This window comes from Streptomyces sp. NPDC051217 (assembly GCF_044455465.1).
GTDB lineage: Bacteria > Actinomycetota > Actinomycetes > Streptomycetales > Streptomycetaceae > Streptomyces.
In genome coordinates, this window is record NZ_JBITEV010000024.1 from 1 (window position 1) to 54,970 (window position 54,970).

At 71.3% G+C, this 54,970-nt stretch carries 54 protein-coding genes and 2 pseudogenes (1 of these 56 cut by a window edge); 25 read left to right on the forward strand and 31 right to left on the reverse strand.

The genetic code is table 11. The annotated features are described in order from the left end of the window. Positions 1–155: biotin carboxylase N-terminal domain-containing protein (locus tag ACIBBB_RS34325; protein WP_398989210.1), on the reverse strand; the 155-nt coding region annotated here is incomplete at its 3' end. Between the two features lie 347 nt (positions 156–502). Between ACIBBB_RS34325 and ACIBBB_RS34330 the strand changes: the two genes are divergently transcribed. Next, on the forward strand, positions 503–955 hold the full coding sequence (locus ACIBBB_RS34330; protein WP_398989066.1) for a hypothetical protein: 453 nt from the start codon (positions 503–505) through the stop codon (positions 953–955). A gap of 36 nt (positions 956–991) precedes the next feature. Here ACIBBB_RS34330 and ACIBBB_RS34335 read toward each other — a convergent pair whose 3' ends face one another. From ACIBBB_RS34335 to ACIBBB_RS34355, 5 genes are all read right to left on the reverse strand, one after another. Then, a complete protein-coding gene (locus ACIBBB_RS34335) occupies positions 992–1,597 on the reverse strand; it encodes a Maf family protein (protein WP_398989068.1) in 606 nt (201 codons plus the stop codon). A 14-nt stretch (positions 1,598–1,611) separates the two neighbouring features. Next, positions 1,612–2,631: a hypothetical protein gene (locus tag ACIBBB_RS34340; protein ID WP_398989070.1), complete on the reverse strand. Its 1,020-nt coding sequence runs from the start codon at positions 2,629–2,631 to the stop codon at positions 1,612–1,614. A 119-nt stretch (positions 2,632–2,750) separates the two neighbouring features. Then, positions 2,751–2,879, reverse strand: coding sequence for a morphogenic membrane protein MmpB (gene mmpB / locus ACIBBB_RS34345; RefSeq protein WP_398989072.1), 129 nt, complete (start codon positions 2,877–2,879; stop codon positions 2,751–2,753). Between the two features lie 109 nt (positions 2,880–2,988). Continuing rightward, positions 2,989–3,195 carry an acyl-CoA carboxylase epsilon subunit gene (locus tag ACIBBB_RS34350; RefSeq protein WP_398989074.1) on the reverse strand — a complete coding sequence of 69 codons (207 nt, stop codon included), beginning with the start codon at positions 3,193–3,195 and terminating at the stop codon, positions 2,989–2,991. A 17-nt stretch (positions 3,196–3,212) separates the two neighbouring features. Beyond that, positions 3,213–4,808 (reverse strand): acyl-CoA carboxylase subunit beta, encoded by a 1,596-nt coding sequence (locus ACIBBB_RS34355; protein WP_398989076.1) that lies wholly within the window; start codon positions 4,806–4,808, stop codon positions 3,213–3,215. Positions 4,809–4,952: 144 nt separating this feature from the next. Here ACIBBB_RS34355 and ACIBBB_RS34360 point away from each other — a divergent pair, with 144 nt between their 5' ends. From ACIBBB_RS34360 to hutH, 5 genes are all read left to right on the forward strand, one after another. After that, the gene (locus ACIBBB_RS34360) at positions 4,953–5,831 is read left to right on the forward strand and encodes a biotin--[acetyl-CoA-carboxylase] ligase (RefSeq protein ID WP_398989078.1); all 879 of its coding nucleotides are present in this window, start codon (positions 4,953–4,955) and stop codon (positions 5,829–5,831) included. A 163-nt stretch (positions 5,832–5,994) separates the two neighbouring features. Next, positions 5,995–7,158, forward strand: a complete 1,164-nt coding sequence (locus tag ACIBBB_RS34365) for an adenylate/guanylate cyclase domain-containing protein (RefSeq protein WP_398989080.1) — start codon at positions 5,995–5,997, stop codon at positions 7,156–7,158. Positions 7,159–7,227: 69 nt separating this feature from the next. Next, positions 7,228–8,031: an enoyl-CoA hydratase/isomerase family protein gene (locus ACIBBB_RS34370; protein WP_398989082.1), complete on the forward strand. Its 804-nt coding sequence runs from the start codon at positions 7,228–7,230 to the stop codon at positions 8,029–8,031. A gap of 107 nt (positions 8,032–8,138) precedes the next feature. Next, positions 8,139–9,314, forward strand: coding sequence for a diguanylate cyclase domain-containing protein (locus ACIBBB_RS34375; protein WP_398989084.1), 1,176 nt, complete (start codon positions 8,139–8,141; stop codon positions 9,312–9,314). Between the two features lie 212 nt (positions 9,315–9,526). After that, on the forward strand, positions 9,527–11,068 hold the full coding sequence (gene hutH, locus ACIBBB_RS34380; RefSeq protein ID WP_398989212.1) for a histidine ammonia-lyase: 1,542 nt from the start codon (positions 9,527–9,529) through the stop codon (positions 11,066–11,068). A 55-nt stretch (positions 11,069–11,123) separates the two neighbouring features. Here the strand turns inward: hutH and ACIBBB_RS34385 are convergent, their stop codons facing one another. After that, the gene (locus ACIBBB_RS34385) at positions 11,124–11,318 is read right to left on the reverse strand and encodes a hypothetical protein (RefSeq protein WP_398989222.1); all 195 of its coding nucleotides are present in this window, start codon (positions 11,316–11,318) and stop codon (positions 11,124–11,126) included. Between the two features lie 108 nt (positions 11,319–11,426). On the opposite strand from ACIBBB_RS34385, the gene ACIBBB_RS34390 reads away from it, so the two are divergent. The 3 genes from ACIBBB_RS34390 to ACIBBB_RS34400 all read left to right on the forward strand — a co-directional run bounded on the left by ACIBBB_RS34390 (position 11,427) and on the right by ACIBBB_RS34400 (position 14,428). Continuing rightward, a complete protein-coding gene (locus ACIBBB_RS34390; protein ID WP_398989086.1) occupies positions 11,427–11,807 on the forward strand; it encodes a hypothetical protein in 381 nt (126 codons plus the stop codon). 177 nt (positions 11,808–11,984) lie between these two features. Then, entirely contained in the window at positions 11,985–13,253 is a 1,269-nt protein-coding gene (locus ACIBBB_RS34395) for an Ig-like domain-containing protein (protein WP_398989088.1), read from the forward strand. Positions 13,254–13,429: 176 nt separating this feature from the next. Then, entirely contained in the window at positions 13,430–14,428 is a 999-nt protein-coding gene (locus ACIBBB_RS34400; protein ID WP_398989090.1) for a GNAT family N-acetyltransferase, read from the forward strand. Positions 14,429–14,438: 10 nt separating this feature from the next. On the opposite strand, the gene abc-f is transcribed toward ACIBBB_RS34400, so the two are convergent. The 4 genes from abc-f to ACIBBB_RS34420 all read right to left on the reverse strand — a co-directional run bounded on the left by abc-f (position 14,439) and on the right by ACIBBB_RS34420 (position 19,357). Beyond that, positions 14,439–16,058: a ribosomal protection-like ABC-F family protein gene (gene abc-f / locus ACIBBB_RS34405; RefSeq protein ID WP_398989092.1), complete on the reverse strand. Its 1,620-nt coding sequence runs from the start codon at positions 16,056–16,058 to the stop codon at positions 14,439–14,441. A 192-nt stretch (positions 16,059–16,250) separates the two neighbouring features. Next, complete coding sequence (locus tag ACIBBB_RS34410; protein ID WP_398989094.1) at positions 16,251–16,961, reverse strand: phosphotransferase; 711 nt, start codon at positions 16,959–16,961, stop codon at positions 16,251–16,253. Positions 16,962–17,013: 52 nt separating this feature from the next. Beyond that, entirely contained in the window at positions 17,014–18,108 is a 1,095-nt protein-coding gene (locus ACIBBB_RS34415) for a hypothetical protein (RefSeq protein WP_398989096.1), read from the reverse strand. A gap of 145 nt (positions 18,109–18,253) precedes the next feature. Next, positions 18,254–19,357, reverse strand: a complete 1,104-nt coding sequence (locus tag ACIBBB_RS34420; RefSeq protein WP_398989098.1) for a hypothetical protein — start codon at positions 19,355–19,357, stop codon at positions 18,254–18,256. Positions 19,358–19,424: 67 nt separating this feature from the next. Between ACIBBB_RS34420 and ACIBBB_RS34425 the strand changes: the two genes are divergently transcribed. Continuing rightward, complete coding sequence (locus tag ACIBBB_RS34425) at positions 19,425–20,570, forward strand: cystathionine gamma-synthase (protein WP_398989100.1); 1,146 nt, start codon at positions 19,425–19,427, stop codon at positions 20,568–20,570. A gap of 33 nt (positions 20,571–20,603) precedes the next feature. Here the strand turns inward: ACIBBB_RS34425 and ACIBBB_RS34430 are convergent, their stop codons facing one another. From ACIBBB_RS34430 to ACIBBB_RS34440, 3 genes are read right to left on the reverse strand one after another with little or no spacing between them, the layout of a single operon-like run. Then, positions 20,604–20,855, reverse strand: a complete 252-nt coding sequence (locus ACIBBB_RS34430) for a hypothetical protein (protein ID WP_398989102.1) — start codon at positions 20,853–20,855, stop codon at positions 20,604–20,606. Continuing rightward, positions 20,852–21,352: a sigma factor-like helix-turn-helix DNA-binding protein gene (locus tag ACIBBB_RS34435; protein ID WP_398989104.1), complete on the reverse strand. Its 501-nt coding sequence runs from the start codon at positions 21,350–21,352 to the stop codon at positions 20,852–20,854. Before ACIBBB_RS34435 ends, ACIBBB_RS34430 begins: the two co-directional genes overlap by 4 nt. A gap of 30 nt (positions 21,353–21,382) precedes the next feature. Continuing rightward, positions 21,383–22,030, reverse strand: a complete 648-nt coding sequence (locus tag ACIBBB_RS34440) for a MarR family winged helix-turn-helix transcriptional regulator (RefSeq protein WP_398989106.1) — start codon at positions 22,028–22,030, stop codon at positions 21,383–21,385. 263 nt (positions 22,031–22,293) lie between these two features. On the opposite strand from ACIBBB_RS34440, the gene ilvA reads away from it, so the two are divergent. The 3 genes from ilvA (at position 22,294) to ACIBBB_RS34455 (ending at position 25,862) form a co-directional block, all read left to right on the forward strand. Then, entirely contained in the window at positions 22,294–23,457 is a 1,164-nt protein-coding gene (gene ilvA / locus ACIBBB_RS34445; RefSeq protein WP_398989214.1) for a threonine ammonia-lyase, read from the forward strand. Positions 23,458–23,889: 432 nt separating this feature from the next. Further along, complete coding sequence (locus ACIBBB_RS34450; protein ID WP_398989108.1) at positions 23,890–24,993, forward strand: ATP-binding cassette domain-containing protein; 1,104 nt, start codon at positions 23,890–23,892, stop codon at positions 24,991–24,993. Then, positions 24,990–25,862: an ABC transporter permease gene (locus tag ACIBBB_RS34455; RefSeq protein ID WP_398989110.1), complete on the forward strand. Its 873-nt coding sequence runs from the start codon at positions 24,990–24,992 to the stop codon at positions 25,860–25,862. Before ACIBBB_RS34450 ends, ACIBBB_RS34455 begins: the two co-directional genes overlap by 4 nt. 94 nt (positions 25,863–25,956) lie before the next feature. On the opposite strand, the gene greA is transcribed toward ACIBBB_RS34455, so the two are convergent. Beyond that, on the reverse strand, positions 25,957–26,454 hold the full coding sequence (gene greA / locus ACIBBB_RS34460; protein ID WP_398989112.1) for a transcription elongation factor GreA: 498 nt from the start codon (positions 26,452–26,454) through the stop codon (positions 25,957–25,959). A gap of 218 nt (positions 26,455–26,672) precedes the next feature. Beyond that, positions 26,673–27,083 (reverse strand): DUF4307 domain-containing protein, encoded by a 411-nt coding sequence (locus ACIBBB_RS34465; protein WP_398989115.1) that lies wholly within the window; start codon positions 27,081–27,083, stop codon positions 26,673–26,675. 84 nt (positions 27,084–27,167) lie between these two features. Between ACIBBB_RS34465 and mca the strand changes: the two genes are divergently transcribed. Together mca and ACIBBB_RS34475 are read left to right on the forward strand one after the other, a co-directional pair. Next, positions 27,168–28,049 (forward strand): mycothiol conjugate amidase Mca, encoded by an 882-nt coding sequence (gene mca / locus ACIBBB_RS34470; protein ID WP_398989117.1) that lies wholly within the window; start codon positions 27,168–27,170, stop codon positions 28,047–28,049. Next, positions 28,042–28,302 (forward strand): hypothetical protein, encoded by a 261-nt coding sequence (locus ACIBBB_RS34475; RefSeq protein WP_398989119.1) that lies wholly within the window; start codon positions 28,042–28,044, stop codon positions 28,300–28,302. Before mca ends, ACIBBB_RS34475 begins: the two co-directional genes overlap by 8 nt. A 114-nt stretch (positions 28,303–28,416) precedes the next feature. On the opposite strand, the gene ACIBBB_RS34480 is transcribed toward ACIBBB_RS34475, so the two are convergent. Next, positions 28,417–31,647: a tetratricopeptide repeat protein gene (locus ACIBBB_RS34480; RefSeq protein WP_398989121.1), complete on the reverse strand. Its 3,231-nt coding sequence runs from the start codon at positions 31,645–31,647 to the stop codon at positions 28,417–28,419. Positions 31,648–31,950: 303 nt separating this feature from the next. On the opposite strand from ACIBBB_RS34480, the gene ACIBBB_RS34485 reads away from it, so the two are divergent. After that, positions 31,951–32,355: a helix-turn-helix domain-containing protein gene (locus tag ACIBBB_RS34485; protein ID WP_398989123.1), complete on the forward strand. Its 405-nt coding sequence runs from the start codon at positions 31,951–31,953 to the stop codon at positions 32,353–32,355. A 95-nt stretch (positions 32,356–32,450) separates the two neighbouring features. On the opposite strand, the gene ACIBBB_RS34490 is transcribed toward ACIBBB_RS34485, so the two are convergent. Next, entirely contained in the window at positions 32,451–33,074 is a 624-nt protein-coding gene (locus tag ACIBBB_RS34490; RefSeq protein ID WP_398989125.1) for an ATP-dependent Clp protease proteolytic subunit, read from the reverse strand. Continuing rightward, positions 33,071–33,742 carry a ClpP family protease gene (locus ACIBBB_RS34495; RefSeq protein WP_398989127.1) on the reverse strand — a complete coding sequence of 224 codons (672 nt, stop codon included), beginning with the start codon at positions 33,740–33,742 and terminating at the stop codon, positions 33,071–33,073. The genes ACIBBB_RS34490 and ACIBBB_RS34495 overlap by 4 nt, the downstream gene beginning before the upstream one ends. Before the next feature lie 371 nt (positions 33,743–34,113). Here ACIBBB_RS34495 and ACIBBB_RS34500 point away from each other — a divergent pair, with 371 nt between their 5' ends. Both ACIBBB_RS34500 and ACIBBB_RS34505 read left to right on the forward strand, forming a co-directional pair. Then, positions 34,114–34,626 carry a hypothetical protein gene (locus ACIBBB_RS34500; protein ID WP_398989129.1) on the forward strand — a complete coding sequence of 171 codons (513 nt, stop codon included), beginning with the start codon at positions 34,114–34,116 and terminating at the stop codon, positions 34,624–34,626. Between the two features lie 148 nt (positions 34,627–34,774). After that, on the forward strand, positions 34,775–36,829 hold the full coding sequence (locus ACIBBB_RS34505) for a thioredoxin domain-containing protein (RefSeq protein ID WP_398989131.1): 2,055 nt from the start codon (positions 34,775–34,777) through the stop codon (positions 36,827–36,829). A 13-nt stretch (positions 36,830–36,842) separates the two neighbouring features. Here the strand turns inward: ACIBBB_RS34505 and ACIBBB_RS34510 are convergent, their stop codons facing one another. After that, the gene (locus ACIBBB_RS34510) at positions 36,843–37,469 is read right to left on the reverse strand and encodes a TetR/AcrR family transcriptional regulator (RefSeq protein WP_398989133.1); all 627 of its coding nucleotides are present in this window, start codon (positions 37,467–37,469) and stop codon (positions 36,843–36,845) included. Positions 37,470–37,732: 263 nt separating this feature from the next. Beyond that, positions 37,733–38,356: a hemolysin III family protein gene (locus tag ACIBBB_RS34515; protein WP_398989216.1), complete on the reverse strand. Its 624-nt coding sequence runs from the start codon at positions 38,354–38,356 to the stop codon at positions 37,733–37,735. Positions 38,357–38,726: 370 nt separating this feature from the next. Here ACIBBB_RS34515 and ACIBBB_RS34520 point away from each other — a divergent pair, with 370 nt between their 5' ends. From ACIBBB_RS34520 to ACIBBB_RS34530, 3 genes are all read left to right on the forward strand, one after another. Next, the gene (locus tag ACIBBB_RS34520) at positions 38,727–40,544 is read left to right on the forward strand and encodes a phosphoenolpyruvate carboxykinase (GTP) (RefSeq protein ID WP_398989218.1); all 1,818 of its coding nucleotides are present in this window, start codon (positions 38,727–38,729) and stop codon (positions 40,542–40,544) included. 143 nt (positions 40,545–40,687) lie between these two features. Continuing rightward, positions 40,688–40,996 (forward strand): hypothetical protein, encoded by a 309-nt coding sequence (locus tag ACIBBB_RS34525; protein ID WP_398989135.1) that lies wholly within the window; start codon positions 40,688–40,690, stop codon positions 40,994–40,996. A gap of 62 nt (positions 40,997–41,058) precedes the next feature. Next, positions 41,059–41,484, forward strand: a complete 426-nt coding sequence (locus ACIBBB_RS34530; protein ID WP_398989137.1) for a VOC family protein — start codon at positions 41,059–41,061, stop codon at positions 41,482–41,484. Positions 41,485–41,495: 11 nt separating this feature from the next. On the opposite strand, the gene ACIBBB_RS34535 is transcribed toward ACIBBB_RS34530, so the two are convergent. The 5 genes and pseudogenes from ACIBBB_RS34535 to ACIBBB_RS34555 form a co-directional block, all read right to left on the reverse strand. Beyond that, the gene (locus ACIBBB_RS34535; protein WP_398989139.1) at positions 41,496–42,104 is read right to left on the reverse strand and encodes a hypothetical protein; all 609 of its coding nucleotides are present in this window, start codon (positions 42,102–42,104) and stop codon (positions 41,496–41,498) included. Continuing rightward, a complete protein-coding gene (locus ACIBBB_RS34540; RefSeq protein WP_398989141.1) occupies positions 42,091–43,695 on the reverse strand; it encodes an extracellular solute-binding protein in 1,605 nt (534 codons plus the stop codon). Before ACIBBB_RS34540 ends, ACIBBB_RS34535 begins: the two co-directional genes overlap by 14 nt. After that, on the reverse strand, positions 43,692–44,915 hold the full coding sequence (locus ACIBBB_RS34545; RefSeq protein WP_398989143.1) for a toxic anion resistance protein: 1,224 nt from the start codon (positions 44,913–44,915) through the stop codon (positions 43,692–43,694). Before ACIBBB_RS34545 ends, ACIBBB_RS34540 begins: the two co-directional genes overlap by 4 nt. Before the next feature lie 14 nt (positions 44,916–44,929). Then, positions 44,930–46,033 (reverse strand): hypothetical protein, encoded by a 1,104-nt coding sequence (locus ACIBBB_RS34550; RefSeq protein WP_398989145.1) that lies wholly within the window; start codon positions 46,031–46,033, stop codon positions 44,930–44,932. A gap of 13 nt (positions 46,034–46,046) precedes the next feature. Further along, positions 46,047–46,457 (reverse strand): annotated as a pseudogene (locus ACIBBB_RS34555) (hypothetical protein); the annotation flags it as partial. Positions 46,458–46,494: 37 nt separating this feature from the next. Between ACIBBB_RS34555 and ACIBBB_RS34560 the strand changes: the two are divergent. Together ACIBBB_RS34560 and ACIBBB_RS34565 are read left to right on the forward strand one after the other, a co-directional pair. Continuing rightward, a pseudogene (locus ACIBBB_RS34560) lies at positions 46,495–46,689 on the forward strand (protein-L-isoaspartate(D-aspartate) O-methyltransferase); the annotation flags it as partial. Positions 46,690–46,856: 167 nt separating this feature from the next. After that, complete coding sequence (locus tag ACIBBB_RS34565; protein ID WP_398989147.1) at positions 46,857–47,177, forward strand: hypothetical protein; 321 nt, start codon at positions 46,857–46,859, stop codon at positions 47,175–47,177. A gap of 6 nt (positions 47,178–47,183) precedes the next feature. Here ACIBBB_RS34565 and ACIBBB_RS34570 read toward each other — a convergent pair whose 3' ends face one another. Then, complete coding sequence (locus ACIBBB_RS34570; RefSeq protein WP_398989149.1) at positions 47,184–47,561, reverse strand: hypothetical protein; 378 nt, start codon at positions 47,559–47,561, stop codon at positions 47,184–47,186. A gap of 80 nt (positions 47,562–47,641) precedes the next feature. After that, positions 47,642–48,853: a pyridoxal phosphate-dependent aminotransferase gene (locus ACIBBB_RS34575; protein ID WP_398989151.1), complete on the reverse strand. Its 1,212-nt coding sequence runs from the start codon at positions 48,851–48,853 to the stop codon at positions 47,642–47,644. A 182-nt stretch (positions 48,854–49,035) separates the two neighbouring features. Between ACIBBB_RS34575 and ACIBBB_RS34580 the strand changes: the two genes are divergently transcribed. After that, positions 49,036–50,682 (forward strand): choice-of-anchor I family protein, encoded by a 1,647-nt coding sequence (locus tag ACIBBB_RS34580; protein ID WP_398989154.1) that lies wholly within the window; start codon positions 49,036–49,038, stop codon positions 50,680–50,682. Positions 50,683–50,700: 18 nt separating this feature from the next. Here the strand turns inward: ACIBBB_RS34580 and ACIBBB_RS34585 are convergent, their stop codons facing one another. After that, entirely contained in the window at positions 50,701–51,561 is an 861-nt protein-coding gene (locus tag ACIBBB_RS34585) for a helix-turn-helix domain-containing protein (RefSeq protein ID WP_398989156.1), read from the reverse strand. A gap of 162 nt (positions 51,562–51,723) precedes the next feature. Between ACIBBB_RS34585 and ACIBBB_RS34590 the strand changes: the two genes are divergently transcribed. Continuing rightward, entirely contained in the window at positions 51,724–52,071 is a 348-nt protein-coding gene (locus tag ACIBBB_RS34590) for a DoxX family protein (protein ID WP_398989158.1), read from the forward strand. A gap of 4 nt (positions 52,072–52,075) precedes the next feature. On the opposite strand, the gene ACIBBB_RS34595 is transcribed toward ACIBBB_RS34590, so the two are convergent. Together ACIBBB_RS34595 and ACIBBB_RS34600 are read right to left on the reverse strand one after the other, a co-directional pair. Beyond that, a complete protein-coding gene (locus ACIBBB_RS34595; protein WP_398989160.1) occupies positions 52,076–53,704 on the reverse strand; it encodes an amidohydrolase family protein in 1,629 nt (542 codons plus the stop codon). A 10-nt stretch (positions 53,705–53,714) separates the two neighbouring features. Continuing rightward, positions 53,715–54,970, reverse strand: partial view of an amino acid deaminase gene (locus tag ACIBBB_RS34600; protein WP_398989162.1) — the 3' portion only. Its footprint extends 34 nt past the window's final position; only the last 1,256 of its 1,290 coding nucleotides appear in the window; the start codon falls outside the window, past its right edge; it ends in the stop codon at positions 53,715–53,717.

Genomic DNA, 54,970 nt, shown 5'->3' on the forward strand with positions numbered 1-54,970 from the left:
CCACCCAGCGCGAACGCCTCATCGGCCGCCCGCACATGCGACGCGTCCCGGTCCGGATCCGCGTACACAGCCACCGAACCGATCCCGGCATCCCGGCACGCACGAGCAACACGGACAGCGATTTCGCCACGATTGGCGATGAGCACCTTGCGCACGATGGCTCCCTCCTGGAAACAAGCTGAGTTTAGGGACTGCCGACACGACTCATCGACCCGTCCCCAGTGGTGAGCTTGCCCACACGCAGTGTGATCCGAGGCCCGCTCAAGTCGCGAAATCCCTTGTGACGCAAGGGTACGCCGGGACTCTTAGCCGCACAGTAATCGCCGTAAGTGGCCAAGGTCTCTGTCAGAGCGCCCCGGCGCGTCTCACGATTCTTTGTTGAGTCTCCACTAACGCCTACCGGATTCTTTGCCTCTGTCCGGGCCCTTGTCCGGAGGTTTACCGGTGAGTAGCCTTCCCGATGCCGTACGTACTTCGGGTAACAGGGGAAGAGGTGGGTGCCATGGTGCGCAGACCGGTGGCCTGGGTGGCCGCGATCGTGCTGCTCGTGGAAGCCGTCGGCTTCGTTTTCGTCAACGGTCTGATGGCCACCGTCGTCGACAATCAGCAGATGTCACTCGCCGGACTCGACCCGGATGCCATGTCAACGGGAGCCTGGTCGGCGGGCGGTGCGCTCGGGCTCTACCTGCTCGTCTGCGCGGGCCTGCTGGTGCGCGCGGCGACAACGGACCGCGGATTCGGCCGGGTCGCGAAGCCGGTCGTGATCAGCTGCGCGGTCCTGCACGGGGTGCTCGGCGCGCTGGCGGTGGGCCTGGTGGGCTGGACGGCGTTCCTGTTCATGATGGTCGTGCTGGGGCTGCTCGTGCTGACGCTCGTCGCGTACGGCGAGCAGCGGGAACCGGCCGCCAAGGCCGCCGACGCCGCCCCGGCCGAGACCGGCCCGTCGGCCGCCTGAACGCTCCCGCGACCGGGCGCCGACGGCCCGGGGGCCTCACGCCCAGAGATCGGTGATCGTGACGCCGTGCTGCGCCAGCAGCGTGCGCAGCAGCGGCAACGAGAGCCCGAGCACATTCCCGTGGTTGCCGTCGATCGCGTCGACGAACGGCGCGGAGCGACCGTCCAGCGTGAACGCCCCCGCCACGTGCAGGGGTTCACCCGTCGCGACGTACGCCGCGATCTCCGCGTCCGTCGGCTCCCCGAAACGGACCGTGGTCGAGCCGGTCTCGGAGACACCGCGGCCGGTCGCGGTGTCGATGACGCAGTGCCCCGTCCGGAGTACGCCCGACCGGCCGCGCATCGCCTTCCAACGCGCGGTGGCCTCCTCGGCGTCGGCGGGCTTGCCGTGGGCCTCGCCGTCCAGCTCCAGCACCGAGTCGCAGCCGACGACCAGCGCGCCCGCGGCCTCCGGCCGGGCGGCCACCGCGGCGGCCTTGGCCTCCGCCAGCACCCGCGCCAGGGCGGCGGGCGTGGGAGCTGACAGCGCGTCCTCGTCGACCCCGCTGACGATGACTTCGGGCGCGAGGCCGGCCTGGTCAAGAAGTGCGAGGCGGGCGGGCGATGCGGAGGCGAGGACGAGGCGACGGCGCTGATCGGTCATGACGAGCAGGGTAGTCACCTGGCGGCGGTGCCCGGTTCGCGGGCCGTTTCCGGCGTCGGGTCGTCGGCCGGGCCGCTCTCGGCGCGCGCGGTCAGCAGGTCGCCATGACGTCGGTCGAGCAGCCGCTCATGGGCGGGCGTGAAGCAGTTCCGCCACTGACCTACCGTCAGCTCCTCGTTCTCGCGAGGAGGTTGGGCGGAGGCGGCACTCGCCGCCGCGGACGGGGGCAGCCCGGTGATCGCGAGGAGCTGGGCGACGGCACGCTCGCGGCCCTCCGCCGTACCGCCGTGGGCGGGTCCGGCCAGGTCCTCGTGGGTGATCACCGTCACCGCCGGGTGGTGCAGCAGCCACTGGCAGCGCCGGGCCTCCTCCATCCCCGGGAACCCGGGGTCCGTCAGGGCGAAGGTGATCTTCGCGTCCATCGTCGGCAGCGCGGCGACGATGTCGCGGTAGATGAGCTGGTGCGGGCGGTATCCCGCGGGGGTGCCCGGCCGGGAGAGCGACCGGATCTGACTGACGATCCGGTCCCGGACGTCCCGGTGGTGGAAGACGACCGGCGGCCGTCCGCTCTTCTGCCAGGCGCGCAGGAATCCCGCGTCCGCCCGCTGGAGGCCGAGGCTGTCGACGTACCAGCAGCCGCGGCCCGGCAGCAGGCCGGGCAGTTCCCGCTCGGGCACCCTGGCCAGCCGGCTTTCGAGTCCCGGGTCGACGGACGAGGCGACGGCGACGGGCTGGCCCAGCCGCATCCACCACACCCGCCACAGGGCGCCGGCCGCCTCCCGGAAGGCCGCGTCGAGTTCCTCGCGCTCCTCGCCGCCCCGCTTGAGCAGCAGTTCGGCCTCCTCCCGGCCGTGAGCGGCCGTCAGCAGGGGGCGCATCGCCACGATCTCGGGGGAGCCGGCCGACCGGCCGCCGACGGCCGGGGCGGTGCTCATCGTGCCGTACGAGAGATAGCCGAGGGCGGACGTGAGGTCGGCCAGCAGCGGGGTGCCGCTGCCGGGCAGTGAGACGACGATCACCTGGGACTCGGGCATGGACTCCTCCGGGAGGGCGGCTCACGCCCGGCCTCACGCCCGGAGGCGGCGCCGGGCCCGTACGCCCCGCTCAACGACGCGACCCCTGTCCGGGCACGCGCCGCACCCCGGTGGCGGCGTCAGCGGACGCCGGAGACGATCATGGCCAGGACCATGGCCAGCGCGAGGACGACGCCGGCGCGGCGCATCATCGCCTGCACGTCCCGCATTTCCTTGGGAGGTTCGTTCTCAGGGTCCGACCAGAGCATGCACTCGATCCTGCGGGGGCGGCGGCGCGAACGCCTGAGTACCCGTACTCAACCGTCCCCACCCGTCGGCTGTGGCCGGGCCGATCCCCGAAGATCCGCCGGACAGGACCTAGCCCGGCCAGTACGTGCGTGCCCACGCCCGGGGGCCCGGGCGGCGGGTCTCGCGGCGTGCGATGCGGGCCGGGTCCGACCAGCCCGGCGGGGGCGGCGGGCCGCCCGGCGCGGACCCCTCCGCGGCCGCCGCGCGCGCCCGGACCACCGCGAGTGCGGCGGCCAGCTCCTCGGGGGTCGGGTTGCCTCGTACGACCTTGATCATTGCGGCCTCCTGCCGTCCTACAGAGGGATGTTGCCGTGCTTCTTCGGGGGCAGGCTCTCCCGCTTCGTACGCAGCTGCCGCAGGCCCTTCACCAGATGCGCCCGCGTCTCGTGCGGCAGGATGATCGCGTCGACATAGCCGCGTTCGGCCGCGACGTACGGGTTCAGCAGCGCGTCCTCGTACTCCGCGATCAGACCGGCGCGCGTCGCCTCCTGGTCCTCGGCGGCGGCGATCGTACGCCGGTGCAGGATGTTGACCGCGCCCTGCGCCCCCATCACCGCGATCTGCGCCGTCGGCCAGGCCAGATTGAGGTCGGCGCCCAGATGCTTGGAGCCCATCACGTCGTACGCGCCGCCGAACGCCTTCCGGGTGATCACCGTGATCAGCGGGACGGTCGCCTCCGCGTACGCGTAGATCAGCTTGGCGCCGCGCCGGATGATGCCGCCGTACTCCTGGTCGACACCGGGCAGGAAGCCAGGCACGTCCACGAACGTGATGACCGGGATGTTGAACGCGTCGCAGGTGCGCACGAACCGCGCCGCCTTCTCCGACGCGTTGATGTCCAGACAGCCCGCGAACTGCATCGGCTGGTTGGCGACGACGCCGACGGGATAGCCCTCGACCCGTCCGAAGCCGGTGATGATGTTCGGCGCGAACAGCGCCTGGGTCTCCAGGAATTCGGAGTCGTCCAGCACGTGCTCGATGGCGCTGTGCATGTCGTACGGCTGGTTCGCCGAGTCCGGGATGAGGGTGTCCAGCTCCAGGTCCTCGGCGGTGGGCGCCACTTCGGCCACCTCGGGGAAGGCGGGCGGCTCGGAGAGGTTGTTCGACGGCAGGTACGACAGGAGCGACTTCACGTACTCGACGGCGTCCTTCTCGTCACCCGCCATGTGGTGCGCCACGCCGGACGTCGTGTTGTGCGTACGCGCGCCGCCCAGCTCCTCGAAGCCGACGTCCTCGCCGGTGACCGTCTTGATCACATCCGGGCCGGTGATGAACATGTGCGAGGTCTGGTCGACCATCACGGTGAAGTCGGTGATCGCGGGGGAGTACACGGCGCCGCCGGCGCAGGGCCCCACGATGAGGCTGATCTGCGGGACGACGCCCGACGCGTGCACGTTGCGGCGGAAGATCTCCGCGAACAGGCCGAGCGCGACCACACCCTCCTGGATACGGGCGCCGCCGCCGTCGTTGATGCCGATGACCGGACAGCCGGTCTTCAGCGCGAAGTCCATGACCTTGACGATCTTCTCGCCGTAGACCTCGCCGAGTGAACCGCCGAAGATCGTGAAGTCCTGCGAGTAGACGCAGACCGGGCGGCCGTCGACCGTGCCGTAACCGGTGACGACACCGTCTCCGTACGGACGGTTCTTCTCGATGCCGAAATTGGTGGAGCGGTGCCGGGCGAACTCGTCCAGCTCGACGAACGACCCCTCGTCCATAAGGAGGTCGATCCGTTCGCGGGCCGTCAGCTTGCCCTTTGCGTGCTGCTTCTCCACCGCCCGCGCGGAGCCCGCGTTCGTGGCCTCCTCGATACGGCGCTGGAGGTCCGCGATCTTTCCCGCGGTGGTGTGGCTGTTCTCTGTTCCGCGGGCGGTTTCCGGCTCGGACATGGGGATGCGGCTCCCTGCGGGTCTGCGGATCTGTCTGCTGCGGCTCGGCGTGTGGCTACTGATCCGTAGCGTATCGGCGGCCCTGACGTTCGGCAGTGCGTCGTTGGCCACACCGCCTGCCCGCCCGCCCCTAGGCTGACGCACATGACCGAGCACAACGCCGCGGGCAGCCGCTGGAGCGACCTCGAACGCCCGCCCCTGAACACCACCGCCCTGCGCCGGGGGCTGATCGTGCCGGGGCGTCTGTGGACCTCGCTCGACGTCGTCACCGCGACCGGCTCCACCAACTCCGACCTCGCCGCCCGCGCGGACAGCCTCCCGGAAGGCGCGGTGCTCGTCGCCGAGGAGCAGACCCGGGGGCGGGGGCGGCTGGACCGGAACTGGTCGGCGCCCGCCCGGTCCGGGCTGTTCGTCTCCGTACTGCTGCGGCCGGGACCGGACGTACCCGTGGAGCGCTGGGGGTGGCTGCCGCTGCTCACCGGCGTCGCGGTCGCGACGGCCGTCGCGCGTACGGCGGGCGTGGACACGGCGCTGAAGTGGCCCAACGACCTGCTGGTGACGGTCGGGGGCAAGGAGGGCGACGAGAGCGCCAAGGAGGAGCGCAAGGCGGGCGGGATCCTCGCGGAGCGCGCGGGGGACGACGCCGTGATCGTCGGCGTCGGCCTGAACGTCACCCTCACCGAGGCGGAGCTGCCCGTCCCCGGTGCCGGGTCGCTCGCGCTCGCGAACGCGGTGTCCGTCGACCGCGATCCCCTGCTGCGGGCGGTGCTGCGGGGTCTGGAGCGGTGGTACGGCGAGTGGCGGGACGCCGCGGGGGACCCGGCGGAGTCGGGTCTCCAGGAGGCGTACGTGGCGGCCTGCGCGACGCTCGGGCGCCCGGTGCGGGCGGAGCTGCCGGGGGAGCGGCAGGTGGTCGGCGACGCCGTCGCGATCGACGGGGACGGGCGGCTGGTGATCGCGACGGAGGGCGGCGGACGGGAGGCGGTGGGCGCGGGGGATGTGGTGCATCTGCGCGCGTCGTAGCGGCCGGGATCGCGGTGGTGACCGGGGGCGCCCCGGGGCGGGCCGGCCCGCGTGCCGCGACTACCCGCAACGGCGACCCCGACAGCCCCGACCTGCCGTATCGTTGAGGCGACCCACGACAGATCGGCAGGGCAGTGCGCAGGGAACGGGCAGGAGGCGGCTGGTGACGGTCGACGACACGACCTCCGGTGGTGGGGACGAAAAGCCGCCGTCGGACTCCTCCGGTCACCCCACTCCGCACCACGCCGTCGACCACACGGCCGAGCCCACCGACGACCCCCTCGCCATCCGGCTCGAACAGCTCATCCTCGGGGCCGAGCGCCGCTACACCCCCTTCCAGGCCGCCCGCACCGCCGGTGTCTCGATGGACCTCGCGTCCCGCTTCTGGCGGGCCATGGGCTTCGCGGACATCGGGCAGGCACGGGCCCTCACCGAGGCCGACGTCCTCGCGCTGCGCCGCCTCGCCGGTCTCGTCGAGGCCGGGCTGCTGAGCGAGCCGATGGCGATCCAGGTCGCCCGGTCGACCGGGCAGACCACCGCCCGGCTGGCGGAGTGGCAGATCGATTCCTTCCTCGCCGGGCTCACCGAACCGCCCGAGCCCGGAATGACACGGACCGAGGTCACGTATCCCCTGGTCGAGCTGTTGCTCCCGGAGCTGGAGGAGTTCCTGGTGTACGTGTGGCGGCGCCAGCTCGCCGCCGCCACCGGACGTGTCGTCCAGGCCGCCGACGACGAGGAGATGGTCGACCGCCGTCTCGCCGTCGGCTTCGCGGACCTCGTCGGGTTCACCCGGCTGACCCGCCGTCTTGAGGAGGAGGAGCTGGGCGAGCTGGTCGAGGCGTTCGAGACGACCTGCGCCGACCTGGTCGCCGCGCACGGCGGCCGGCTCATCAAGACCCTCGGCGACGAAGTCCTGTACGCCGCCGACGACGCGGGCACGGCCACGGAGATCGCGCTGCGGCTCATCGAGACCATGACGCACGACGAGTCCATGCCGGCGCTGCGCGTGGGCATCGCGTTCGGCACCGTCACCACCCGGATGGGTGACGTCTTCGGCAACACGGTGAACCTCGCGAGCCGGCTCACCTCGATAGCTCCCAAGGACGCCGTCCTGGTCGACGGCGCGCTCGCCGAGGAGCTGATCCGGACGGGCGACACCCCCGCGTCCGAGGCCGAGGCGGCGGAGCAGGCCGCCGCGGCGGAGAAGGCGGGCGAGGAGCCGCCCTCGTACCGCTTCGCCATACAGCCGATGTGGCAGCGGCCGGTGCGGGGCCTGGGCGTCGTGGAGCCGTGGCTCCTGACGCGGCGGCCCAAGCCGGAGGCCTGACCCCTCGGCGTACCGGGCGCCGCCTATGATCCCGGTCAACGATCGTTGACCGGGAAGCGGGTGGGCGCGGTGGACACAGAGGACGAGCGGCGGTTCGGGGAGTTCGTCGCGGTACGTCGGCACGGTCATGTGGCCGAGCTGGTGCTCGACCGGCCCAAGGCCATGAACGCGGTCTCGACCGAGATGGCGCGCTCCATCGGCGCGGCCTGCGCGGCGCTCGGCGCCGAGCGGGACGTACGCGTCACCGTCCTCACCTCGACCCACGCCCGCGCCTTCTGCGTCGGCGCGGACCTCAAGGAGCGGAACTCGCTGAGCGACGCCGAGCTGGGGCGCCAGCGGCCGACCGCCCGCGCCGCCTACACCGGCGTCCTGGAACTCCCGATGCCGACCATCGCCGCCGTGCACGGCTTCGCCCTCGGCGGCGGGTTCGAGCTGGCGCTCTCCTGCGATCTGATCGTCGCCGACGCGACGGCGGTCGTCGGGCTGCCCGAGGTGTCGGTGGGCGTGATCCCCGGCGGCGGCGGTACGCAACTGCTGCCGCGCCGCGTCGGAGCCGCCCGCGCGGCCGAACTGATCTTCACCGCACGGCGGTTGGAGGCCCCGGAGGCGCACGCCCTCGGCCTGGTCGACCAGCTGGTGGGGGAGGCGGCCGACCGCGACGAGGCGCTGGCGCTGGCCTCCCGCATCGCCGCGAACTCGCCGGTCGGGCTCCGGGCGGCGAAGCGGGCCCTGCGGCTCGGGCACGGGCTCGACCTGCGGGCCGGTCTGGAGATCGAGGACTCGGCGTGGCGGTCGGTGGCCTTCTCCGGCGACCGTACGGAGGGTGTGGCCGCGTTCAACGAGAAGCGGAAGCCGGAGTGGCCCGGCGAGTAGGGCCGGACCGTTCGGGACCTTGTGGACCCTGTGCACGTTGTGGACGGAGAGTGACGGCGTCTCGCTCCAGGTGATCAAATCACCACAAAACACCCTAAGGTGGGGTGATGGGAGAGGATGTACGGCTACGGGCCGTGGTGGAGCTCGCGCAGGCCATGGCTTCGGCGCACACCCTCCACGACTCCTGGCGGGCCGCCGCGCTCGGCGCGCGTGAGGCTCTGGCCGGCAGCTTCGCCGCGCTGTCCGTGTGGGAGCGGGACCTCGGGCAGCTCAAGGTCCTCGTGAACGCGGGGGATCTGGCCGAGGGGGAGGAGGAGTTCCCCGAGGACGAGTCGTATCCCGTGCACCGGTTCCCCGAGATCGCGGAGTTCCTGCACGAGCGGTGGGCGGGGGGCGGTGAGCCCAACGCGTGGGTCGAGACGGTCGACGGGCCGGCCGCCGCCGTCGCCGGCGGCGAGCCGGGCTACTGCCACCAGCGGGTCGCCGCGCTGCGCAGGCGTGGCCGGGGGTGCTGCGTCGTCGCGCCGATCGTGCTGCACGGGCGGGCGTGGGGGGAGCTGTACGTGGCGAGGCCGCTGGGGACGCCGGTCTTCGGGCGCGACGACGCGGACTTCGCGACCGTCATCGCGTCCGTCGTGGCGTCGGGGATCGCGCAGACGGAGCGGCTCGAAGAGGTCCGGCGGCTGGCCTTCACGGACCCGCTGACGGGGCTCGCGAATCGCCGCGCGGTGGACATGCGCCTCGACGAGGCGGTCGCGCTGCACCGCGACGACGGGTCGGTCGTCAGTCTCGTCGTCTGCGACCTCAACGGCCTCAAACGGGTCAACGACACCCATGGGCACGCGGTCGGTGACCGGTTGCTGGAACGATTCGGCTCGCTCCTCTCCGTCTGCGGGGCGCGGCTGCCGGGAGGGCTGGCGGCACGGCTGGGGGGCGACGAGTTCTGTCTGCTGACGGTGGGGCCGCCGGCGGACGACGTGGTCGAGGTCGCCGATGAACTCTGCCGCCGGGCGGCGGAGTTGGAGCTGGGGGAGGGGGTGGCGTGCGGGATCGCCTCGACGGGGGATCCGATCGGGCCGCTGAGATCGGCGCGGCGGCTGTTCCGGCTGGCGGACGCGGCGCAGTACCGCGCGAAGGCGGCGCGGTCGGTGGGGCCGGTGGTGGCGGGGCGGGACGGGGGGGTGGTGCGGCTGGCGGACGAGCCGCCGCCGAGGGCTCCGGCGGGTGGGGAGCGGCGGCGGTTCCGGGGGATGCCGAGGGTTCCTCCCGGAGGGGGTGGCTGAACCGTTGCGGGTTCGCCTCCGGCGCGGTTGGTGGTGCGGGCCGGTGTCGGGTGCCGCTCCGTAAATCACGCCGTCCGGACTTACCCCTCCGGAGGCCCCGAACCCCGCCCCGGGTACCGGCCCGTACCCCCCAACCGCGCCGGAGGCGACCCCGCGACCCCGCCCCAGTGGTGACATGTTGAGTTTCAGTACGTACGCTCCTGAATATGAATATGCGCACAGTCGTCGTGGGGACCTCCGGCACCACCGCCGAAGACGTCGTCGCCGTCGCCCGCGGCAACGCCCCCGTCGAGCTCTCCGCCGACGCCCTTTCCGCGCTCGCCGCCGCCCGCGAGATCGTCGACTCGCTCGCCGCGAAGCCCGAGCCCGTGTACGGCGTCTCCACCGGGTTCGGGGCCCTCGCCAGCCGGCACATCGGCCCGGAGCTCCGCGCGCGGTTGCAGCGGAACATTGTGCGGTCGCACGCCGCCGGTATGGGGCCGCGGGTCGAGCGGGAGGTCGTGCGGGCGCTGATGTTCCTGCGGCTCAAGACCGTGGCGTCCGGTCGTACCGGCGTACGCCCGGAGGTCGCGCGGACCATGGCGGACGTACTGAACGCGGGGATCACGCCCGTCGTGCACGAGTACGGCTCCCTGGGGTGCTCCGGCGACCTCGCGCCGCTCTCGCACTGTGCGCTGACTCTGATGGGCGAGGGTGACGCCGAGGACCCGGACGGCGTCGTGCGGCCCGCCGCCGAGTTGCTCGCCGAGCACGGCATCGTGCCCGTGGAGCTGCGGGAGAAGGAGGGGCTCGCGCTGCTCAACGGGACCGACGGCATGCTCGGGATGCTGGTCATGGCCCTCGCCGACCTCCAGCGGCTCTACACCTCTGCCGACATCACCGCCGCGCTGACCCTGGAGGCCCTGCTCGGTACGGCCAAGGTCCTCGCCCCCGAGCTGCACGCCATCCGCCCGCACCCCGGCCAGGGCGTCAGCGCCGACAACATGCTGCGGGTGCTCGCCGGGTCCGGGCTGACCGGGCACTTCCAGCAGGACGCGGCTCCCCGGGTCCAGGACGCGTACTCGGTGCGCTGCGCCCCGCAGGTCGCCGGCGCGGGCCGGGACACGCTGGCGTACGCCCGGATCGTGGCCGACCGTGAGCTGGCGTCCGCCGTCGACAACCCGGTGGTGCTGCCGGACGGCCGCGTGGAGTCCAACGGCAACTTCCACGGCGCCCCCGTCGCGTACGCGCTGGACTTCCTCGCGATCGTCGCCGCCGATCTCGGCTCCATCGCCGAGCGCCGCACGGACCGGCTGCTGGACAAGAACCGTTCGCACGGACTGCCCGCCTTCCTCGCGGACGACCCCGGTGTCGACTCGGGGCTGATGATCGCCCAGTACACGCAGGCCGCGCTGGTCAGCGAGATGAAGCGGCTGGCCGTCCCGGCGTCGGTGGACTCCATCCCCTCGTCGGCGATGCAGGAGGACCATGTGTCGATGGGCTGGTCGGCGGCGCGCAAGCTCCGTACGGCCGTTGATCATCTGACGCGGATCATCGCCGTCGAGATGTACGCGGCGACCCGCGCGATCGAGCTGCGTACGGGCCTGGTGCCCGCGCCGGCGTCGCTGGCCGCCATCGAGGCGGTGCGTGCGGCGGGGATCGCGGGGCCCGGCCCCGACCGGTTCCTGTCGCCGGATCTCGCGTTGGCCGACCTGTTCCTGCGGGAGGGCCGGCTGGTGGCCGCGGTGGAGCCGGTGACCGGTCCGCTGGCCTGAGGGGGTGTCGTACGGAGGGGGGCCGCCCGACAGCGGGGTGGCCCCCCTCCGCGTATTACGGCGTGGAGTCCACGCCGGTTCCCGTGTCGGCGAGGGCGAGCCTCGAATCCTCGTGGGTGGTGGAGGCTGACCGCTGCTGAGGGCTCCGCTCGTTCGTGGCGTTCGCCGAGGGGACGAACCACAGGGCGCAGAGCAGGATTCCGGCGGCTATGGCCGTCAGCAGCGGTCGGCGTACGACAGACACGTACACGTAATCGATCTCCCTTGGGAAAACGCCGAATTGGCTGGGTGCGCCGATGCTAGTGAAAGCAGCGGGTCGCGGGAAAGTCGTCAGGGTCCGGAGCTCTACTCTCCGGTTATGAGTACTCCTGAGACATCCCGCTATGTCCGGCTGCACGTGGAACTGGTGCTGGAGATCACTGATCCCGGGGAGCTGGCCGACGCCGCCCTGACCCGGATCGCGACGGACGATTCGATGCCGGACGAAGAACGTACGCATGCCCGCACGGCGGTGCGGGAAGACGACGCGGAGGCGCTCGCGTACCTGGTGGAGCCGTCGGACCTGGTCGGCGAGGTGCCCGGGGTGGAGCTGGTCCAGGGCTCGTGGAGCAGTGAGCTGATCGACTACGACCCCGAGACCGTGGAATGGGATGTGGACGAGGAGGACCTCGACGACGGCGATAATGAGGACGGAGATGGCGTGGACGGTGCGAAGACCGGGCGCCCGGGCGGGTTGTAACGTGCGTGCGTGACACCCTTGGCCCCGGGACGCCGTCGCACGCGGACCGGGGCTTACACGTGCGCCGCGTGTGTATATCCCGCAGTGCGAGTGGCGTTGCACACATCTTCGTCCGCGGTGGAACCGGACGAACCGGTATGGGTGTTCTTGAAGGTCATAGGGCAGGGATCGGCGACGATGGAGAAGCGTGTGATGACGAACGGTAAGCGGCGCAAGGGCCTCGCGGCCGCGTCCGCACTGCTCGGCGGGGTGCTGGTGCTCTCGGCCTGTAGCAGTGGCGACGATGGGGACGACCCCGGAGCCGAGCGTTCGAAGGATTCGCAGGCGCAGGTGGACGAGGCCGCGGCGAAGGACACGTCCGAGGCCCAGATAGCCATCTCGCCCAAGAACGGTGCCGACAACGCGAGCATCAACAACGCCGCGAAGGTCACCGTCAAGAAGGGCACGCTCACGACGGTCGAGATGACCACCGCCGACGGGACCGCGGTGAAGGGCACGCTGGCCGCCGACGCGAAGAGCTGGAAGCCGGACGGCCAGCTGGAACGCTCCACCTCATACAAGATCAGCGCCACGGCGAAGGATTCCAAGGGCCGCGAGGCCCACGAGAACTCGTCCTTCACGACTGTCTCGCCGGACAACAGCTTCATCGGAAACTTCACGCCCGAGGACGGCTCGACCGTCGGGGTAGGGATGCCGGTCTCGCTCAACTTCGACAAGGGGATCACCGACAAGGCCGCCGTCCAGGGCGGGATCACCGTCACGTCGAGCAGCGGCCAGGAGGTCGTCGGCCACTGGTTCAACTCGCAGCGCCTGGACTTCCGCCCCGAGCAGTACTGGCAGGGCGGCTCGACCGTCACCCTGAAGCTGGCGCTCGACGGCGTCGAGGGCGCGGACGGAGTCTTCGGAGTCCAGCAGAAGACGGTCACCTTCAAGATCGGCCGTAACCAGGTCTCCACGGTCGACACCAAGGCCAAGACCATGACCATTCAGCAGGACGGCAAGACGATCAAGACGATCCCGATCTCCGCCGGTTCCCCGGACAACCCGACGTACAACGGTCAGATGGTGATCTCCGAGCAGTTCAAGGAGACCCGGATGGACGGGGCGACGGTCGGCTTCACCGACGACGACGGCAAGGGCGAGTACGACATCAAGGACGTGCCGCACGCCCAACGACTCTCGACATCGGGCACCTTCATCCATGGCAACTACTGGGGCGACGACTCGATCTTCGGTTCGTCCAACACCAGTCACGGCTGCATCGGTCTGAACGACGTGAAAGGCGCGAGCGACAAGAACCAGCCGGCCGCCTGGTTCTTCGACAACTCGATCGTCGGTGACGTGGTCATCGTCAAGAACTCCCCTGACAAGACCATCCAGCCCGACAACGGCCTCAATGGCTGGAACCTGAGCTGGGCGGACTGGCAGGCCGGCGCCGCCGCCTGAGTCCCACCGCGTACGCCCACGGCGGCGGCACCCCCACCGGGTGCCGCCGCCGTTTGCGCGTTACGGGGATCGAGAGCGTTTCCGGGGCAACCAACGGCGCGGAAAACGGGTCTCACTGTCCGGGAAGGCGGTACAACCCGGGGGCGCCGGCCGGGTAGTGCGCGTAGGTTCGGATCATGCTGATGACTCTGGGGACCCCGCCGTCCGAGGCGGAGACAGACGCCTGGCATGACGTGATCGCGGCTGCCCATCTCCAGGACGTGCCCGCGTCCGTACCGGAACCCGGCCGCACCGAGACCGCCGGGAAGCTGCGTGTGCAGTCTCCCCACGCCCGAATGCTCCATCTGGTGTGGGCCGCTCCCGACGGGTCCTACGACGGCGTGGCCGCGCTGCTCCTGTTCACCGAGGAGAGCAACCGGCACACGGCCTTCCTCGACGCCCTGGTCGTCCGCCCCGAGGCCCGGCGGCGCGGCGTGGGCGCACAGCTGTGGAGCGCGATACGGGCCGAACTGGCCGCCGACGGGCGCAGTTCGGTCTCCACCATGCTCGAACTGGGCGGCGCCGGCGAGGCGTTCGTCGACGGGCTCGGCTTCGGCAAGGCGCTGCCGCTGGCCTGGTACGTCCAGCGGGTCCGGGAGGCGGACGCCGAACTGCCGGAGGCGCGGCTGCCCGACGGCTACCGCTTCGAGGACTGGGACGGTGTCGTCCCGGACGCGCTCGCCGACGAGTTCGCGCGGGCGCACGACGTGATGCGGGACGCGCCCGGCGGCGGCGTGGACGAGCGGACTCCGCGATGGGACGCGGAGCGGGTACGGGGCGCCGCCCGGCTGGTGGACGACCGGGGCGGCATCATCCTCACCTCGGTGGTGCTCGCGGAGGCGGACGGCGCGGGCGGGGGCGTGGACCGGGTGGCCGCGTACACCGAACTGGTCCTGCGCGACCCGTCGCACACCCGGGCGCTCCAGTACGACACGGTGGTCGTCCCGGAGCACCGCGGGCGCGGACTGGGCCGGGCGGTCAAACGCCATCTGCTGGGCACGCTCGCCGAACGCCATCCCGGAGTACGGGAGATCAGCACCAGCGTCGCCGACGACAACGGGCCGATGCTGGCGGTGAACGCGGCGCTCGGGTACCGGCGTGAGCGGCCGGCCGCGATCTTCCAGGCCAAGCTCTAGGGTTCCTGGGTCAGGTGCCCGGCAGCACCCGGCCCGCCGCCAACTCCAGGCGTGCGCCCGCGAATTCGCTCCGGAAGCGGCGGTCGTGCGAGACCACGACCACGGCGCCCTCGTAGCTGACGAGCGCCCGTTCCAGCTCCTCAACCAGGCTCAGCGCCACATGGTTCGTCGGCTCGTCCAGGATCAGCAGATCGGCGCGGCGCGTCAGCAGCCGGGCCAGTTCGAGCCGGCGCCGCTGGCCCACGGAGAGCCCGGCCACGGGCACGGACAGGTCCTCCTCGCGGAAGAGCCCGAGAGCCAGCAGCTCGTCGGTGTGCTCCTCGGGCAGCCCTCGCCGGCCCGCCGCGAACGCGCCCAGCAGTGAGAGCCGTGACGCCGTTGTGGTGGTGGCCAACTCCTGTGCCAAGTAGCCGACTTCGGCCGTACGGTGCGCGGTGCCCTCATCCGGCGTGAGATCCCCGGCCAGCACCCGCAGCAGCGTGGTCTTGCCCGCGCCGTTGGGCCCGTCGACCAGCAGCCGTGTCCCCGCCTTCACCTGGAGCGAGTCCAGCCGCAGCCGGTCCCCGACCGCGATGCCGGTCAGCTCGGCCAGCACGCCGTCGGCCCCGGTGGTCGCCGGGGCGGCGGCGAAGGTGAGCGGTTCCGGAGGGGCCGGCACCGGCTCCCGCTCCAGCCGCTCCAGCCGTACCCGCGCCGCCCTGACCTGGCCCGACAGCTTCGCCTCGTGCGAGCGACGGTGCTTCCCGAAGCCCTGCCGGGGGTCCTTCCCGGTCGACGCGAGCCGCTGACCGGCTGCGGTGACCAGCTCCCTCGTGCGGGCCAGATCGTCCAGCCACTCCTGATGGTCCTGCTCCCAGCGGCGGCGGGCGGCGGCCCTGGCGGTGCGGTAGCCGGTCCAGCCGTCGCCGTACCGGGTCACGGCACGGGTGTCCCGGTCGACCTCCAGGATCGTCGTCGCGACGCGCTCCAGGAACGCGCGGTCGTGGGTGACGGCGACCACCGTGCCGCGGTGCGACCGGAGTTGCTCCTCCAGATAGGTGGTGGCCCGGAGATCGAGATGGTTGGTCGGCTCGTCGAGCAGCAGCAACTCGGGTGCGGCCGCGAGGACGCAGGCCAGCGCCACACGGGACTGCTCACCGCCGGAGAGCGATCCGAGCGGGCGCTCCCGGCCGATATGGGCGAGCCCGAGTCCGTGCAGAGCGGCGTCGACTCGGGCATCCGCCTCGTAGCCGCCGCGCTCCTCGTAGGTGGTCAACAGATCGCCGTACGAGGTGAGTTCGGCCTCCGTGGCGTTGGCGAGCGTCGCCTCGGCGGCGCGGATACGGCGTTCGAGCTCCCGCAGGTCGGCGAGAGCGGCGTCCACGGCGGCCTGGACGGTGCGGCTGGGGTCGAGCCCGAGGGTCTGGGCGAGATACCCGACCCCGCCGGGGAAGAGGACGGTGACCTCCCCGCCGTCCGCCACCTCGGCCCCGGCCAGCAGCCGGAGCAGGGTGGACTTCCCGGAGCCGTTCTCCCCGATGACACCGGCCTTCTCGCCGGGCCGTACGGAGAGCGACACTTGATCGAGGACGGTCCGGTCGCCGTACGACTTGGAGACGTCCTTCAACGACAATTGGGCGCGTTCGCGCATGCTTCTTCCCTGAAAGTGCTGGTGAGGGTGCGACGGGCAGCTCGGGACGCCGGCGGGGTCCGGATGGCAGGACCTACGCCGGGGCGTCCGCGCCCGGAATCAGCGGAAGAAGTAGTACGAGTACGAACCCATACGGGCCACCGTACCGAAGCGCGCGAGGAGCCGCCCTCCGATTTCCTGCGACCCGCGCCCCTACAGCTTCGCGGCCAGCTCGAAGGCGTGCGCCGACACCCAGGTGTACGCGGCCCGCACGTCGTCCACCACGCCCCGCTCACGCAGCGCCGTCATCGCGGGATCGCCGGCGTCCGCGGCCGCGTCGATGCCGCGCCAGGAGCGGTCCTGCCACCAGAGGATCGTCCGGACGATGCCGTCCCGGTCGTCCAGGCCGTACGCGTCGCAGACCAGCGTGATCCGGCGTGCGGCGTCGCCCACGTCCGGCACGCGGGGGCCGAGGTCCAGGTACTGCCAGCAGAGGTGGGCGACGTCGTGGATACGGTCGCCGGGGGCGGCCAGGTCCCAGTCGAGAAGGGCCACCGGCAGCCCGTCGGCACAGACGGTGTTCCTGGGCGACAGGTCGTTGTGGCACACGACCTCGCGCCCACCGGCGAGCGACGATCCGGCCGTCAGATCATGAAACTCCCGCACCAGCTCGGAGACCCGCGCCAGCCGCGCGTCGGAGACGGGCAGATCCACCTCCCCCTCGATGTGCCCGAACACCTCGCGCCCCTGCTCGTCCACCCCCTGGAACCGCGGCGCCCCGCCCCAGCCCCGCTCCTCGAAGAATCCGAGCAACTCAACGATGTACGCGGCACGTTGGGCCGACGGCGTGGGGGAGCGCCGCACGGTGTCACCGACACGTACGACCTGATTGAGGAACCCACCGGGCAGAGGAGTCTCGTCCATACCCTCAACGATGCCAGGCCCCGCTGAACAGAGACGAACGCGCGGTCGCCGGTCAGACACCCTTGCTGATACGGGCGCGGGCCTCCGTGCCGCGGAGGGCCGTGGCGCGGGTTGTCGTGAAGAAGGCGGACGGGTCGCGGCGGGTGCGCCAGGGGAGGGCGTTCACGTAGCCGTCGACCAGGCGGAACGCTTCCAGCGCCTCCTCGTGCCTGGACTGGCGCGTCAGGAAGTACGCCAGCAGGTGCCGTATCTCCGGGAGGCGGGGGTGGTCCGGGGGCGCCGCCTCCGTGTCCGCCAGGGCCGCGTCGACCAGGGACGTCAGCCGAGGCGTCGCGTAGTCGCGGGGCGTCGCCGTCGCGTCGTGGTGGTCGAACCAGGCGATCAGCGGGAACGCCGTCATCAGCGTGCCCGGCGGCGCGTCCGCGGTCGCCTGGGCCGCGAACTCCTCGGCCAGCTCCGCCGAGCCGTGCCACCGCTCGCTCCAGTACTGGATCGCCGCCTCGTGCGCCCCGTACAGCGGCGCCGACGTGGGGTGCGGGGTGCGGGCCGTGATCTCCGCCCACAGTTCGCGCATCTGCTCGGGCCCGTAGCCGACGCCCAGCGCCGTACGGATCTCGATGATGTACGGCGTCGGGTCGTCCGGGCCCAGCGCCGCCGCGCGGGCGGTGTCGGCGCGGGCGCCCGGCAGCAGTTCGTGGAAGCTGTCCGCCTGCTCCGGCGTGGTGTGCTTGGCGTACGGCGAGCCCCGCAGCAGCCACGCGCGCGAGACCGTCGCCGACGCCTGGACCAGCTCCGCGTCCGTGTCGGGGGAGCCGCCGGAGCGCGTCGCGCGCCAGGCCCGCAGCCAGGAGTCGTCCCGGGCCGCCGCCTCGCCCAGCACGCCGACGCAGAGAGACCGTCGCTCCCAGTCCCGGTCCTTGCCCGTCGCCGCCAGCAGCTCCGCCGCCGGCTCCCAGCGGCCCGCCCGCGCCTCGGTCAGGGCGTGCTCCAGGGCATTGTCCGGTCCCGCGAGTTCGGTGTTCTGCCGGTCCCTGGGGAGCAGTCCCAGCTCCGCTTCCGTACCGACGAGTGAGGAGACGCTCCGGCGGGCCTTCAGCCAGAACCAGATGCCGAACGCGAAGAGGACGAAGGGCAGGACGCGTGCCATCGGATGGCCCCCAGAGATACGGAGAACAGGTGAAGAGACGATGTGGGGGATCTGCGGAGTATGCACCACCGCAGGTCAGCGCGGCAACGGTGCCTCGAAGACCGGGGCGGGGCCCAAGACCCCCGGCACCCCCCTGCGTCCGCCCCTACCGCGGCAGCGTCGCCGGATTCCCGCCGTTCGCCTCGTACCCGGCCACCGCCAGCGCCCGGTACACCGCGTACCGCGCCGCCGGGTCCTCGTCGAGCGTCCACGGCAGCGCGCCGACGTAGCCGTCCACCAGCACGAGCTGGTGCATCGCCTCCGACCACCGCCCGCCGCCCACCAGGAAGAGGATCAGCAGATGCCGTACGTGCGCGAGCATCGGGTCGTCGGGGCGCGCCGCGTGCACCGCGAAGAGCGCGCCCTCCATGGCCTTGGACACGACCGCGCTGCTGAAGAAGTCCCGTACGAGCGTGAGGTCCTCCATGTGCTCGTGCACCGCGAACAGCGGCAGCGCCGCCAGCAGCGAGCCCCGCGGAGCGCGCGCGGCCGACGCGGTGGCGAACCGGTCCGCCTCCTCGCGTGAGCCGTGCCACTTCTCGCACCAGTAGTGCAGCGCCGCGAGATGCGCGCCCATGTGGTCCGGCGCGCGGTCGATGACCTTCGCCCACAGCTGGTCGAACTGCTCGTGCGGATAGCCGAGCCCACGGGCCACGGCCAGCTCCACGATGTACGGCACGGGATCGCCGGGCGCCAGCAGCGCCGCGTCGCCGCAGACCGAGCGGGCCTCCTCCAGGATGATCCGGAAGTCGTCCGTCCCCGCCGCCGACGAACGCCACGCCTGCTGCACCAGGAACTCGGCGTGCACCTGCGCGCCGCCCGCGTCCTTCGGCGACTCCGCGCGCCACGCCCGCAGCCACGCCCCGCCGACGCCGGGCTTCTGCTGGAGCTCCAGCGACGCCGCGCCCGCGAAGGCCTGCACGCGCTGCCAGCGCACCTCGCCCTCCTTGGCCGTACCGGCGAGCAACTGCGCCGCCGCCCGCCAGTCCTGGGTGCGCTGTACGACGTCCAGTACGTCCAGAAGGTCCTGGTCCGGCCCCGGAAGGCGGACGTCGAGCTCTTCCTGCCGGACGAATTCGTAGGCGTCCGGGTCGGCGGCGTCGGGCGAACCGGGCGCGACCAGGCGGATGCCGCCGCCCCGGCGCCGCACGACCGGGGCCACGACGGCCGCCACCATGCCCGCCGCGATCAGGAACCAGAGAATCTCCATGCACCCCATTGTCCCGGACGCCGGCGGTGCTCCGGGTCGGCGTCCGGGACCGCTACCCTCGGGGCTCATGAGCGACGAGCACAGCTTCGAGACCATCGCCATCCACGCGGGGAACACACCTGATTCCCTCACCGGCGCGGTCGTGCCCCCCATCTATCAGGTGTCCACGTACAAGCAGGACGGAGTGGGCGGGCTGCGCGGCGGCTACGAGTACAGCCGCAGCGCCAACCCCACGCGCTCCGCGCTGGAGGAGAACCTGGCGGCCCTGGAGGGCGGCCGGCGCGGCTTCGCCTTCGCGTCCGGCCTGGCCGCCGAGGACTGCCTGCTCCGCACGCTGCTGTCGCCGGGCGACCACGTGGTGATCCCCAACGACGCGTACGGCGGCACCTTCCGGCTCTTCGCGAAGGTCGTCTCACGCTGGGGCGTGGAGTGGTCGGTGGCCGATACCTCGGACCCGGCGGCGGTACGGGCCGCGCTGCGCCCCCGTACGAAGGCGATCTGGGTCGAGACGCCGTCCAACCCGCTCCTCGGCATCAGCGACATCGTCGCGCTCGCCGAGGTCGCCCGCACCGCCGGCGCGAAGCTCGTCGTGGACAACACCTTCGCGAGCCCCTACCTCCAGCAGCCGCTCGCCCTCGGCGCGGACGTCGTCGTGCACTCGACCACCAAGTACATGGGTGGTCACTCGGACGTCGTCGGCGGCGCGCTGATCACCGCCGACGACACGCTGGGCGACGAGATCGCCTTCCACCAGAACGCGATGGGCGCCATCTCCGGTCCCTTCGACGCGTGGCTCGTGCTGCGCGGCGTGAAGACGCTCGCCGTCCGGATGGACCGGCACAGCGAGAACGCGACGCGCGTCGCCGAGATGCTGGTGCGGCACCCGAAGGTCTCGAAGGTCTACTACCCGGGCCTGCCCGACCACCCCGGCCACGAGGTCGCGGCCAAGCAGATGAAGTCCTTCGGCGGCATGGTGTCCTTCCAGGTCGCGGCCGGTGAGCAGGCGGCGATCGAGGTCTGCGGCCGGACGAAGGTCTTCACGCTCGGGGAGTCTCTCGGCGGTGTCGAGTCGCTGATCGAGCACCCGGGGCGGATGACGCACGCCTCGGTGGCGGGCTCCGCGCTGGAGGTGCCGGAGGATCTGGTCAGGCTGTCGGTCGGTATCGAGTCCGCCGACGATCTGCTGACGGACCTTCACCGGGCGCTCGCCTGAAGGAAGTTGGCGCGGATCGACAGCGTCCGGCCGTCACCATCCTTCCAGCGGCGGGGTCGTCTCGGACGGCGGGACCGACCACGGTTCCACGACCGACGCCCACACCGTGAAGACGATCACGGCCACCGTGACGAGCAGCCAGAACAGCAGGCGCGCGGTGCGCCTGCGGTTCATCAGGCGGGTGCCGAGGGCGGTCGCGCGGGCCGTCAGATCGACGGGGACCGGCGGATGCGGCAGATCGAGCATCCGGCGGACCTCGTCCTCCTTACGGCTGTGGCCGCTCATCGCGCGCCCTGCCGGGAGAGCAGCGACAGCGGCCAGTGCGGAGCCGGGCGGGGCGGCGGCGCGGGCTGCCGCATCGCGACGACCGCCCGCGCGCAGATCGCCCGCACCCGCTCGGCCGGCAGCCCGATCAGCGCCGCCGTCTGCTCCTCGGCGACCCCCTCGTACAGCCGCAGCACGAGGATGAGCCGCTCCTGCGGTGTGAGCCGGCCGAGCACGCCCTCGCCGGTCCGCGGCTGCCGCCAGGCGCCCCGCGCGTACCGGGCGGCGATCTCCTGGCGTGCGCGGTCGTACGGGTCCTCGTCGCGCAGCCGGTCCCAGTCCGCGTAGGTACGGGCCAGGGCGGCCGTCAGCAGGTGCTCCGCGCGGGGCTTCGCGTCGGCGGGCTCACCCGTCAGCAACATGGCGGCACGCAGCAGTCGGCCTGCCGCGCCCGCGACGAACGCCTCGAACTCCTGGGCGCGACGGCGGTCCGTATCCGGCTGCCATCGCTCTCGCACACCTCATATGAGGACAGACCCGGGCCGAAATCAAGAGGCCGGCGGTGGCTCCGTACCGTCGGGTTCGTCCACCGGGACCCGGTGCGCGACCGGTTCGGCCGACGCGGGGCCCGACTGCCGTGTCGACAGGGCGGTGTTGAACCGGGTGAGGAGCGTGCAGAACGATTCGCGTTCCTCCTCCTTCCAGCCGTCCGTGACCTGCGACATCAGCTCGCGGCGTGAGGAGCGGACCTCTTCGAGGCGGCTCAGCCCGCGGGCCGAGAGTTCAAGGACGACGGCGCGGCCGTCCTCCGGGTGTGACGTGCGCTTGACCAGGCCGGTGTCGACGAGCGGCGCGACCTGGCGGGTGACGGTGGAGGAGTCGATCCCCATCCCCGCGGCCAGCGCCTTGACGCCCATCGGGCCTTCCAGATCGAGCCGGTTGAGCAGCAGATAGGCGGCACGGTCCATGGAATTGCGCACCTGGCCGACGCCGCCGAGGCGGGTCTGTTCCGCCCGTCGGGCGAAGACGGCCACCTGGTGCTGGAGCGCGTCGAGAAGTGCGGCGTCGTCCGATGCGGCGACGGGTTCGGTACCGACGGAAGGCGCCGGTGCGGTCTCTAAAGGTGCGGAGCCGGAGGGGTCGGAACCGGAAGGTTCGGAGCCGGAGCCCGGGGAGGCCGACACAGCGGAAGTCATGTCCTGAGTAGGGGGCATGGCTGGGGCTCTCTCGTGCGGTGGTCGGTTGGTGGGGGACAGAGTACGCGGCTCCGACCCTGGCCGTACCTGCCCCGCGTAAACCGGTCGACGCCCCTCGTTCCGGGCCGCCGGACGGGTGATGAGCTGCGAGACTGGCGGTCATGACCTTCGGTACGTCGCGTCCCTCCGGATCGTTCGGTTCCGCCACACCGCGCGGCTCCGTGCCCGCGCTGATCCTCGACGACATCCGCGGGGCGCAGAAGATGCTCGTCGGGGTGGCCAGGAAGACCGCGATGGAGGGCAGCAGACACCTGACTCACCTGGTCGGCTCCCCGGTCCACCTCAAGTGCGAGAACCTCCAGCGGACGGGGTCGTTCAAGCTGCGCGGCGCCTACGTGCGGATCGCCGGTCTCTCGCCGGAGGAGCGCGCGGCCGGTGTCGTCGCCGCCAGCGCGGGCAATCACGCGCAGGGCGTCGCGCTCGCGTCGACCCTGCTCGGCGTGCGCTCGACGGTGTTCATGCCGGTCGCGGCGCCGCTGCCGAAGGTCGCGGCTACCCGTGAGTACGGCGCCGAGGTGCGGCTGCACGGCCAGGTCGTGGACGAGACCCTGGACGCCGCGCAGGAGTACGCGCGGGAGACCGGCGCGGTCTTCATCCACCCCTTCGACCACCCGGACATCATCGCCGGACAGGGCACGGTCGGCCTGGAGATCCTGGAGCAGTGCCCCGAGGTCCGGACGATCCTCGTCGGTCTCGGGGGCGGCGGCCTCGTCGCGGGCATCGCCCTCGCGGTGAAGGGCGTACGGCCGGACGTCAAGGTGATCGGTGTGCAGGCGGCGGGCGCGGCCGCGTTTCCGCCCTCGCTGCGGGCCGGGCGGCCGATGTCGATCGACGAACAGCAGACGATGGCGGACGGCATCAAGGTGGGCCGGCCCGGCGAGATCACCTTCCCGATGGTCAGGGACCTGGTCGACGAGGTGCGCACGGTCTCCGAGGACGAGCTGTCCGCCGCGCTGCTGCTCTGTCTGGAGCGGGCGAAGCTGGTGGTGGAGCCGGCCGGGGCGAGCCCGGTCGCCGCGCTGCTGAGCACGCCCGGGGCGTTCTCGGGGCCGGTGGTCGCCGTGCTGTCCGGAGGCAATGTGGATCCCCTGCTGATGCAGCGGATCCTGCGCCACGGGATGGCGGCGTCCGGCCGCTACCTGGGGCTGCGGGTGCGGATCACCGACCGGCCTGGCGCGCTCGCGACGCTGCTCGGGGTGCTGTCGGTGGCCGACGCGAACGTCCTGGACGTGAGCCACGTACGGACCGATCCGCGGCTCGGGCTGACCGAGGCGGATGTGGAGCTGCATCTGGAGACCAAGGGCCCCGAACACTGCCTGGACGTGGCGGCGGCGCTGCGCGAGGCGGGCTACACGATCCTCGGCTAGGCCGTGTCTGACAAATCCCGCCTGGCGCGCGGCGCCCGGCACGCACGCTCGCCGCGTTGTCGGACTCGTTCACGTACGTCCAGTACGAGAACGACCTCCGCCTTGCGATCGCACGCACCGACGAGTCATCAGCCGCTCCGCGGCGGGCGCGCGCCCCGCCCCGCGGGCGGAAGGCGCCATGTGTCGGGCACGGCCCAGGGCCGGACAGGCCCTCGGCGCGGCCCCCCCCGGACGACTCCCGGGCGTTTTCCGAGACGTCTCCCGACGGCCTCCGGCTCGCCTCCCAGCCGCCTTTACATAGAGCTTACTTAAATGGCTTGCCTGTCGCGATGTATCGCGTTAGCGTCAGCCTCTGCTTCTGTCGGCTTAAGCTCTCCGTTAGCACGGATCGCACCATTTGACCGCATCTGACACAACTCCGGGAGTACCCCTATGCCAGGCGCCATCTATGCCGAAGGCCTGGTCAAGACGTTCGGCGACGTAAGAGCACTGGACGGCGTCGATCTCGATGTCCCCGAAGGCACGGTCCTCGGTCTGCTCGGCCCCAACGGCGCGGGAAAGACCACCGCGGTCCGTGTGCTGACGACCTTGCTCCAGCCCGACAGCGGCAAGGCCGTCGTCGCGGGCATCGACGTGGTCAAGAACCCCAACGAGGTCCGCAGGAACATCGGCCTCTCCGGCCAGTTCGCCGCGGTCGACGAGTATCTGACCGGCCGCGAGAACCTTCAGATGGTCGGCCAGCTCTACCAGCAGAGCGCCCGCGCCGCGAAGGCCAGGGCCGTCGAACTCCTCGACCGCTTCAACCTCAGCGACGCGGCCGACCGCACCACCAAGACCTACTCGGGCGGTATGCGCAGGCGCCTCGACCTCGCGGCGGCGCTCGTCGTCTCCCCGCCGGTGATGTTCATGGACGAGCCGACGACCGGCCTCGACCCGCGCAACCGCCAGCAGTTGTGGGGCATCATCGAGGAACTGGTCGCGGGCGGGACGACGTTGCTGCTCACCACCCAGTATCTGGAGGAGGCCGACCACCTGGCCCACGACATCTGCGTCATCGACCACGGCCAGGTCATCGCGCGCGGCACCGCCGACGAACTCAAGGCCCGCACGGGCGGCGAGCGCGTCGAGGTCGTCGTCCACGAGCGCGACCAGATCACCCCGACCCGCGATGTGCTGGCCGGCTTCGGCAAGGGCGAGGTGATGGTCGCCGAGCACACCCGCAAGCTCACCGTCCCGGTCACCGGCGGAGCGAAACTGCTCGCCGAGATCATCAGGGAACTCGACGCGCGGGGCGTCGAGATCGACGACATCGGGCTGCGCCGCCCCACCCTCGACGACGTCTTCATCTCGCTCACCGGCCACGCGGCCGAGGAGAGCCGGGAGAACGGCGAAGACGGCGGCCCGGCGTCCGGCAGGACGCCGGACTCGCCGGCGGGTCCGCCCACCGCCACGAGGCCCGGCCCCGCCAACGACGACGCCACCCACCCGATCACGGACGACGACACCGTCACGGACCCGAAGGAGAGCGCCAAGTGAGCGCCGTAACCGAGGCCTCGCCCAAGGCCCTCGCGCCGCGCCCGCGCGGCGGCATCGTCCAGTCCGCCCGCGACTCGCTCGTCGTGGCCAAGCGCAATCTGATCCGGATGCTGCGCATCCCGGAGATGATCATCTTCGGGCTGATCCAGCCCATCATGTTCGTGGTGCTCTTCACCTACGTCTTCGGCGGCTCCATCAACATCCCCGGCGCCGCCCCCGGCAGCGCCCAGGCCTACCGCGAGTTCCTGATGGCGGGCATCTTCGCGCAGACCGTGACCTTCGCCACGGCGGGCGCGGGCGCCGGCATCGCCGACGACATGCACAAGGGGCTCATCGACCGGTTCCGCTCACTGCCCATGGCCCGCGGCGCGGTCCTCACCGGACGTACGCTCGCCGACCTCGTACAGACCGCCCTGACGCTCGTCGTCCTCGCGGCCGTCGCCCTGATCATCGGCTGGCGCACGCACGAGAACATCGGCAGTGTGCTCGGCGGCTTCGCGCTGCTGCTCTTCCTCGGTTACGCGTTCTCCTGGATCGGCGCGCTGATCGGGCTCATCGTCCGTACGCCGGAGGCCGCCACGTCCGGCGGGCTGATCTGGCTCTTCCCGCTGACGTTCATCTCCAACGCGTTCGTGCCGGTCAACGGGATGCCCGCGTTCCTTCAGCATGTCGCGGAGTGGAATCCGTTCAGCGCGACCGTGCAGGCGGCACGCGAGCTGTTCGGCAACACGATCCCCGGCCGGGAGGCATCGGTGACCGGGGCCTGGCCGATGGAGCATCCGATCTGGGCCTCGGTGATCTGGTCCATCCTGATCATCGTGGTCTTCCGTACCCTGGCGGTCCGGCGCTACCGCTCGGCCACCGCCTGACAACTTCCGGCACCGCTGTCCTGATCCACCGGCCCCGAGGGGGCCGGTGGATCGTTGCCGTCAGGCCCGGACAGGATCTAGGCCCGGACAGGACCTAGTCCTGGTAGGGCTTCGCGGCCAGGATCTTCACCGAGGCCTTCTTGCCGTTCGGCAGCTCGTACTCCGCGTCCTCGCCGACCTTCTTGCCGTTCACACCCGTGCCGAGCGGCGACTGCGGTGAGTACGTCTCGATGTCGGAACTCGCGTACTCGCGCGAGGCCATGAGGAACGTCAGGGTGTCGTCCTCGTCGCCGTCGAAGGCGATCGTCACGACCATGCCGGGCTCGACGATCCCGTTGTCGGCCGGAGCCTCGCCCACCTTGGCGTTCTGCAGGAGCTGGGTCAGCTGGCGTACCCGCAGCTCCTGCTTGCCCTGCTCCTCCTTTGCCGCGTGGTACCCGCCGTTCTCCTTCAGGTCCCCCTCCTCGCGGGCGGCCTCGATCTTCTGGGCGATCTCGACGCGCGCGGGACCAGACAGGTGATCCAGCTCGGCCTTGAGCTGGGTGTACGCCGCCGGGGTGAGCCAGGTGACGTTCTCGCTGGTCTGGGTCACAGGTGCTCCTCGTAGGTACTGGGGATACAAAGCAACGCCCTACCCAGAAGGATTGTGCCTTCTCGGGTGGGCGAAACCACGAGCCTAACAATTCCGCGGCGTCAGGGCAGGACGAAAGGCATCAGAATCACATCAACGCAGGTCAGCGACGTGAACCGGGAGGGGCGCCGGGGAGGGTCAGAGCAGAATCGGGCGCCCGCGGACATGGACCACGCTTGTCAGCTGTCGTCGGACGTACACCCGACGAGCTCCGCGCTCGTCGCGCTCGCGGTCGTACGGACGGTGACGACCTGGTCTATCCGCGTCTGGGGACCGTCGACGCGGACGTCCTTGCGGCCCACCTCGGCACCGTCCTCCGCGCGTGAACGGAGCGTGCAGGTGCCGGTCGCGTCCTTGTCCTTGCGGACCTCAAGGTGCACCTCGACCGCGGAGGCGGATACCCGCTTGAATTTGATGAGCTCGCCCGAGACACTCTGGCCTGCCACATAGTCGTAACCGAACCAGCCGACGAGCGCGAGAAGGCCGACGCCGAGCACCGAGCCGACGATCTTGAGCCCCCGGTCCGCACGTTCGTCCGACGAGCGGCCGTAGCGGCCCTCGGGAAGAACCGGTGGGCGCTGCGCCGTCATGAACGTTCCTCTCCGGAATTTTCCGTCCCTGGATTCCGTCACTATAGAAGCCGCCCGTTGCGACATATCACTGAGGACCGAGTCTTGACTGACCAGCTGCGATTGATGGCCGTGCACGCCCACCCCGACGACGAGTCGAGCAAGGGCGCGGCCACCATGGCCAAGTACGTATCCGAGGGGGTGGACGTGCTGGTCGTGACCTGCACCGGAGGCGAGCGCGGCTCCATCCTCAACCCCAAGCTCCAGGGGGACGCCTATATCGAGGAGCACATCCACGAGGTGCGCAAGAAGGAGATGGACGAGGCTCGCGAGATCCTCGGCATCAGACAGCAGTGGCTCGGTTATGTGGACTCGGGCCTGCCCGAGGGCGACCCGCTGCCGCCGCTCCCCGAGGGCTGCTTCGCCCTGGAGGACGTCGACGAGGCGGCCGGCCGGCTCGTGCGGATGATCCGCGAGCAGCGGCCCCAGGTCGTCACGACGTACGACGAGAACGGGGGCTACCCGCACCCCGACCACATCATGACCCACAAGATCTCGATGGTGGCCTTCGAGTCCGCGGCCGACGCCGAGAAGTACCCCGAGGCCGAGTTCGGCCCGGTGTGGCAGCCGCGGAAGCTCTACTTCAACCAGGGCTTCAACCGTCCCCGTACGGTGGCGCTGCACGAGGCACTGCTGGCGCGCGGCCTGGAGTCCCCGTACGCGGAGTGGCTGAAGCGCTGGGACGAGTTCGGGCGCGACGAGCGCACGCTGACCACGCACGTGCCGTGCGCCGACTTCTACGAGATCCGCGACAAGGCCCTCATCGCGCACGCCACGCAGATCGACCCCGACGGCGGCTGGTTCCGCGTCCCGATGGACGTCCAGCGGGACGTCTGGCCGACCGAGGAGTACGAGCTCGTGAAGTCCCTCGTCGACACTTCCCTCCCCGAGAGCGACCTCTTCGCGGGCATCCGCGACAATGCCTGATATGTATGCGACCCAGGCAGTGACGCAGCTCGTCCCGCTCGCGAAGGAGCTGGACGAGAACAAGGTGACGCCCGGCGTCCTCGGCTTCATCGTCTTCGCCGTGATGGCGGGCGCGGTATGGCTCTTGATGAAGTCGATGAACCGCCACATGGGCAAGGTCGACTTCGAGGAGAAGCCGGCCGAGGCCGAGGAGCGGACCGACGGGCCGGCGGACGCGCCGAAGGCCTCGGCGGGCGACCGGCAGACGACCTGAGGCGCGCCCCCGCGGCACGCGCGCCCGCGACTCCCGCCGACCGCCTCTTCGGGCGCACGGTCAGCGGGAGTGTCCGACTTCCCCGACGAGGGCGGCGGTCGGCCGGAGGGGTGTTCAGGCCCCGACAGGCTCCACCGGGACGCCCATCACCTCGCGCGCGTGGCGGCTTGGGACCATGCCCAGCCGCCATGCCTGCCAGCCGTCCTCCAGCGCGACGCCGCGCTCCAGCATCACCGTGAACGTCTCCAGGCAGTCGTCCAGCTTCCCATCGCGCGAGGGGTGCCGCGCGGCCACCAGCTCGGCCAGCTCCTGCTCCGCCACCACGGACCCGACCTCGACGCCGCCGGCCGAGCCGTACGGCAGCAGCGTGCACCGCAGGAAGCGGGCCCAGTCGGCGCCTCGGTGGTCGCCGTACGAGGTGAACAGCGCCGCCGCCTCGTCGCACAGCGCCAGCGCCTGGGCCGCCTTGCTGTTGCCCGCGTCGACGATCGCCAGCTCCAGGCAGGTCCACGCCTCGCCGTGCGCGACGCCGATCCGGCGGAAGTCCGCGCGGGCGTCGACGAGCAGCTGCCGGGCGAAGCCGGAATTGCGGAGATTGCCGGTCTGCGCGGCCCGCTGGTCGCGGGTCACCCGGCCCGAGTGGTGGCGGGCGCACGCCAGCCCGTACACGTCACGCATCCGGGAGAACATCGAGCGCGCGCGCTCCAGTTCGCGTACCGCCTGCGCGGCCTCGCCGCACTCCTCCAGCGCCTGGCCCAGGTAGTACAGCGTCCACGCCTCTCCGCGCGCGTCCTCGTTGTCGCGGTGCCGGGAGAGCGCCTGGCGGAACTGGTCGGCCGCCGACTCCGGTTCGCCGTCCACCAGCCGGGCACGGGCCAGCTGCGTCAGCGCCCAGGCCTCGCCGCGGCCGTCGCGGGTGCGGCCGTACAGATCCATCGCCTGTCCCAACTCCCGCTCGGCGCGCGGGACATCACCCATCCGCAGACAGACCTGCCCGAGCTGGAAGTGCGTCCACGCCTCGCCGTGCAGCGACTCGCCCTCGCGGTGCAGGACGAGCGCCGTCGACAGCAGCGCGATCGCCTCCGCGAGATTCGCCCGGTCACGCTCGACGGCCGCCAGCGCGTGCAGCGTCCAGGCGCGGTCGGCGCCGAGTTCCGCCGGGGACTGGAGTTCGAGCGCCTCGCGCAGCTTCGCCGACGCCTCGGTGAGATTGCCCTGGTGGTGCAGCGTGATACCCAGCGAGCAGAGCGCGCGGGCGGCGCCCGCGTCATGGTGCGCCTCCCGGTAGAGGTCGACCACGGACGTCAGGGTCGTCCGGGCCTTGTCCAGCTCACCGAGCTGCCGGGCCGCGATACCCGTACGCCACTGCACCGAACGGATCAGCAGCCCCTGGTCGACGGCCTGCGCCAACTCGCTGATCTCGCCGAGCCGGTAGAGGTCCCCGCGCAGCAGGCAGTAGTCGCAGAGCGCGCCCAGCAGGCTCAGCACGGCCGCCTGATCGACACCCTCCGCGTGCCGCAGCGCCGCGGTGATGAAGCTCGACTCGTCGTCCAGCCAGCGCAGCGCTGCGTCGAGCGAGGAGAAACCGTGGCCGCCGAACTGGTCCGCGCGGGTCGACGTCTTGCCGTCCACCAGCCGGATCACGGAGTCGGCGAGCTCCGAGTAATTCTGGATGAGGCGCTCCTGCGCGGCACTGCGGTCGGCCGCCTCCTCCTCGTCCAGCAGCCGGGCCAGCGCGAAGCTCCGTACGACGTCGTGAAGCCGGTAGCGGCTGGCGCGCACATGGTCGATCAGACCCGCGCGGGACAGCACGGTCAGCAGCCGTTCCGCCTCCTGCTCGTCCGTGGCGAGCAGTGCTGCCGCGGCGGCGGCGCCGAGCGAGGCGCGCCCGGCCAGCGCGAGACGCCGCAGCAGCCTGCGCGCCTGGTCGCCCTGGTCGGTGTAGCGCAGCCACATCGCGCGCTCGGCCGGGTCGACCGGGCCGTACGCCTCCAGATCCGTGGCCAGTTGCTGCGACGTACGCGAACCGAGCGACGAGCCCGCGATCCGCAGCGCGAGCGGCAGACCGCCGCACAGCTCGCCGACCCTGTCGACGCTCTGCGCGTCGTACGGGCCGCCCTGAGGCTCTTCGCCGACGGCCCGCAGCAGCTCCTCGCAGCCCGCGCCGTCCAGCGCCTTCACCGGCAGCTGGTGCACCCACGCCGGGGTGTCCGGCGCCAGCTCCACCGGCTGACGGCACGTCACCAGCAGCAGACTGTCGGACCGTTCGGGCAGCAGCGTGCGGATCTGCTCCGCGTCCGAGGCGTCGTCCAGCACGATCGTCACCGGCAGCCCGGTCAGATGCTGGTGGTACAGCTCGCTCAGCCGCCGTACCTGCTGCTCGGGCGACGACCGCTCACGGAACAGCAGTTGCTCACGCGGCGCGCCGAGCCGGTTGAGCAGATGCAGCAGCGCGTCCCTGGTCGACAGCGGCGCCTGGCCCGCGCCGCCACCCCGCAGGTCCACCACGCACGCCCCGCGGAACTGGTCCCTCAGCTGGTGCGCCGCCCGCACGGCGAGCGCGGTGCGGCCCGAACCCGGCGCGCCGTACAGCACGACGACGGTCGGCCTGGTCTCGGTCGACGCGCGGGCCGCGTGCACCCAGCGCGCGATCTGGCCGATCTCCTCGCGGCGGCCCGCGAACGGGCCGTCGGGCGCGGGGAGATGGCCGAAGGACTGCTCCAGGACGCTGCGCCGGCGTGCGGCGGCGCTGCGGTCGGAGCCGCGCAACTGCGGTACGACGGTGGGTTTCTTGGTCGTCCGCCGGGTCGCCTGGGTCAGGACCCGCTGCTGGTCCAGGTACGGGCGGATGCCCCGTACCTCCAGCGCCGTCAGCCACTGAAGCCTCAACTGCTCGACGTCACCGGTCTGTTCGGCGGCCCCGGCGCGTCCCGCGCGCCCGCTCCGTCCTGACGCGCGCCCGGTGGAGGCGACCTTGGCGACGGCGGTCGCCGTGCCGGCGACCGCGACGATCGCGCCCGTACCGGCTGCAGTCCCCGCGTCCGTGCCGAGGGCTACGTCCGCGACGACCGCCGCGGCGGCGGCGACGAGCGCCACCAGGGCGGGAGTCGCGAGCGCGCCGCTGCCGAACCGCTCCGACATCGGCCGCCGCGCTGCGGCCGCCTCCTCCAACCCCGCCTCGTACAGCGCGTACTCGTCGGCCGCGGCCTCCGCGATCGAGTCCAGCGCGCCCCGCCCGCGCGCCAGAAGAACCTTGCCGTCGATCCGACCGCCGGAGCGCCGCACCTCCTCCTCGACGGCGCGAACCAACAACCTCTCGGCCTCGGCCCGATGGCTGTCCCGCATATGTCTCCCCCTCCGAGAGCATCCCGGTACTTCGGCGTGCCCCGGGCCAGTGTCCTGCGCGGGGCGTGCGAGCGCGAGGCGGCAAGCCGTGCCCGCGGCGGCCGGTGCCGTCGCTCCGCGCCGGGTGCCTACGCGCGTACCTCCTGCGTATGCGTGCCCGTACGTCTTGCCCGCGCGGCGCCTCTTTACGCCCGCGGCGGAAAGAGCCTGGCCGGTGGTCCGCCACGTGGCCGGGGGGAGGGGGCCCGGCTTAGGCTCGGAACGGCGGGTGTCGCCGCGGGTCCACAGCTGACGGAGGAAACCATGGGTGAGGGCGTCCTGCGTGCCGTTCCCGGTCCCGGCGCGGCCGACAGGCCCGACGAGCCGCTGATGCGCGACCTCGTGGGGGCCGCGCTGCGCCGCGCCCGACTGCGGCAGGGACGGACGCTGCGCGATGTCGCCGACCGGGCGCAGGTCTCGCTGCCGTATCTGTCGGAGATCGAGCGCGGGCGCAAGGAACCGTCGTCCGAGGTACTGGCGGCCGTCTGCCGCGCGCTCGGCCTGCACCTCGTGGACCTGGTGGGCGCACTGCACACCGACCTCGTGTCGACGACGACGGTGACGGTCTCCGTGACGACCGGGGCCCCGGCCACGGCGAACTGGGGCGCACCGCGCCGGGGCTCAGGCCGCCGGGACGGACAGGCGATGGTCGCGCTGCTCGCGGCCTGAGCCTTCCTGAGGAGGGCACGGGCCCGGTCGGACGGTGCGGGGTCTGGACGGTGCGGGGGCCCGGCCCCCCGTGCCGGGCCCGCACCGCGTGCCGGTCAGCGCACTGCCGGGTGCCCCCGTTCGGCCAGCTCACGGGTCGTGATCACGGCGTCCACCAGGCCGTACTCCTTGGCCTGCGCGGCCGTGAAGTACTTGTCCCGGTCCGTGTCCTCCCGCAGCCGCTCCACGCTCTGACCCGTGTGGTGCGACAGGATGTCCTCGATCTCGGCCCTGGTCCGCAGCACCTCCGCCGCCTGGATCTCCAGGTCCGCCGCCTCCCCCTGCCCCTGGGTGGACGGCTGGTGCAGCAGTACCCGCGAGTGCCGGAGCGCCGTCCGCTTGCCGGGCGCGCCCGCCGCGAGGAGTACGGCGGCGCCCGAGCCGGCCTGGCCGAGACAGACGGTCGCGACGTCGGCCCGTACGAACTGCATCGTGTCGTAGATCGCGGTCAGCCCGGTGGCCGAGCCGCCGGGGGAGTTGATGTAGAGGTGGATGTCCATGTCGCTGCTCTCATGGTCGAGATGGAGCATCTGCGCCATGATCACATTCGCCACACCGTCGTCGACCGACGTGCCGAGGAAGACGATCCGCTCGGAGAGCAGCCTGCTGAAGACGTCGTAGGAACGCTCGCCGTTCGGTGTCCGCTCGACCACGACGGGGACGGTGTACTGCCCGCTCATGCCGCCGCCCCCCTGCCCGTGCCGGCGGCGCTTCGCGCGGGCTCGAAGCCGAACCCGCTCGCGGCGTCCTTTCCCAGCTCCGCCACGCTCCGTACGACGCGGTCCACGAAGCCGTACTCCTTCGCCTCCTGCGCCGTGAACCACCGGTCCCTGCGCTGATCGGCCGCGATCGTCTCCAGGCTCTGGCCGCAGTGTTCCGCGATCAGCTTCTGCATGGTCAGCTTCGTGTACGCGAGATTCTCCGCCTGTACGGCGATGTCGGCCGCCGTCCCGCCGATCCCGCCGGACGGCTGGTGCATCATCACCCGCGCGTTCGGCAGGGCGTACCGCTTGCCGGCCGCCCCCGCGCAGAGCAGGAACTGCCCCATGCTCGCCGCGAAGCCCATCGCCAGTGTGGCGACGTCGTTCGGGATGAACCGCATGGTGTCGTAGATGGCCATCCCGGCCATGACGGAACCACCCGGGCTGTTCACGATCAGGACGATGTCGCGCTTGGGATCCTCCTGGGACAGGAGCAGCAGCTGGGCGCAGATCCGGTTCGCGATCCCGTCGTCCACCTGTTCACCGAGCACCACGATCCTGCCGTGCTGCAGACGTCCGGCGATCTGGTCGTCGAACGGCGCCGCGCCGGCCTCCGCCGCCGCGAGCCGTGGAACGGTCGAGAGCATGTCCACCTCCATGGTCCGGCCCCCGACGGCGGGCGCTCACCCACCTCGGCCGGTCCCCTCCACCCTGCGGACGCGGCCCCGGCAAAAGCGAGGGATTCTGCCGTGCGGAGATCTCCTGCGGGCAGATTCGAGAGGCGGTTCCGGGGGCGGTCCGGTGACGGGTCCGAGGCGGGCCGGGCGTACTTGCTGCGCTCCCTTACGCATCGCGCGTAGATGTGCAATCTTGTCTGCGTGACCGGCAGCACCACCCGCACGAAGCTCAACTGACGCCTTGTCAGGGTGAGTTGGAGATCTCGCGCGGGCAGGTTCAGCCGGGGACGCTACGCGCGTAGTTGACCTCCCCGTCCCCCACCGAAGAGGAAACGAACACCGTGAACAAGGTCCTCAGAAGCACCGCGATCGGCGCCGCCGCCCTCGCCCTGGCATTCTTCTCGTCCCCCGCCCTCGCCCAGGCCGCGCCCGCCGACACCAAGGCCCCGGCCGGCGCGCTCGCCAAGCTCAGCCACGCCACCGCCGCCGCCCAGCTCAGCAACGCCGGTATCGGCATCCGGTCCAGCGGCGGCTGCTCGGACCGCAACAACCCGACCTGTACGTCTCTCGACCAGGTCAACTCCGCGACCATCCAGGGCGCGATCACCCTCAAGGGCGCGACCGGCTGCGCCATGACCGTCACCGGCGGCACGGAGACCGGCCACGCGTCGGGCACCTACAGCCACTGGAACGGCTACAAGCTCGACTTCGCCATGTCGAGCTGCCTGACCAACTACATCACCGGCACGTTCACCTCCATCGGCGGCAGCAAGTGGCGGTCGGGCTCGGGGAACATCTACTACAACGAGGTCAACCACTGGGACGTGACCTACTACAACTGCGGCGGCTGCTGACCGGCCCCGCCCTCTGAGCGAAACTCGGGGGGCGCTCCCTCGCACACGGGGGCGAGGGAACGCCCCGCGACGCCGCTCGCGGCTCCGCCCGCTTCCGCCACTCGTGGCGGGTGGGCGGGGCTTCCGTGCGTAGGTAAGGATTGGGGGCATGCCCAACCGACTCGCGCATGCCACGTCCCCGTACCTTCTCCAGCACGCGGACAACCCCGTCGACTGGTGGCCCTGGGAGCCCGGGGCCTTCGAGGAGGCCCGTCGGCGCGATGTGCCCGTCTTTCTGAGCGTGGGCTACAGCGCCTGTCACTGGTGCCACGTGCTCGCCCACGAGAGCTTCGAGAACGAGGCCACGGCGGCGTACATGAACGAGCACTTCGTGAACATCAAGGTGGACCGCGAGGAGCGCCCGGACGTCGACGCCGTCTACATGGAGGCGGTGCAGGCGGCGACCGGGCAGGGCGGATGGCCGATGTCCGTCTTCCTCGACGCGGAGGGTCAGCCCTTCTACTTCGGCACGTACTTCCCGCCGGTGCCCCGGCACGGCATGCCGTCCTTCCGGCAGGTACTCGAAGGCGTCAGCTCCGCCTGGACCGACCGGCGCGAGGAGGTCGGCGAGGTCGCCGACCGGATCGTGGGAGAACTCGCGGGGCGCTCGCTCGCAGGCGCCGGTCAAGGCACCCCCGGCGAGGAGGAGTTGGCCCAGGCGCTGCTCGCGCTGACGCGGGACTACGACGAGAGGCACGGCGGCTTCGGCGGCGCGCCCAAGTTCCCGGCGAGCATGGTGGTGGAGTTCCTGCTCCGTCACCACGCCCGTACGGGGGCCGAGGGCGCGCTCCAGATGGCGGCCGACACCTGCGAGGCGATGGCACGCGGCGGGATCTACGACCAGCTCGGCGGCGGGTTCGCCCGTTACTCGGTGGACCGGGAGTGGGTGGTACCGCACTTCGAGAAGATGCTCTATGACAACGCGCTGCTCTGCCGCACCTACGCCCGGCTGTGGCGTGCCACCGGGTCCGATCTGGCGCGGCGGGTGGCGTTGGAGACCGCCGACTTCATGGTGCGTGAACTGCGCACCGCCGAGGGCGGGTTCGCGTCCGCGCTCGACGCGGACAGTGACGACAGCAGTGGTAAGCATGTCGAGGGCGCGTACTACGTGTGGACTCCCGCGCAGCTCAGGGACGTGCTTGGCGAGGACGACGCGGAGTTCGCGGCGCGGTACTTCGGTGTGACCGAGGCGGGGACCTTCGAGGAGGGGGCCTCGGTGCTCCAACTCCCGCAGGGCGAAGGGGTGGTGGACGCGGCGCGGGTCGAGTCCGTGCGGGGGCGGCTCGTCGGGGCGCGTGACGCCCGGCCCCGGCCGGAGCGGGACGACAAGATCGTGGCCGCCTGGAACGGGCTCGCGATCGCCGCGCTCGCCGAGACCGGGGCGTACTTCGAGCGGCCGGATCTCGTCGAACGCGCCACCGAGGCCGCCGATCTGCTCGTGCGGGTGCACATGGATGAGACGAGGCGTCTGGCCCGTACCTCCAAGGACGGCCGCGTCGGTGCCAACGCCGGAGTGCTGGAGGACTACGGAGATGTCGCCGAGGGCTTCCTGGCGCTGGCCGGGGTGACCGGTGAAGGGGTGTGGCTGGACTTCGCGGGGTTCCTGCTCGACACCGTCCTGGACCAGTTCGTCGGTGAGGGCGGGGCGTTGTACGACACGGCGCACGACGCCGAGCCGCTGATCCGCAGGCCCCAGGACCCGACGGACAACGCCACGCCGTCCGGTTGGACCTCGGCCGCCGGCGCCCTGCTCTCGTGCGCCGCGCACACCGGCTCCGAGGCCCACCGCACGGCCGCCGAGGGAGCTCTGGGGGTCGTCAAGGCACTCGGGCCGCGCGCCCCGCGCTTCATCGGGTGGGGTCTCGCCGTCGCCGAGGCGCTGCTCGACGGGCCGCACGAGGTCGCCGTGGTGGGGCCGCGCGGCGACGCGGCGACCGCCGAGCTGCACCGTACGGCGCTGCTGGGGACGGCGCCGGGAGCCGTCGTCGCGGTGGGTGAGCCTGAGGGGGACCAACAGGCGGACGGCGAGGCGGAGTTCCCGCTGCTCGCGGGGAGGCCGCTGGTGAACGGGCGGGCCGCGGCGTATGTCTGCCGGGGTTTCGTCTGCGCGGCCCCGACGACCGAAGTCGACGTGCTGAAGGAGCAGTTGACCGTACGGGTGTAGCGGTGGGGCGGCCCTACAGCGCGAGCCCGCCCTTGAGCGAGTCGAGCGCGCGGTCGATGAGCACGGCCAGATCGTCCTTCTGGCCGTGCTCGGCCCAGTAGATCGTCACCTCGCGCAGGGCCGCCAGCACCGAGGCGGTGAAGACCAGCACCTCCAGGTCCCTCTCCTCGCGCCCCGTACGGGCCGCGACGGCGCGGCTGAGCATGAGCGAGGTCTCCGCCATCGTCTCCGTCATCCTGGCCCGTACGGCGGGGATCTCCAGCATCAGCTCGCTGCGCTGGGCGAACTCCTCGGGGTCGTCGGCGAGGGTCGTCTCGACGGCGTGCCGCAGGACGGCCCGCACCGACTCCAGCGGCGGCTCGTCGGCCGGGCGGGCGCGGATCTCCGCCTCCATGACCGGGTCGAACTCGTCGGTGAGGACGATGTCTTCCTTCGTCGGGAAGTAGCGGAAGACGGTGGACGGGGAGACCTCGGCCGCCGCCGCGATCTGCTCGACGGTGGTCGCCTCGTAGCCCTGTTCGGCGATGAGCCGGTACGTCGCTTCGCGGATCGCGACACGGGTCTTCAGCTTCTTGCGTTCGCGCAGGCCCAGTCGGGGCTGCTGCTCGTCGTCGGGAGGGGGAGATGCGGAGGCGGCCATGCGGATTAGTGTCGGGCATCCGCCGGTGCGCCCACCACGTCCGTGCCCGCGCCCTCCCCCGTTTCCTGCCCGGTCTCCGGTTCCGCGGGGAGGAGCCGGTTCGGCAGCGGTGCGGCGACGGGCAGCGCGGCCACGCCCTGCCATGACTCCCCCCCCTCGTGAGTGTTTATGTCAAATGACAGTAACTATCAAAAGGGGGTTGGTGTCTATGTGAAGTTGTGGGTCGGCGCGGGGGGCGCCTCGGGGGGTGCTTCGGGGGTGCCTCAGGAGTGCTGGGACGCCACCAGTGAGATGCCGACGTAGTGCACGACGAACGCGGCGAGCGTGAGCGAGTGGAAGACCTCGTGGAAGCCGAACCAGCGCGGGGAGGGGTTCGGGCGCTTGAGTCCGTAGATCACGCCGCCCGCGCTGTAGAGCAGTCCGCCGGTGACGATCAGGACGAGGACGACGATCCCGCCGGTGCGCAGGAAGTCGGGCAGGAAGAAGACGGCCGCCCAGCCCATGGCGATGTAGCAGGGGGTGTAGAGCCAGCGCGGGGCGCCGACCCAGAAGACCCGGAAGGCGATGCCGGCCGCGGCGGCGACCCAGACCGCCCAGAGCAGCGTGCGGCCGGTCGAGGCGGGCAGCAGCAGCATGGTCAGCGGGGTGTAGGTGCCCGCGATGATCAGAAAGATATTGGCGTGATCGAGCCGTCTGAGTATGGCCTCGCCCCGCGGGCCCCAATTACCGCGGTGGTAGACGCCGCTGACGCCGAACAGCAGGCAGGCCGTGGCGGCGAAGATCGCGCAGGCGAACCGTGCCCTGGTGGTGTCGGCCATGGCGATCAGCGCGATTCCCGCGATCAGGACGGCCGGGAACATTCCCATGTGCAGCCAGCCGCGCATCATCGGCTTGACCGGAGTCGGCAGCTGGATCTCGGTCGGTCCCCCTTCGGGTTGTGGGGGGTTCGCGAGCGAGTCGGACGCGGGAGAAGTCATGTGTTCATGCTACCTACGGAACCGTAGGTAGCAGATGGGGATGGCCGCTTACCCACCCCCCGTACCGGTAGGGGTGAATGGAGTGGCGATGCTCACGTGTGCGGCCCTCTGGACAGATGGGCGCGGGAGTCGGATGATCAAATGAGTGCGGTCGGCACCGGATGAGCGGTAACGAAGCGTCCGGGTCGCAGCCCCCACGGGGCATACACCTACAAACCCTCATCAAGGAGCAACCGTGGCGCGCGACGCAGAGCTTTCCAGCGGAGACCCCCTCAATCCCGTGGCTCCCATCGCCCCGACCGGTCACCAGGAGCTGATCTCCTGGGTCGACGAGATCGCGGCTCTGACCCAGCCGGACGAGGTGGTCTGGTGTGACGGATCAGAAGCCGAGTACGAGCGTCTGTGCGAAGAGCTCGTGGCGAAGGGCACGTTCACGAAGCTCGACCCGATCAAGCGCCCCAACTCGTACTACGCGGCGTCCGACCCCACCGACGTGGCGCGCGTCGAGGACCGCACCTTCATCTGCTCGGAGCGCGAGGAGGACGCGGGCCCCACGAACAAGTGGAAGGCCCCGGCGGAGATGCGCGACATCTTCACCGGCGAGCAGGGCGTCTTCCGCGGCTCGATGCGCGGACGGACCATGTACGTCGTCCCGTTCTGCATGGGCCCGGTCGGCTCACCGCTCTCCGCGATCGGCGTCGAGATCACCGACTCCGCCTACGTCGCGGTCTCCATGCGCACCATGACGCGCATGGGGCGGCCGGTCCTCGACGAACTCGGCGACGACGGCTTCTTCGTGAAGGCCGTCCACACCCTCGGCGCCCCGCTCGCCGACGGCCGGGCCGATGTGCCGTGGCCCTGCAACACCACCAAGTACATCTCGCACTTCCCCGAGGACCGCGAGATCTGGTCGTACGGCTCCGGGTACGGCGGCAACGCGCTGCTGGGCAAGAAGTGTTACGCGCTGCGCATCGCCTCCGTCATGGCACGCGACGAGGGCTGGCTCGCCGAGCACATGCTGATCCTCAAGCTCACGCCGCCGCGCGGGGAGTCCAAATACGTCGCCGCCGCCTTCCCTTCGGCCTGCGGTAAGACCAACCTCGCGATGCTGGAGCCCACCATCTCCGGCTGGACCGTCGAGACGATCGGCGACGACATCGCGTGGATGCGGTTCGGGGAGGACGGCAGGCTGTACGCGATCAACCCGGAGGCGGGCTTCTTCGGCGTCGCGCCCGGCACAGGTGAGCACACCAACGCCAATGCCATGAAGACGATGTGGGGCAACTCCGTCTTCACGAACGTCGCGCTCACCGACGACGGCGACGTGTGGTGGGAGGGCATGACCGAGGAGCCGCCCGCGCACCTCACGGACTGGAAGGGCAACGACTGGACCCCGGAGTCCGGGACCCCGGCCGCCCACCCCAACGCCCGCTTCACCGTGCCCGCCGGCCAGTGCCCGATCATCGCGCCCGAATGGGAGGATCCCAGGGGTGTCCCGATCTCGGCGATCCTCTTCGGCGGGCGGCGCGCCTCCGCCGTACCGCTGGTGACGGAGTCGTTCAACTGGCAGCACGGCGTCTTCCTCGGCGCGAACGTCGCCTCCGAGAAGACGGCAGCCGCCGAGGGCAAGGTGGGAGAGCTGCGCCGCGACCCGTTCGCGATGCTGCCGTTCTGCGGCTACAACATGGGCGACTACATGGCCCACTGGATCAAGATCGGCGCCACGGCGACGGCCAGGGGCGACGAGGCCAAGCTCCCGAAGATCTACTACGTCAACTGGTTCCGCAAGAACGAGGCGGGCACGTTCGTCTGGCCCGGCTTCGGTGAGAACGGACGCGTACTGAAGTGGATCGTGGAGCGGCTGGAGGGCAAGGGCGACGGCGTCGAGTCCCCGATCGGCATCCTCCCGGCGAAGGGCGCCCTGGACACCGAGGGCCTCGGCCTCTCGGACGACGACCTGGACTTCCTGCTCACGGTCGACAAGGAGGTCTGGCGCGAGGAGGCATCCCTGGTCCCGGACCACCTGAACACCTTCGGCACACACACCCCGCCGGAGCTGTGGGACGAGTACCACGCCCTGGTGAACCGCCTGTCCTGACCCGTCCCCACGGGACGTACCCCTGACCACTCTCCGAGAACGGCCCCCGGAGCCCATCCCTCACGGCTCCGGGGGTCTCGGTGTGGGCGGCCGGCCGCTACCCTCGCGGTGACCGGCGCGCGCCGGACTGATCGGGGACCACCATGATTCGTGAGCTGTACAACGTCCGACCGCTGACACCGGAGCCGGGCCGCACCCCGCTGACCCCGGACGAGGAACGCCGCACGCGGGCAACACTGTTCACGGAACTCGGCAACGCCATCGCCGACCACAACTGGACCCGCTTCCCGGCCCATACCCCACAGGAACGCCAACGCCTCGTCGACGTCGGCCGCATGCTGAGCGCGCACTGGGGCATCCCGGTCACGGTCGAGGCGGAGGACGAGTGCCGGATGCGGCTGTCGCTGCCGGGCCATGAGCCGCACCGCGCCGTGACTGCGCCGACCCGCTGAATCTGGGGGCCGCCCACGGGTGCGTCGGCCCCCGCGCCCGGTGTCCACGGCACAGTGGGCCCATGAACGCAGACGCCAAGACCCTCCTGACCCACGCCCGCGCGGCCACCAGACTCCCGGCCCAGGACCTGAACCGGGCCCGCCGTTTCTACGCCGAGAAGCTGGGCTTGGACCCGGTGGACGAACGCCCCGGGGGCCTGCTCTACCGCTGCGCGGGCACGGACTTCGTGCTGTTCCAGTCGACCGGGGCATCACCCGGCACCTTCACGCAGATGGCGCTGGAGGTCGACGACATCGAGACGGTCGTGTCCGAACTCAGGCGCCGGGGCGTGTCGTTCGAGGACGTCGACGTACCTGGACTCGTGACGAGGGACGGTATCGCCGAGATCGAAGGCAACTACCCGAGCAAGGGCGCCAGGGGCGAACGCGGCGCGTGGTTTCGCGACAGCGAGGGGAACATGCTGGGCGTCGGGGAACCGGTCTTCTGAGCCCCCGGTACTCAGGGAGCCTGGTGGCGTTCCTCCAGGTAGTGGGTGTGGGACTCCTGGCGGCGGGACTCCGCCTCGTGGATGCCGGCCGCCAGGGCGTGGGCCTCGGCGTGGAGGACTGTCAGCTGGCGTTCCAGATGGTGTTCCGGGGGTTCGGCGGACGGTTGGAGACGGCTCCACCAGCGGGTGCGGACGTAGGCGTCCACCGATTCCGGGATGTCCTGGCGGATCGCACGGGACAGGCTGTGCACCGCTTCCGGGTCGGTGATCAGGGCGTCGGCGACCCAGCCCGGGTCCAGCAGGGAAGTGATCAGCTCGTTCAGGTCGGTCAGCCGGGCGGCCGCCGGGGGCGGCAGGGAGACCTCGGTCAGATAGTCCGTGAGCGTGGCGAAGTCCCTTCGCAGCTCCTCCAGTTGCTCCGAGGGCTGGGCGAAGTCCGGTGCGTCCGGGCGGTCCGGTGGTGCGATGAGGGCGCCCGCGCCGTACAGTCCCGCGACCACCACGGGCCAGTAGGTGCCCGCCAGGCCGGTGAGGGTCAGGCCCAGGCCCGCCAGGCCGAAGACGCAGCCGGTCAGGTTCTTCCGGGATTCGACGTAGCGGAGGATTTTACTGGTAGCCACGGATCTCCTCGAAAGCGCCGTCCAGTGAGCCCTTGTTCGCGTCGAACAGCCGGCCGCCGGTCAGTGTCGCGATGTCCGTCAGCTCCCGCCGGTCGGAGTCGCCGAACAGAATGGGGAAGACCGGCGTCCGGCGCTGGCCGGCCGGGAGTGCCCGGTAGAAGGAGTCGAAGCCGGCCGCCGCGTCCCCGGCAGTGTTCTCGCCGTCCGTCATCAGGACGATGGACGTGAACGACGGGTCGGAGTTCCGAGGGGCGCCGATCACCTCGTACGCTTCTTTGAGACTGCTGTAGATCGCCGTATCACCCTGCGCGGAGAGCGCCGCGATGTCCGAGTCGAGCGCGGCGACGGCGGCCGAGGGGTCCCCGGGGTCGACGGTACGTGTACGGATCTGCTTCACCGCCGAACCGAACGGCATCAGCGTGACCTCCTCCCGCTCGCGGAAGTCGCCTGTCAGCTCGCCGAGCGCCGACTTCAGCCGGGCCAGCCTGGAGCCCTTCATCGAGCCGGAGGTGTCCAGGACGTACACCGTGCGCGAGGGGCGGCGCAGTTTGTTCTCGTACGCGTCGAGAAGGCCGTCGGCCACCGAACGCGAGCCGGGGAAGGGCAGTTCACGGCGGCCTTCCCGGCCGATGCCCTCGGCGGGCTTCACGGACGTGACCACGGGACGGCGCAACGTCAGGGTGGTGATGGCCTGTTGGGCCTCTGGGCCGCGCAGATACTCCGTCAGATCACGGCCCGCCTCGCGCGCTTCGTCGTCGGCGGAGGTAAGAAGGGTGAACGGGTAGTCGGCCGTCACCACCCCGTCCTTGGGGCGGATCACCGTGAGACGGGAGCCGGCGTCGCCGCCTTCGTCCCGGTTCAGGGACAGCAGCACCGACTCGTAGTTCACCATCGCGTCGACCGTGCCGCGCCGCTTGTACGCCGACGCCAGCCAGCCCGACGAGCCGGAGGTCAGCTCCTGGCCGGCGAAGAACTCCCTGAGCCTTGGTGTCGCCTCATTGATCTGGCCCTCGGTGAGCGCGGCCTGAGCGCCCGAGAGGCCGGAGGCGACCGAAACCAGCGCGGAGAAGCCCGAGTTGGACCGGACGGGGTCGGTCATCCCGTACGTCAGCTTCCCGTCGGCCACCGCCCGGTGCACCTGTGACCAGGTGACGGTGGACGGGTTCCAGCCGAGGCGCGACACGGTCGCCGCCTTGACGCCGAGCGCGACCGGCGAGGTCATCACCTGTGTCTCCGAGGAGATCTTCGAGCCGACCGCCGGGTCCAGCCGCAGATAGTCGTTGGACGACAGCCACACCGCGTCGTACGCCCCGTCCGCCTTCCCGGAGGAGATGAGTTCGGCCCCGTCGAGCGTGCCGACATACGTCGGACGCACCGTGATCCCGGTCGCCTCGCGGGCCGCGTCCAGGACCGGCTTCATGTCGGACAGTTCGCTGGAGGCCAGGACCCGCAGCGTGCGCGCGGGTCCCCGCTCCCCGGGTCCGGGGGAGGCGTCCCCGTCGTCGCCCTCGCCCCCGCCGGTGCAGCCCGTGCAGGCGATCAGCACGGTGACCACCGCGGCCCAGCAGGCCGCGCGCGTGCGGCGCCTCATCCGCGCCCCCCGTCGAGCACTCCCGGGCCGTCCGCCGAACGCGACCGCGCACGCTCCACGTACGCGCTCGCCGTCCGCAGTTCCGCCGTCAGGGACTCCACGGTCGCGGCCATCGACTCCGTCGCCTGGATCTTGTACGTGTCGATCGTCTCCAGCGTCCGGTAGATCTGCTGGAACGCCGCCCGCAGGGTCTCGGCCCCCACCGCCGGGTCGGCGGCGATGCGCTGGATCTCGCCGCTCTGCGTGGCGAGCATCTCGGCGTTCCCGCGGATCAGGTCCTCCGTCGTCGAACGCAACACGTCGACCTGCTCGGTCACCTTGCGCTGGTTCTCCAGCGCGGAGGCGAGCATGATCGCGATCCGCAGCGCGGACACGGTCGTGGTCGCGGCCCGGTCGACGCCCTTGATCAGTTCCTCGTTGTTCTTGCGGACGACGTCCATCGCCAGATATCCCTGGGCGCACACCGCGATCTGGGTGAGGAGATCCTGGTGCTTCTGCCGCACCGGGAACAGGACGTCGGCGCGCAGCGCGTCGGCGGCCTCGGGATCGGTCACTTGCGTCTCGGCGATCCGCTGCTCGATCGCGGCGTCGAGGGCCTCGGTGAGGACCACGTACTCCTGGAGTTTGCCCATGGTCTCCCACAGGCGCAGCCGCTCGGTGTGCAAGGCGGCGTTGTCGCGGCGCAGTTCGTCCTGGCCGCCACGGAGTGAGCCGACGATCCGGTTCAGCGTGTGCTGCGACGAGGCGTACTTGGCGACATGGTCGCGGAGCTTGCTGCCGCCCGGCAGCCTGGAGAGCAGCTTGCGCGCACCACGCCCCGGTCCGGTGTCCCGCGGGTCCAAGTCCTCGACCGTGCGCCGCAGTTCGACCAGCGACGACGAGACGCGGCCCTGCGCGTTCTCCCCGTCGCTCGCGAGCGAGCGCACGGTGCGGTCCAGCATCCGGTTGGACTGCTGGGCGGCGCCGCGGATGTCGCTCGCCCCCAGGGCGTCGATCTCATGGATCCGGGCGCCGAACTCGGGCGAGCGCGCGTCCAGTCCGGCCAGCGACCCCACGTACTCGGCGGCCCGCCGGGCCATCTCCTCCCGTACGGAGTTGTCGACCGGGACAAGTCCGGCCGCCTGCTCCGAGGGGACCGGGGGCACCGGCTCCGGCGGGGTCAGGATCAGGGCGGGAGCGGCGTCGGCGCCTTTGCCCGGGTGGGGTGTGTCGGTGCTCATCTGATCGTCCCCCGTCATGAGCGGGCCCGCTCGGCCATCCTGTGCAGGACCTGGGAGGTCGGCACAGGCGCCTGTCGGACCCCGGTCAGTGTCTGGTTGAGGTAGTCGGTGTGGGCGGCCGTCGCGCCGGTGAACTCGCCGGCCGCGCCCTGCGGGCGGAAGCCGTGCCGGACCGCGAGTTCGCGCAACCGCTTGTCGGTGGCGAGTACGTCGCCCAGCTCCCGGCCGTCCTCGTTGAGTGGTACGACGGTGTGGTCGCTGGAGACCGTGGTGTCCGGGTAGAGCACCACCAGATCCCCGACGTCCTGCTTCTGGAGCAGCAACGAGGCCACCTGCGACTCGTACACCAGCACCAGCGGATTGCCGACGCCGCTGATGAAGTCGCGGAACGGCGCGTCCGAGCTCGTCTGCTGCGCGCCCTGGACGGCGGTCAGCTTCTTGAGGAGCGGAGCCGTACGGTTCACGGCCGCGTCGTCGGTGACGACCCGGCCGCCGTCGGCGACGTACGACGCCGCCGCGAGATACAGCGCGCCCGAGTTGGACTGGACGGGGTCGGTGCTGGTGATGAAGACGGTGCCGGTCAACTCGGCGTGCGCGGCGGACCCCTTGAGCTGCTGCCATGTCCTGTCGGAGCGGGCGGCGGCCAGATACGGGCCCATCCGCAGCGTTCCGCCGGCTTTGCCGTCGAGGGTGGCCAGGCCGTTGTCCGCGAGGACCTTGGCGGCCGGACGGTGGGCCACGACGACCAGCGGCGAGTAGAAGGGCCGGATCGGCGCGCTCGTGATCTTCGACTTCTTCCGCAGCTCGTCGGCCGGGGCGTTGGACGAGGGGAAGGCGAAGTCGAAGCCGTCGAGGGGCAGTTCCTCCATCGCCCAGGAGCCGGACGTCTCCGACTTCACGGTGAATCCCCGGGCAGCCAGGGCTCTCACCACCTCGGGGTCGGCGAAGAACTCCGCCTTCTCCGAACCGATCACTCCGCGCACGGTCTTCGTTGCCGGGCCCGGGTCCTTGCTCTCTCGGCCTGCGACGACGGTTGCTGCCACTCCGCCGATCAGCAGCACCGCCAGGACGATGCCTACGATGCGTTTCACATGCGCAGCGTGCTCCCGGAAACCCACATTCCGCGCCGCGTCAGGTGGACTGGAGGTGAAGGGGCCGTCCCGTTAAGGAACAGGGCGGGGTAATCCACGGCTTTGGCCGGGGTACGCGGGCGCTTTCGAAGAGATCTTCGCTCGGGTCTGGACCGGCGTGCTGCTCGACAGCCTTGATGATGGACCACGCCGGTCCCTCGATCCCGAACACCGTCACGTCCACAAGGCCGGCGTCGCGCAATTCATCGGCGAGTTCTTCGGCGCGGTGGAAGTACGCCAGGGTGAAGCCGCGCTTGCCGTCGTGAACAGCCGTGCGGAGGATCGCGGAGGTCGCCGTCTGCATCCGCTCGGCATGCAGGTGTGCGTAGGCGGTGTGCTCGAAGAGCGAGGAATACCTGTTGATCGCCCCGGCAGTCACGAGCCCGCCAGGCCGCGCCACACGCACCGCTTCGCACGGGCTCGGTGACGGCAGCGTGACATCCGTCGAGGTGGACGCCGATGTCTCGGCTCGCGCCGGGACGGCGCTCGGGGGACTCGGGTACTGGCCCGACCTGGTGGTGGGTGACGGGCTGGCCGGGCATCCGGCGGGCGCGCCGTACGAGGAGGGGGTGGTCGCCGCCTGCGGGGTGCGTACGGTGCCGTACGAGTGGATCGCGCAGACCCGGCCCGGCGGTGAGGTGCTGGTCACGGTCCGCGGCTGGATGAACGCCTCGGAACTCGTACGCCTGACCGTGGCGGAGGACGGCACGGCGAGTGGTCCCGTACTGGGCGGGCGCGTCTCCTTCATGCTCGCGCGGCCCCATCAGCCGCCTCCGCTGGGGGTGTTGCCCGATTCGACGCGGCCGACGCGGTGCCGACGGACATCGGCGGGGATGTGCTGGACGACTGGACCGCCCGCTTCGTCGCGCAGTTCGCCGCCCCGCGGGCGCAGTTGTTCACGTTGTCGCGCGACGGCCGGGACGAGCGTGTGCTCATCGATGTGGCCGCCGGTGCGTGGGCGGTGCTGTGTGTCGAGGACGGGCGGTGGGTGGTCCGCCAGGGCGGGCCCGGATCCGTACGGCTCTGGGACACAGTGGCAGTCGAGATCACCCGATGGCGGGACGCCGGCCGGCCGGGCGCGGGGCGGCTGATGCTGTGGGTGGGGGTGGGTGGGCAGCGGGTTTGTTGGTGAGCGAGGTCAGTGGGTGAGGGGCTCCGGGGTGCGAAGCGCCGCCGTGTGGGCGTCCATTCGGTTGGCCGCGAGGATTGCCGCCGCTGTGTCGGCGCGGGAGGCCGCGACCACCAGGGCGCGGCCCGCCAACGCCAGTGCGCGGCGGTGCAGTTCGGCCGTGTCGGCGTTGGGGCGCGGGGCGCGGATCGGTGCGGCGCCCCGCAGCCTGGTCACCTGTTCGGCGATCAGCCCTGCCGAGTGGTCGAGCCCGAGGTCGTCGGTGACGGCCAGCAGCGCCGCGAGATGCCCGGCGAGCTGGATGTCCAGCTCCTCCTCGCGGGTGCGGTGCGGGAAATCGGTGTCGGCCATCGAGTGGACCGACTTGGTGCGGATCGGCTCATACATGGGGGATGGCCTCCTGGCGTCGTCAGGAAGCCATCCTACATTGGAATCAGTCTAAAGTTGAGTCGAGTCGAGCCCTGGCTCTACGGCTGCGAGTAACCGTCCAGGAAGTTCCCGATCCGGGTCACCGCGTCCGCCAGCTCCGGCGCCGCCGGAAGCGTCACGATCCGGAAGTGATCGGGCTCCGGCCAGTTGAAGCCGGTCCCGTGCACGACCATGATCTTCTCGCGTTGCAGCAGGTCGAGGACCATCTGCCGGTCGTCCTTGATCTTGAAGACCTTCGGATCGAGCCGGGGGAAGAGATAGAGCGCGCCCTTCGGCTTGACGCAGGTGACGCCCGGGATCCGAGTCAGCAGGTCGTACGCCGTGTTCCGCTGCTCCAGGATGCGTCCGCCCGGCAGGACGAGGTCCTGGATCGACTGCCGCCCGCCCAGCGCCGTCGCCACCGCGTGCTGCGAGGGCATGTTCGCGCACAGCCGCATGTTCGCCAGGATCGTCAGGCCCTCGATGTACGAGGTCGCGTGCGTCTTCGGTCCGCAGACCGCCAGCCAGCCGGAGCGGAAGCCGGCGACGCGGTAGTTCTTCGACAGGCCGTTGAAGGTGAGGGTCAGCAGGTCGGGCGCGAGGGCGGCCGTCGGGGTGTGGGTCGCGCCGTCGTACAGGATCCGGTCGTAGATCTCGTCCGAGCAGACGATCAGGCTGTGCCTGCGCGCGATCTCGGTGAGCCCGAGGAGCATCTCGTCGCTGTAGACGGCGCCGGTGGGGTTGTTCGGGTTGATGATCACGATCGCCTTGGTGCGGTCGGTGATCTTGCGCTCGACATCGGCCAGGTCCGGCATCCACTCCGCCTGCTCGTCGCAGCGGTAGTGCACGGCCGTGCCGCCGGCCAGGGAGACGGACGCGGTCCACAGCGGATAGTCCGGCGCCGGTACGAGGACCTCGTCCCCGTCGTCGAGCAGTGCCTGCATCGACATCTGGATCAGCTCGGACACGCCGTTGCCGAGGTAGATGTCCTCGACGTCGAGCTCGATGTTCTTGGTCTGGTAATGCTGCATCACGGCGCGCCGCGCGGAGAGCAGCCCCTTCGCGTCGCCGTACCCGTGCGCGCCGCCGAGGTTGCGGAGGACGTCCTCCAGGATCTCGGGCGGGCACTCGAAGCCGAAGGCCGCCGGGTTCCCGGTGTTGAGCTTGAGGATGCGGTGGCCTGCTGCCTCCAGCCGCATCGCCTCGTCGAGGACGGGACCCCGGATCTCGTAACAGACATTGGCGAGCTTGGTTGACTGGATGACCTGCATGACGGCGAGCTTACGACCGGGTAACGCGGGGCGCCTGGTGTTTTTGACCACGTCGGTCCGCACTGTGAGACGGGCGGTCCCGGGGCCGGGCCCCGGGCCCCGCATTTTGTTGAGGCAGTGTTCACCGGAGAAGCCCGGACAGTTCACCCGGGCAGCGGAGGTCCACACAACGCTGAGCCCTCATGAAGAAGCGCAGCACACTCCTTGCCCTGGCCACCGTCACGGCCATGGCCGCCACCACCGCTCTGCTGCCGTCGGCGCAGGCCACCGGCTCGCACGGGGGCGGCCACGGACACGGGAAGCCCGGCCATCAGGGCGGCACGCTCGACCTGACCCTGCTCGGCCGCTACGAGAGCGGCAAGTTCGACGAGGGCGGCGCGGAGATCACCGCGTACGACTCCGGGACCCGCAAGGTCTTCACGATCAACGCGGAGGCCGGCACCGTCGACATTCTCGACATCCGGAACCCCGCCGAGCCCCGCAGGACGGGTCAGCTCGTGACCCCCGGCGCCAACAGCGTGACCGTCCACGACGGGCTGGTCGCCGTCGCCCAGGAGGCCGGGACCAAGACCGACCGCGGCACGGTCTCGTTCTTCCGCGCCTCCGACGGCCACAAGCTGAAAGAGGTACGGGTCGGCGCCCTCCCCGACATGGTGACGTTCACCCCGAAGGGTGACCGCGTCGTCGTCGCGAACGAGGGCGAGCCCGACTCGTACTGCGCGCCGGGCGGCACCGAGCCCGCCGGGACCGACCCCGTCGGCTCGGTCAGCGTCATCGACCTGGACAGGGGCCGCGGTCCGGGCGGCGAGCTGCGCCGCGCCACCGCGCGCACGGCCGGTTTCGAGAAGTGGGACCGCAGGAAGAAGGAGCTGACCCGTGACGGCGTCCTGATCTACGGCCCGAACGCCTCCGTCAGCCAGGACATCGAGCCCGAGTACGTGGCCGTGTCGAAGGACGGCCGCACCGCCTGGGTCACCCTCCAGGAGAACAACGCGCTCGCGCTCGTCGATCTGAGCCGCGCCGAGGTCGAGAAGATCGTCCCGCTCGGTGAGAAGGACCACTCCGAGCGCGGCAACGGCCTGGACGCCTCCGACCAGGACGGCGTCAACATCCGCACCTGGCCGGTCAAGGGCCTCTACAAGCCCGACGGGATCCACGCCTTCAGCGCGCGCGGCGAGGAGTACACGGTCAGCGCCAACGAGGGCGACGCCCGCGAGTGGGACTGCTTCGCCGAGGAGGTACGGGTCAAGGACGTCGAGCTGAACCCGAAGGCGTTCCCGGACGCCGCCGCGCTCCAGGAGGACGCCGCGCTCGGCCGCCTCAACATCACCAGCACCTCGCCCAAGGACAGCCAGGGCCGGGTCACCGAGCTGAACTCGCTGGGCGGCCGTTCGATCTCCGTACGCGACGAGCGCGGCCGGCTCGTCTGGGACTCCGGCGACGACCTGGAGCGGCTGACGGCGAAGGCGTTCCCGGAGAACTTCAACACCGACAACGCCGAGAACGACCCCGACAGCCGCAGCGACAGCAAGGGCCCCGAGCCGGAGGGCATCACCACGGGATCGGTGCACGGCACGACGTACGCCTTCGCCGGCCTGGAGCGGCCCGGCGGCATCGCGGCGTACGACCTGAGCGACCCGCGCCGCCCGAAGGCCGCCGGATACGTCAACTCCCGTGATTTCGCGGGCGACCCGGAGGCCGGTACGGCGGGGGACCTCGGACCGGAGGGCGTGCTCTTCGTCCCGGCGAAGGACAGCCCGACCGGTGACGCGCTGCTGGTCGTCGGCAACGAGATCAGCGGTACGACGTCGATCTACCGGGTCCGCTGAGCGGCCGAAGGCGACAGATCACCCGGCGACGGCGCGCAGCGCGCCCGGCCTGCGGCCCGCGAGCGTGTCCAGCGCCGCGGCTGTGGTTTCGTCGGCCGGCAGATGGACGACGAGACGGAAACCCTCACCCTCGGGGAGCTCCAGGGTCTCGTCCGCCAGCCGTAGCTCACCCGCACCGGGGTGCGTCAGCCGACGCACCCCGGTGTGCTCGGGCGCGCGCAGGGGCTGCTTCCACCGTTCGGTGAACCCGGCGCCCGCCAGCAGGGTCAGCTCCTCGACGAGCGCGATCAGGTCCGGGTCGTCCGGCAGGGAGTCGATCCTGATCCGGGCGATCTGATCGTCCGCGGTGCGTTCCCATTCCGGGTACGCGGCGCGGGCCCGGGGATCGGTGAACACATACCGCGGCAGGCTCGGCACGGGCGGGTCCAGCAGGCCCAAGGGGCCGAAGAGCCGCTCGTAACCGCCGGTGCGGGCGACCACCTCGCCCAGCCGGTTCAGCAACACGGCCGGCGCGGGCTCCAGCTGGTCGAGCAGGGCCCGCAGCGTGGGCCGCACCTCCCGGTCCGGCGGACGGGTCGTGCCGAGGCAGAGCTTGAGGGACCCGTTCGTCACCTTCATGACGTGCATCAGCTCGCCGCGCGCCTCGGTGGACAGCCGCAGCGCGTCGGCGAGCGCGGCCAGGATCTCCGGGGAGGGGTGGCGGTCGCGTCCCTGCTCCAGCCGGGCGAGGTATTCGACGCTGATCCCGGCGAGCATCGCCAGCTCCGACCTGCGCAGGCCGGGTGTACGGCGGCGGCTGCCGGCGGGCAGCCCCACATCGGCGGGGGTCACGCTCTCGCGTCGCGTCCGGAGGAACCGGCCAAGCTCACTGTCGCTCACACCGGGCAATGTACGCCCGCGCGCGGGCGGGATCGTAGCCCTCGCGCTACCAGCCTGGGCCCGGCCTTCCTCCCGGCCGCCGGTACGCACAGGGTGGGGCACCGGACACCGGACCCGCGTCCGGTTCACCCCCACCCCCGTACGTCTTCCGAGAGGCCCTCCGTGTTCATCGCCTATGCCGTCGTCGGCATCCTGCTCGCCGCCGCGCTCAGTGGCTCGGCGTTCGCCATGGGAACCCGTCACGAGAAGATCGTCACCTCGATGGCGAAGCTCGGCGTGCCGGACTCCTGGCTGCCCCGGCTCGCCTCCCTCAAGGCGGCGGGCGCGCTGGGGCTGCTCGTCGGCCTGTGGGTGCCGTTCCTCGGAGCTGCGGCGGCGGTCGGCGTCGTCCTGTACTTCGCCGGCGCCGTGATCTACCACGTCAGGGCGAAGGACTACGCGATCGCCCCGCCCGTGGTCTTCGTCGTCCTGGCCGTCGCCGCGCTGATCCTGCGGATCGCCACCGCGTAGGGCCTCACGCTGTACGCCGTACCGAACGCCCCGCCAGGACGTCCGTACGCCGGCCGTCCTCGATCACGAAGCGGCCGTCGATCAGTACGTGCGGGATGCCCACCGGGAGGGTGCGCGGCGCGGCGAAGGTCGAGCCCGCCGCCACCGTCCCCGGGTCGAAGAGCACCAGGTCCGCGCGGTAGCCCTCGCGGACCAGGCCCCGGTCACCGAGGCGCAGTCGGGCCGCCGGGCGTGAGGTCAGATGGGCCACGCACTCCTCCAGCGACAGGACGCCCAACTCCCTCACGTACCGGCCGAGATACTGCGGGAACGTGCCGTACGCGCGCGGATGCGGCTTCGCGCCCTGGAGGATGCCGTCGCTGCCGCCCGTGTGCACACGGTGGCGCATGATCTCCCGCACGTTCTCCTCGTGCCCGACGTGCTGGAGGATCGTCGAGCCGAGCCGGTCGTCGATCAGCAGCCTGCGGGCGGTCAGCCAGCCGCTCTCGCCGCGCAGCCGCGCGGTCTCGGCGATCGTCCGGCCGACATGCGCCGTGAGGGCCGGGTCCGAGACGCCGGAGATCTCGATGGTGTCCCACTCGATGGGCACCCCGTGGCAGCCGTCCGCGCCGATCTCCTCCATGTGGTGCCGGATCTTCTCCGCCGTCGACGCGTCCCGCAGCCGCTCCAGGATCGCGTCCTGGCCGCCCGCGCTCGCCCAACTGGGCAGCATCGCCACGAGCGTCGTACAGCCCGGGGTGTAGGGATAGGTGTCGAGCGAGATGTCCGCGCCGCCGTCGAGCGCCTTGTCCAGCAGGGCGATCAGATCGGGTGCCTTGCCCTTGTTCACGCCGAAGTTCATGGTGGCGTGGGCGAGATGGAGCGCGCAGCCGGCGGTCCGCGTGAGGTCGACCATCTCCTCGTACGCGCGCAGGGCGCCCGCGCCGTAACTGCGGTGGTGCGGGCAGTAGTAGCCGTCGTAGCGGGCCACCACCCGGCACAGCTCGGTGAGTTCGGCGTCGTCCGCGTACATGCCGGGGGTGTACGTCAGCCCCGAGGACATGCCGACGGCGCCCTGCTCCAGGGACTCGGCGACCAACTGGCGCATCCGGTCCAGCTCGGCGGCGGTCGCGGGACGGTCGTCCTGGCCGACCGCGTACATCCGGACCGTGCCCTGCGGTACGAGGTAGGCCGCGTTGACGGCGATGCCCCGGCCGTCGAAGCCGCGGTCGAGCCGGTCCAGGTACTCGCCGACCGATCGCCAGTCGAAGTCGACCGACGTGTCCCCGGGCGCGCCGCCGTTCCAGCCGGTGATCGCCCTGCGGACCTCGGCGAGCGTGGCGTCGTCGACGGGGGCGTACGACAGCCCGTCCTGACCGATCACCTCCAGGGTCACGCCCTGCGCGGCCTTCGCCGAGTGGTCGGGGTCGCGCAGCAGCGCGAGATCGCTGTGCGCGTGCATGTCGATGAAGCCGGGGGCGAGGGCGAGGCCGTCGGCGTCCAGGACCCGGGCCCCGGAGAGCCGGGGACCGGCGCCGGTGGCCGGGGCGGGCCGGATCTCGGCGATCCGGCCGTCGCTCACGCCGACGTCCGCCCGGTAGGAGTCCTGACCCGTGCCGTCGACGACAGTCACGTCCCGTATGACGAGGTCCATGGCGCGGCTCCTAGAAGAACGTACGGATGAAGTCGGTGACCGTGCCGTCCGCGTCGGCCAGCGGGATCAGCTGCCACTTGTCGAACGATGTGCACGGATGCGAGAGGCCGAAGCCCACCCAGTCGCCGACCTCGATCACCGCGTCGGGAGACGTGTGCAGCTTGCCGTGCTGGTCGGACAGGCCGGTGACGGTGATGCCGCGCGCCGGACGGATCTCGCCGGTGCGCGCGTCGCGCACCACCTGCGCCTCCGGCAGGTCGAGGTCGTACGCCGCGTCCCGCTTGCCCGCGTTGACGAACGCCTGCTCGGACGACGGGCGCGAGATCACCTGGGCCCAGAGCCGGAAGGCCGGCTGGAGCGCGCCCTCGGCCGGGATCCGGTTGAAGGGGGTCAGCCGCTTGTAGTGGCCGTCGTCGTGCGAGACGTACGCGCCGGAGCGCAGCAGTTTCAGTACGGGGCGGGACAGCACCGGGATCTCGGCGAAGACGTCCGCGACCGCGTCGAACCACGCGCTGCCGCCCGCGCTCACCACGATTTCGTCCACCGTCCCGGAGAACCGGCCCGCCGCGTCGAAGTCGGCGGCCAGGGCGGTCAGCCGGCGCAGCCACGCGCGCACGGTGTCGTTGTCGGCCTGCGGCACCTCGCCCTCGTACCCGGCGACGCCGACCAGCCGCAGCGTGTCGGTGCCCGCCACGGCGTCGGCGACCCGCGCGCACTCCGCCTCCTTACGGACACCGGTCCGCGCGCCCTCGCCCGCGCCCAGCTCCACGACGACGTCCACGGGGCGCGAGCCGCCCGCCTCCCGCAGCGCCTCGTCCATCAGCTCCACGCCGCGCACGGAGTCGACGTAACAGATGAAGCGGAAGCCGGGGTCGCCGTCCAGCTCGGCGGAGAGCCAGCGCAGCGCGACCGCGTCGACGACCTCGTTGGCGAGGAAGATCCGCCGGATGCCGAACGCCCGGTAGACGCGCACCTGGTGGGGGAGCGCGGCGGTGATTCCCCAGGCGCCGTAGTCGAGTTGGCGCGCGAAGAGCTGCGGGGACATCGACGTCTTGCCGTGCGGGGCGAACGCGAGGCCGTGGCGCTCGGAGTACGTCTCCAGGAGCGCGAGGTTGTGGGTGAGGGACTCGGCGGAGAGGGCGAGCACCGGGGTGGTGAAGCCGCCGGTGAAGAGGGAGCGGCGCTGGGCGGCCAGCTCGGCGACGGTGAGGCCGTCGGCGTCGGGCGGCAGCCCTTTGAAGCGGTGGTCGAGACGCTCGTTCCTCA

Coding starts and splice junctions, on each gene's coding strand:
- ACIBBB_RS34330 (WP_398989066.1), top strand. CDS start 503: ATGGTGCGCAGACCGGTGGCCTGGGTGGCCGCGATCGTGCTGCTCGTG.
- ACIBBB_RS34335 (WP_398989068.1), bottom strand. CDS start 1,597: ATGACCGATCAGCGCCGTCGCCTCGTCCTCGCCTCCGCATCGCCCGCC.
- ACIBBB_RS34340 (WP_398989070.1), bottom strand. CDS start 2,631: ATGCCCGAGTCCCAGGTGATCGTCGTCTCACTGCCCGGCAGCGGCACC.
- mmpB (WP_398989072.1), bottom strand. CDS start 2,879: ATGCTCTGGTCGGACCCTGAGAACGAACCTCCCAAGGAAATGCGGGAC.
- ACIBBB_RS34350 (WP_398989074.1), bottom strand. CDS start 3,195: ATGATCAAGGTCGTACGAGGCAACCCGACCCCCGAGGAGCTGGCCGCC.
- ACIBBB_RS34355 (WP_398989076.1), bottom strand. CDS start 4,808: ATGTCCGAGCCGGAAACCGCCCGCGGAACAGAGAACAGCCACACCACC.
- ACIBBB_RS34360 (WP_398989078.1), top strand. CDS start 4,953: ATGACCGAGCACAACGCCGCGGGCAGCCGCTGGAGCGACCTCGAACGC.
- ACIBBB_RS34375 (WP_398989084.1), top strand. CDS start 8,139: ATGGGAGAGGATGTACGGCTACGGGCCGTGGTGGAGCTCGCGCAGGCC.
- hutH (WP_398989212.1), top strand. CDS start 9,527: ATGCGCACAGTCGTCGTGGGGACCTCCGGCACCACCGCCGAAGACGTC.
- ACIBBB_RS34390 (WP_398989086.1), top strand. CDS start 11,427: ATGAGTACTCCTGAGACATCCCGCTATGTCCGGCTGCACGTGGAACTG.
- ACIBBB_RS34395 (WP_398989088.1), top strand. CDS start 11,985: ATGGAGAAGCGTGTGATGACGAACGGTAAGCGGCGCAAGGGCCTCGCG.
- ACIBBB_RS34400 (WP_398989090.1), top strand. CDS start 13,430: ATGCTGATGACTCTGGGGACCCCGCCGTCCGAGGCGGAGACAGACGCC.
- abc-f (WP_398989092.1), bottom strand. CDS start 16,058: ATGCGCGAACGCGCCCAATTGTCGTTGAAGGACGTCTCCAAGTCGTAC.
- ACIBBB_RS34410 (WP_398989094.1), bottom strand. CDS start 16,961: ATGGACGAGACTCCTCTGCCCGGTGGGTTCCTCAATCAGGTCGTACGT.
- ACIBBB_RS34415 (WP_398989096.1), bottom strand. CDS start 18,108: ATGGCACGCGTCCTGCCCTTCGTCCTCTTCGCGTTCGGCATCTGGTTC.
- ACIBBB_RS34420 (WP_398989098.1), bottom strand. CDS start 19,357: ATGGAGATTCTCTGGTTCCTGATCGCGGCGGGCATGGTGGCGGCCGTC.
- ACIBBB_RS34425 (WP_398989100.1), top strand. CDS start 19,425: ATGAGCGACGAGCACAGCTTCGAGACCATCGCCATCCACGCGGGGAAC.
- ACIBBB_RS34430 (WP_398989102.1), bottom strand. CDS start 20,855: ATGAGCGGCCACAGCCGTAAGGAGGACGAGGTCCGCCGGATGCTCGAT.
- ACIBBB_RS34440 (WP_398989106.1), bottom strand. CDS start 22,030: ATGACTTCCGCTGTGTCGGCCTCCCCGGGCTCCGGCTCCGAACCTTCC.
- ilvA (WP_398989214.1), top strand. CDS start 22,294: ATGCTCGTCGGGGTGGCCAGGAAGACCGCGATGGAGGGCAGCAGACAC.
- ACIBBB_RS34450 (WP_398989108.1), top strand. CDS start 23,890: ATGCCAGGCGCCATCTATGCCGAAGGCCTGGTCAAGACGTTCGGCGAC.
- ACIBBB_RS34465 (WP_398989115.1), bottom strand. CDS start 27,083: ATGACGGCGCAGCGCCCACCGGTTCTTCCCGAGGGCCGCTACGGCCGC.
- ACIBBB_RS34475 (WP_398989119.1), top strand. CDS start 28,042: ATGCCTGATATGTATGCGACCCAGGCAGTGACGCAGCTCGTCCCGCTC.
- ACIBBB_RS34480 (WP_398989121.1), bottom strand. CDS start 31,647: ATGCGGGACAGCCATCGGGCCGAGGCCGAGAGGTTGTTGGTTCGCGCC.
- ACIBBB_RS34485 (WP_398989123.1), top strand. CDS start 31,951: ATGGGTGAGGGCGTCCTGCGTGCCGTTCCCGGTCCCGGCGCGGCCGAC.
- ACIBBB_RS34490 (WP_398989125.1), bottom strand. CDS start 33,074: ATGAGCGGGCAGTACACCGTCCCCGTCGTGGTCGAGCGGACACCGAAC.
- ACIBBB_RS34495 (WP_398989127.1), bottom strand. CDS start 33,742: ATGCTCTCGACCGTTCCACGGCTCGCGGCGGCGGAGGCCGGCGCGGCG.
- ACIBBB_RS34505 (WP_398989131.1), top strand. CDS start 34,775: ATGCCCAACCGACTCGCGCATGCCACGTCCCCGTACCTTCTCCAGCAC.
- ACIBBB_RS34510 (WP_398989133.1), bottom strand. CDS start 37,469: ATGGCCGCCTCCGCATCTCCCCCTCCCGACGACGAGCAGCAGCCCCGA.
- ACIBBB_RS34515 (WP_398989216.1), bottom strand. CDS start 38,356: ATGATGCGCGGCTGGCTGCACATGGGAATGTTCCCGGCCGTCCTGATC.
- ACIBBB_RS34525 (WP_398989135.1), top strand. CDS start 40,688: ATGATTCGTGAGCTGTACAACGTCCGACCGCTGACACCGGAGCCGGGC.
- ACIBBB_RS34530 (WP_398989137.1), top strand. CDS start 41,059: ATGAACGCAGACGCCAAGACCCTCCTGACCCACGCCCGCGCGGCCACC.
- ACIBBB_RS34540 (WP_398989141.1), bottom strand. CDS start 43,695: ATGAGGCGCCGCACGCGCGCGGCCTGCTGGGCCGCGGTGGTCACCGTG.
- ACIBBB_RS34545 (WP_398989143.1), bottom strand. CDS start 44,915: ATGAGCACCGACACACCCCACCCGGGCAAAGGCGCCGACGCCGCTCCC.
- ACIBBB_RS34570 (WP_398989149.1), bottom strand. CDS start 47,561: ATGTATGAGCCGATCCGCACCAAGTCGGTCCACTCGATGGCCGACACC.
- ACIBBB_RS34575 (WP_398989151.1), bottom strand. CDS start 48,853: ATGCAGGTCATCCAGTCAACCAAGCTCGCCAATGTCTGTTACGAGATC.
- ACIBBB_RS34580 (WP_398989154.1), top strand. CDS start 49,036: ATGAAGAAGCGCAGCACACTCCTTGCCCTGGCCACCGTCACGGCCATG.
- ACIBBB_RS34595 (WP_398989160.1), bottom strand. CDS start 53,704: ATGGACCTCGTCATACGGGACGTGACTGTCGTCGACGGCACGGGTCAG.